The organism is Pantoea sp. OVA07A, from assembly GCF_019969975.1.
Lineage (GTDB): Bacteria > Pseudomonadota > Gammaproteobacteria > Enterobacterales > Enterobacteriaceae > Pantoea > Pantoea agglomerans.
Genome location: NZ_JAHXYM010000001.1, coordinates 1 through 57,671 on the forward strand (window position 1 = coordinate 1; position 57,671 = coordinate 57,671).

Consider the following 57,671-nt stretch of genomic DNA (forward strand, 5'->3'; position numbering starts at 1 on the left):
ATTGCCTGCCCCTGCCCGCCACCGGCCTGCTCTGAAACTTCAGTGTGTACTGTTAAAAAGGGCACGAGAGTGGAGGCCTGAGCGCCTCTGCTGCTGAAAGGGCTATCCGCAGCGCTGAGGCGTGACGGTGGGCCAGAAGTCACGCCGGGAAGCGTGGACAGTTCGGGGCCGGCCAGGGAGGGCCGATCCCCGAACGGTTCGTCGGCACGACGTCAAAGCCGAAGGTACCGCGTGAGCGGCGCGAGGACGGCCCGGCAGCAGCAGAGGTGCTCAGGCCCGCACTGCGGCTCGCTCGCACTGACAAAAAAGCTGCCACGTTTGACCGTGACAGCCTTTACAAATCTAATCTTAACTGACCAGCATTAAGCCAGCTGGCTCCCTTTTCTATCCCTGCTGTTCGGCTTTCAGCCAGGCAATCTCATCTTTCCAGATATCAGGATTAATGGTTTCCAGAATCAACGGGATGCCATCAAACCGCGGATCTTTCATCAGCCAGCTAAACGCTGTTTTGCCGATATTGCCTTCACCCAGGCTGTGATGGCGGTCGACGCGACTGTCGAAGGCGCTTTTAGCATCGTTAAGGTGCATGCCGCGCAGATAGTTAAAGCCGACAATGCGCTCAAATTCGGCGAAGGTCGCTTCGCAATCCGCTTCGGTACGCAGATCATAGCCACCAGCAAACGCATGGCAGGTATCAATACAGACACCGACACGCGACTTATCTTCAACATGCTCAATAATGGTGGCGAGATGCTCGAAGCGGAAACCCAGATTACTGCCCTGACCGGCGGTATTCTCAATGACGGCGGTGACATTCTGGCTCTGGTCGAGAGCGATGTTGATCGACTCCGCAATCCGCTTCAGACAGGCCTCCTCATCAATCTGATGCAGATGGCTGCCCGGATGGAAGTTCAGCAAAGTCAGGCCGAGCTGGTCGGCACGTCGCAGCTCATCAATAAAAGCCGCGCGGGATTTCTCCAGCGCCTCTTCAACCGGATGACCCAGGTTTATCAGGAAACTGTCGTGCGGCAGGATTTGCTGCGGACCGAATTTGTACGTCTCGCAGGCGGCACGAAAAGCATCAATCACCTCAGTCGAGAGCGGGGCGGCCTTCCACTGACGTTGATTTTTAGTAAAGAGCGCGAAGGCGGTGGCTTCTATTTCATGGGCGCGGATCACTGCCTGATCCACGCCACCTGCCGCACTCACGTGTGCGCCAATATATTTCATGCCTTTCTCCTGGGGCTGTGCACGGATGAGACGGCATGATACCCGATGCCGCTAGCCCATGAAATGTTGCACCAGCAGATTGATTGCACCGCCGCCGGCGATTAACCAGGCAAACACCATCGCACCCAGCAGCAGCGGTTTAACGCCTGCCTCACGCAATGCCCCGAAACGGGTGGTCAATCCCAGCGCCGCCATCGCCATCGCCAGCAGCAGACCCGCCAGCTGATTCAGCGTCGCCACCACCATGGCAGGCAGCAGCTGCAGCGAGTTAAACAGTGCAACACCGATAAACAGCAGGGCGAACCAGGGAAATGTCACAGCCTGACGCGCGTTGCTTCCTTGACGTTTGCCGCGTATCACGGCGCTCAGGCAGAGCAAAAAGGGAGCCAGCATCATTACCCGCAGCATTTTGGCAATGACCGCGCTGTTCTCGGCTTCCGGGCTGATGCTGTGTCCGGCGGCCACCACCTGCGCCACTTCATGGATGGTTGAGCCGGTAAAAATCCCGAACTGCGCCGCACTGAGATCCGGGAACAGCTCATGCGCCAGCGGCCACAGCAGCGGATAGATAAAAATCGCCAGCGTGCCGAACAGCACCACGGTCGCGATAGCCACCGCAACTTTCGACGGCGCGGCTTTCACTACCGGCTCGGTCGCCAGTACAGCCGCAGCACCGCAGATACTGCTGCCCGCACCAATCAACCAGACGGTATCGCGATCCAGCTTCAGCAGCCGCATGCCCAGCAGGCAGGTTATCAGGAAGGTACTGGTCAGGGTCAGCGCATCAATCAGGATGCCGCTGAAACCGACGTCAGCGATTTGTTGTAAAGTAATGCGAAAGCCAAACAGGACGATCCCCAGCCGCAGCAGTTTCTGCTTAGCCAGCAGCACGCCGTTGTCGCAGCGTGACGCCAGCGGCGAATAGATGCTGTTACCGACCAGGATGCCCAGCATAATCGCCAGAGTCAGTGAACCCAGCCCCAGCGCGGCAATTATCGGTTGCTGCGCCAGCCAGCTGGCTGCCCCGGCAATCACGGCGGTCAGCAGCAGACCCGGGATCCAGAGCGGAACGGGATGATGCGGTTTAGCGATGCTCAGTTCAGTCATGGTGGTCACTCCTCCTGGTTGAGACCCGATCATGACGGCGACTGGCTTAAAAGTGAAATTGATAATATATTTATAATTAACCAGAATAAACGATAAGGCAGCAATCATGATAGTTTCGCGTCTGCGCCGCTGGGCGACGCTGATCAAAAGAGATGTGTTTGTGCTGGGGTTTGCCTTCCGCGATCCCCGCACACCCTGGTGGAACAAGCTGGGGATGCTGGGGCTGGTCGCCTATGGCATCAGCCCGATCGATATCATTCCTGATGTGATCCCCTTTGTCGGTCTGCTGGATGACGCGGTGATTATTCCGACGGGCGTCATGGTGCTGCTGCGTTTACTGCCGAGAGAGGTGCGCATCAGCAGCAGCGAGCGGGCGCAGTCTCAACGTTCGCGTGGCAAAAAGATTGCAGGCTGGCTGGTGGCGATAGGGCTGATCTGGCTGGCATTAATCATTTACCTGGTCAGGCAGTCACTGAGTTAAGAGGCAACGATGCACATTACGCTGCGGCAAATTGAAGTTTTCACCGAAGTGCTTAAGAGCGGCTCCACCACTCAGGCTTCGCAACTGCTGGCGCTGTCGCAGTCGGCGGTGAGTGCAGCGCTGGCCGATCTGGAGAGTCAGCTCGGCGTGCAACTGTTTGACCGGGTTGGCAAACGGCTGGTGCTGAATGAGCATGGACGGCTGCTCTATCCCCGTGCAGTAGGGCTGCTGGAGCAGGCGGGCGAAATCGAGCAGCTGTTTAAAGAGGATAACGGCGCGATCCGCATCTTTGCCAGCAGCACCATCGGTAACTATCTGCTGCCAGGTATGATGGCCGCTTATCGTCGCGATTTTCCCCGCCTGCCGCTGGAGCTGAGTGTCGGCAACAGTCAGGATGTGATTCAGGCGGTTTCCGATTTCCGCGTCGATGTCGGATTGATTGAAGGGCCGTGCCATATGACCGAGCTGGTCAGTGAACCCTGGCTCGAAGATGAACTGGTGGTTTTTGCCGCACCAGACGCGGCGATTCTGCAACAGCCGGTGACGCTGCAAACTCTGGCTGACGCCCCGTGGATCCTGCGCGAACGCGGCTCCGGCACCCGTGAAATTGTCGATTATCTGCTGCTGTCGCATCTGCCGAGTTTTCAGCTGGGCATGGAGCTGGGCAATTCCGAGGCGATCAAGCATGCGGTGCGGCACGGCATGGGCATCAGCTGTCTTTCGCGCCGGGTGATTGCCGATCTGCTGGAGGCGGGCACGCTGGTTGAACTGACGATTCCGCTGCCGCGTCTTATCCGCACGCTCTATCGCATCCATCACCGGCAGAAGCATATTTCCAAAGCACTGACGCGGTTTTTTTCCTATTGTCGCGAGTAATTACTAATAATTCCGGCGCGATCATGAAGTTAACTAATAACAGGTTGGCATTCGCTATACAGAGGCGATCTGGCTGCTACAATCGCGCCTCATTTTTACCCAGCGTAGCGTTAACACATGCATAATGACTCAAATACAACACAACAACCTGCATTACGACGTGCGTTAAAAGCCCGTCACCTGACGATGATCGCCATCGGCGGCTCCATTGGTACCGGCCTGTTTGTCGCCTCCGGTGCCACCATCGCTCAGGCTGGCCCCGGCGGAGCACTGCTCTCCTATATCCTCATCGGCCTGATGGTCTACTTCCTGATGACCAGCCTCGGCGAACTGGCTGCGTTCATGCCGGTATCGGGTTCCTTCGCCACCTACGGCGCGAAATATGTCGAAGAGGGCTTTGGTTTCGCACTCGGCTGGAACTACTGGTACAACTGGGCGGTGACCATCGCGGTTGACCTGGTAGCGTCCCAGCTGGTGATGAACTACTGGTTCCCCGACACGCCTGGCTGGATCTGGAGCGCGCTGTTCCTGGGGCTGATGTTCCTGCTCAACTACATTTCGGTCAAAGGCTTTGGCGAGGCGGAATACTGGTTCTCGCTGATTAAAGTGGCCACCGTGATTATCTTTATCATCGTTGGCGTGCTGATGATCACCGGCATTATGCGCGGTGCTGAACATGCGGGCTGGCAAAACTGGCAGGTGGGCGACGCGCCGTTTGCGGGCGGCTTTGCGGCCATGATCGGGGTGGCGATGATTGTGGGATTCTCCTTCCAGGGCACCGAACTGATCGGTATCGCGGCGGGCGAATCTGAAGATCCGGCGAAAAATATTCCGCGCGCTGTGCGGCAGATTTTCTGGCGTATCCTGCTGTTCTATGTGTTCGCTATCCTGATTATCAGCCTGATCCTGCCATACACCGATCCGCAGTTGCTGCACAATGATATCGACGATATCAGCGTCAGCCCGTTCACCCTGGTGTTCCAGAACGCCGGTCTGCTCTCTGCCGCCGCCGTCATGAATGCGGTGATCCTGACGGCTGTGCTGTCAGCGGGTAACTCCGGGATGTATGCGTCAACGCGTATGCTTTATAACCTGGCCAGCGAAGGTAAAGCGCCACGGATTTTCGCGAAGCTCTCAAAGGGCGGCGTGCCGCGTAATGCCCTGTGGGCCACCACCGTGGTGGCCGGACTGTGCTTCCTGACCTCAAAATTTGGTAATCAGGAAGTCTATCTGTGGCTGCTGAATACCTCAGGCATGACCGGGTTTATTGCCTGGCTGGGTATTGCCATCAGTCACTATCGCTTCCGTCGGGGCTATGTGGCCCAGGGACGTGACCTGAACGATCTGCCTTACCGTTCCGGCTTCTTCCCGCTGGGTCCGATTTTCGCCTTTGTGCTCTGCCTGATCATCACGCTGGGTCAGAACTACCAGGCATTCCTTAACGACAGCATCGACTGGTATGGCGTGGCGGCAACCTATATCGGCATTCCGCTGTTCCTGATTATCTGGTTCGGCTACAAGCTGACGCGCGGCAGCCGTTTCGTGAAGTACAGCGAAATGGAGTTCCCGGTTCACAAAGATTAGCTCTGCGTCATCGCCCGCACAAAACCCGCCAGGGATGGCGGGTTCTGCGTCTTTGCGAAAGGCGCAGGCTCCCTGAGCCATTCTCCTGCCTGCAACACCGTTTTTTACTGTTTTTTCACGTCTCGCTTATGTTCTCGAATTGATAATTATTATCACCTGCACTATTGTGGCTGCGTTTTCTGACGTGATAGCCACACAGGGTTCAAACATGACTACCGAAACTTCGCTGCTGGCGGGGGAAGAGACGCTTCACCACACCATGCAGAACTATCATCAGGTGCTGCGCCGCCGCTTAATCTGGATTGGCGTGCTGTTGCTGGCGATACTCGCCTCGCTGATCCTCGACTTCACGCTGGGTCCGGCGGGACTCTCACTTGAAACGCTGTGGAATACGCTGCTCAGCCCCGAGAGCGTCGATGCCGGCACGCGCGTCATTGTCTGGGACATTCGTCTGCCCTATGCGCTGATGGCGCTGGTGGTGGGGCTGTCGCTGGGTCTGGCGGGCGCGGAAATGCAGACCATCCTGAATAACCCGCTGGCCAGTCCGTTTACCCTCGGTGTCTCATCGGCGGCGGCGTTTGGTGCCGCGCTGGCCATCATCCTCGGCGTGGGTATTCCCGGCATTCCCGATCAGTGGTTAATTTCTGCCAATGCCTTTGTCTTTGCTCTGTTTGCCGCGCTGATGCTGGATGCCGTGACCCGCTGGACTCAGGTCTCTTCGGCGGGCGTGGTGCTGTTCGGTATCGCGCTGGTCTTCACCTTTAACGCCCTGGTATCCATGATGCAGTTCATCGCCAGCGAAGATACCCTGCAGGGCCTGGTGTTCTGGACCATGGGCAGCCTGGCGCGCGCCTCCTGGGAAAAGCTGGGCGTGCTGAGCGTGGCGCTGGCCATTCTGGTACCGTTTTCAATGATGAGCAGCTGGAAGCTGACGGCGCTGCGTCTGGGCGAAGACCGCGCGGTAAGCTTTGGCATTGATGTGCGTCGTCTGCGCCTGACTACGTTACTGCGCATCAGTATCCTCTCTGCCCTGGCGGTCGCGTTTGTCGGCCCGATCGGTTTCATTGGGCTGGTCGCTCCCCATATCGCCCGCATGATGTTTGGTGAAGATCACCGTTTCTATCTGCCCGCCAGTGCGCTGGTCGGCGCGCTGGTGCTGTCGCTGGCGTCGGTCGCCTCGAAAAACCTGCTCCCCGGTGTAATCATCCCGGTTGGCATTGTCACCTCACTGATTGGCGTGCCGTTCTTCCTGAGTATTATTCTGCGTCATCGGGGGACGGTATGATGGAACAGGGTCTGACGTTACGCGGCTTCAGTGCCGGGTACCCAAAAAATAAAGTCATTGATAATCTTAATATCGCGCCGCTGCCGCGCGGCGAGATCACCGTGCTGCTGGGGCCGAATGGCTGTGGTAAATCGACGCTGCTGCGTGCACTGGCCGGTCTGAATAAAGGCCAGGGCGAGATGTGGCTCAACGGTGAGGATCTCATGACCCAGCCGTTTGCCCGGCGTGCGAAGAACGTGGTTTATCTGCCGCAGTCGCTGCCTGCGGGCGTACATCTGCATGTGCTGGAGTCGATCATCGTGGCGCAGCGTGCCTCCGGTGGTCTGCACAGCGCCAGCAGCGAAGCGGAAATCATGCATCTGCTGGAACAACTGGGCATTGCCCATCTGGCGATGCGATATCTCGATCAGCTCTCCGGCGGACAGAAACAGCTGGTCGGGCTGGCGCAGTCACTGATCCGTCGCCCTAAGCTGCTGCTGCTGGATGAACCGCTGAGCGCGCTGGATCTCAACTACCAGTTTCACGTAATGGACCTGGTGCGGCGCGAAACCGCCCAGCGTAACATCGTGACGGTGGTAGTGGTGCATGACATCAATATTGCACTGCGTCATGCGCAACATGCGCTGATGCTGAAGCAGGGCGCGCTGGTAGCGGAAGGGCAGCCGGATAAGGTGATCACGCCTGCCACTCTGGCAAAAGTGTATGGCGTCGATGGTCGTATCGAACACTGCTCGCGTGGTATCCCGCAGGTGATGATCGACGGGCTGACCGGCCCGGCACTGGTCTGATATTGAGGAGGCGCCCGGTAGGGCGCTGAGCATCACTGTTCTGAGAAAGAAATTTTTACAGGGCAGGCTGGCAGGACGCTGGCTCTGTGACAGAGCGTTAGCCAGCAGAGCAGGCATAAAAGTTCAGGGCCGCGATTGCGGCCCTGATTGTTTACGCCAGCAGATGCTGCGCATGGAAGCGCAGATGATCTTCCACAAAGCTGGCTATAAAGAAGTAGCTATGGTCATAACCCGGCTGAATGCGCAGCGTCAGCGGGAAACCCACCTCATTCGCGACGTCTTCTAACCGCTCCGGTTGCAGCTGATCGGCCAGGAACTGATCGCTGTCGCCCTGATCGATCAGCATTGGCAGCCGATGCGACACCTCCGCCATCAGCTGGCAGCTGTCATATTCCCGCCACGTTGCACGATCGTCGCCCAGATAGGCCTGAAACGCTTTCTGGCCCCAGGGTACCTGCATCGGATTCACAATCGGTGCAAAAGCGGAAGCCGAGGCAAAGCGGTTACCCAGACGCAGCGCCAGCATCAGTGCGCCATGTCCGCCCATGGAGTGACCCATAATCGACTGACGTTCACTGACCTTGAAGTTATCCGCAATCAGGGCGGGTAACTCGCTGCTCAGATAATCGAACATGCGGAAATGGCTGGCCCAGGGCTGTTGGGTGGCATTGAGATAAAATCCCGCGCCCTGACCCAGATCGTATCCTTCATCATTCGCAACCCCTTCGCCGCGCGGGCTGGTGTCCGGCATAATCAGCACCAGACCCAGTTCCGCTGCAACCCGCTGTGCGCCGGCTTTGCTGGTGAAGTTCTCATCGTTACAGGTCAGCCCGGCCAGAAACCAGACCACCGGCGGCGGCGCATCACCGTGCGGCCCAGGCAGATAGATGCTGAAGGTCATCGGGCAATTCAGCACCGCAGACTGATGACGCCAGCGCTGCTGCCAGCCGCCAAAAATACGGTGTTCTTCCAGTAGCTCCAGAGTGGATGCCATAACGCCTCCTGATTACTTGTTAAAGTGCACGACCGAGCGAATCGATTTTCCTTCGTGCATCAAATCAAAGGCGTCGTTGATCTCTTCCAGCGGCATGGTGTGAGTGATGAAGTCGTTCAGCGCAAATTTACCGTCGAGGTAATCCTGCACAATGCCAGGCAGCTGCGAACGGCCTTTGACGCCGCCAAACGCGGAACCGCGCCAGACGCGGCCGGTCACCAGCTGGAACGGACGAGTGGAGATCTCTTCACCGGCACCGGCGACGCCGATAATCACGGACTCGCCCCAGCCTTTGTGGCAGCACTCCAGCGCGGAACGCATCACGTTGACGTTGCCGATACATTCAAATGAGAAATCCACGCCGCCGTCGGTCAGCTCGACAATCACATCCTGAATCGGCTTGTCGTAATCTTTCGGGTTGATCAGATCGGTGGCACCCAGTTTACGTGCCAGATCGAATTTGCTGGTGTTAAGGTCGATGGCAATGATGCGGCCTGCTTTCGCCATCTTCGCGCCGATGACCGCAGAGAGGCCAATGCCGCCGAGACCGAAAATCGCCACGGTGTCGCCTTCTTTCACTTTGGCGGTGTTCATCACCGCGCCCATGCCAGTGGTCACGCCACAGCCCAGCAGACAAACCTCTTCCAGCGGCGCTTCTTTACTGATTTTCGCCAGCGAGATCTCCGGGATTACCGTGTACTCAGAGAAGGTTGAGGTGCCCATATAGTGGAAAATGGGTTTGCCATCTTTAAAGAAGCGGGTGGTGCCATCCGGCATCAGGCCTTTGCCCTGAGTGGTGCGGATCGCCTGGCAGAGGTTAGTTTTGCCTGAAAGACAATATTTACATTTGCCACACTCCGGGGTGTAGAGCGGAATGACGTGGTCACCCACTTCAACGCTGGTCACGCCTTCGCCCACGGCTTCGACGATGCCGCCGCCTTCATGGCCAAGAATCGCCGGGAAAACGCCTTCCGGGTCGGTGCCGGACAGGGTGTAGGCGTCGGTATGACAGACGCCGGTCGCGACGATACGCACCAGCACTTCACCTTTCTGCGGTGGCATTAAATCAACTTCTTCGATTTTCAGCGGTTCGCCAGCAGCCCAGGCAACAGCGGCACGGGTTTTGATCATATTCATGCAATCCCTCTTCCAGTCAGATTGTGACGCGCAGTGGCGCCGGGTGGTCGTGATGATTCAAAGCCTGGTGAGTCAGGCTCTTAAACATAGCGTGGAACGCTTATTCCGCCGCCTGTAATGGGTAAATCAGCTCATCGTTGAGCGGACGATCGTCAAATTGTTCAATAATCAGGTACTTCAGTGCTTCAACATTCGGCGTAAAGGCGTCGCGTCGCCACATCAGCCAGGTGGCGGTGTCGCGATAAGCGGGAGGTAACGTATGCGCCTGCACCCGTGACCGATCCGCCATCTGCTTCAGCACCGAGGCCGGGATCATCGCTACGCCCGCACCGCCTGCCACGCAGGCCAGCATGGCGTGATAGGACTGAATCTCCATCACACTGTTGGGTGCAGTCTGGCTGTCCCGATACCAGCTCTCCAGCTTCACCCGGTAAGAGCAGCTGTTGCGAAAGGCAAACAGGGTATCGTCCTGCACGTCGCGCGCGGTGGCGATTGGCGCATGATCGAGGCCGGTGATCAGTATCATCTCTTCGCGAAAGGCGATGCAGCCATTGAGATCGTCATGGGAGACCGGGCCATCCACCAGCGCGGCCGCCAGGGTGCCTTCACGCACCCGATCGATGATTTCGCCCGAGGTGCCGGTAATCAGCGACAGCGCCACTTTGGGGAAGCGCTGGTGATAGGCGGCGAGCAGGCCGGGCAGACGCGTCGCCGCGGTGCTCTCCATTGAGCCCAGCGCAAAGTTGCCCGCCGGTTCACCGGTGCGGGTCATGCTCATCGCTTCTTCACTTAATGCCAGGATACGCTGCGCATAATTCAGAAAATTATGGCCCATTGGTGACAGGCGAATGCGCTGTTTCTCACGAATAAAGAGATCCACACCTAATTCTTCTTCCAGCTGGCGCAGCCGCGTGGTGAGATTAGAGGGGACGCGATGCAGCTGTTCTGCTGCGCGCGCCAGTGAACCCGTTTCGGCGACGGAACAGAACATACGCAGCTGAACTAAATCCATATCTTCTCTTCCTGTAAGCAAGTTGGTTAAAATTATTCACTTTCCGTGAGTTTAATCATCCTGCATGCTGTTAGCAAGTCAGAAGAGATCTCAGGGCAGAACAACAGGAGTTCAGCAATGGCGTTACGCGTCGCGCTCAGCGCGTTTTTAACCTTATTTGTCGCGATGGGCATTGGGCGGTTTGCCTTTACGCCCCAGGTGCCGCTGATGATTCAGGCACACCAACTGACACTCACCAGTGCCAGCCTGGTCGCGGCACTTAACTATCTTGGCTATCTGTGTGGCTCATTTGATGCCATGCGCGCACACCGGCGGGTTGAGCTGCGATTGCAGGCGGGCGTATGGGGCGCGGTGATCCTGACCCTGCTCTCAGCATTGGCCAGCGGACCGTGGCTGCACGGCGCAATCCGCTTTCTGATTGGCTGGGCCAGCGGCTGGGCGATGGTGCTGGTGGCGGCCTGGAGCAATGAACAGCTACATCGCCATGGCCGGGCAGGGCTGTCAGCGGCCGTTTTTGCCGGGCCAGGCTGCGGCATTTTTGTCAGTGGTCTGCTGGGGGTAGCGCTGCACACATTGCAGGTTTCTGCCGGTCTGGCCTGGGCCGCTTATGGTGCGCTGGCGCTGCTGCTGATTGCGCTGATTACCCGTAATCTGCCGCGTCGGGGCGAACTGCATCGCCCGGATCAGGCACCCGAGCCGCTGGTGCTGGATCGCAACCTTAAACGGCTGGTACTGAGTTACAGTCTGGCAGGCTTTGGCTACATTCTGCCCGCCACCTTTTTGTCGCAGATGGCCGCCACGCGGTTTCCTGACGGCATCTTCGCGCAGTTTGTCTGGCCGATTTTTGGCGGCGCGGCGATGATCGGCATCCTGCTGGGGATCCTGACGCGACGCTGGGGGCACAGCCACGTCCGCCTGGCACTGGTGCTGTGGGCGCAGGCGCTGGGCGTATTTGCCGCGGCGCTGCTGCCAGGCTTTAGCGGTCTGCTGGCCGGTGCGCTGCTGGTGGGGGGCGGTTTCCTCAGCGTGGTGCAGCTGTCGCTGCTCTGCGCCCGTGAGCTGGCACCCAATCATCTGCGCTACATGGCTGGCCTGCTGACCACCGGCTATGCGGTCGGGCAGCTGGTCGGCCCGCTGCTCTCTTTTCTCTCCACAGCCCTGTTACATCGGCTGGAGCCTGCCCTGTGGGTTGCAGGGGTTAGCCTGGTCTGGGCCGGCCTGCTGGTGTGGCGGCGAACCGGGTGAAAAGCTTTCATCACCAATCTGATTGATTGCTGGATTCCCCGCAAAGAAAGTTTCACAATACGCGCCTGATTACAGGGCCCGCTGGCAAAAGCTGGCGGGCGCAACACCAGCCGGAGAAGAGTAAGATGAGCACCCTAAGTCAGGAAGCTGCCCTGGTTCACGAAGCGCTGCTGGCGCGTGGACTGGAAACGCCGTTACGTGCACCGACGCGCGATATAGATGACAACACACGTAAAAGTCTGATTGCCGGGCACATGACCGAGATTATGCAGCTGCTGAATCTGGATCTTGAAGATGACAGCCTGATGGAAACGCCGCATCGCATCGCCAAAATGTATGTGGATGAAGTCTTTTCCGGTCTCGACTACGCCAACTTCCCGAAAATCACCGTCATTGAGAATAAAATGAAGGTTGATGAGATGGTGACCGTGCGTGATATCACGCTGACCAGCACCTGTGAACACCACTTTGTGATCATCGATGGCAAAGCGACCGTCGCCTACATTCCCAAAGAAAAGGTGATTGGCCTGTCGAAAATCAACCGTATCGTGCAGTTCTTCGCCCAGCGCCCGCAGGTGCAGGAGCGTCTGACGCAGCAGGTTCTGGTTGCACTGCAGACGCTGCTGGGCACTAACAATGTGGCTGTTTCTATTGATGCGGTGCATTACTGCGTGAAAGCGCGTGGCGTAAAAGATGCCACCAGTGCCACCACGACGACCTCTCTGGGTGGCCTGTTCAAGTCCAGCCAGAATACCCGCCAGGAATTTTTGCGCGCGGTGCGCCATAGTTGAGTCTACGGCGGGAGCATAACGTTGCCCGCCTCAATGGTGCAGGTGCCGCATGCAACGCTATCACGCGCTGGATTTCATTCGTGGATGTGCCATTCTCGGCATTCTGCTGCTCAATATTGTCGGCTTTGGCCTGCCTTCTGCCGCCTACCTTAATCCGGCCTGGCAGGGCAGCGTCAGGCTGTCCGATGTCTGGACATGGGCGATCTCTGACGCCTTTGCCCAGCTCAAATTCCTCACCCTGTTTGCGCTGCTGTTTGGCGCAGGTCTGCAAATGCAGCTGCCACGCGGCAGTCGCTGGCTGACTGCCCGGCTCTCACTGCTGGTGCTGATCGGTTTTCTGCACGGCGTCTTTCTCTGGGAGGGCGATATCCTGCTGGACTACGGCATTATCGGGCTGGTGGTCTGGCGGGTAGTGCGCGATGTCCCTTCCACCCGCAGCCTGATGAATACCGGCATTCTGCTCTACCTGGTGGGCTGTGGCGTTCTGCTGGTGTTTGGGTCAATCTCCGATCCTGAACCGACCCGATCCTGGCTGCCAGGTGCTGCCGATCTGCAATATGAACAGTACTGGAAACTGACCGGCGGCTGGGAAGCGATACAGAACCGGCTGGATCATCTCTCGTCAGGACTGATGGCGCTGGCGGCGCAGTATGGCTGGCAGCTGGCGGGCCTGATGATGATCGGTGGCGCACTGCTGCGCAGTGGCTGGCTGATCGGCGAGTTTTCAGCGCAACATTACCGTCAGGCGGCGGCGCTGCTGCTGACGATGGGGTTGTTAATTGCGGTGGCCGGTGTGGCAGCGCAATGGCTGTTACATTGGGAATTCCGCTGGACCGCTTTTTATCTGCAAACCCCGCGCGATCTCGCCAGCCCGCTGATTAGCCTGGGCTATGCCGCGCTCTGTCTGGCTTACTGGCCGCAGATAGCGCGCTGGCGCATCAGCTATGCCATTCAGTGCGTGGGCCGCATGGCGCTGACCAACTATCTGCTGCAGTCGCTGATCTGCACCACGCTATTCTATCGCTTCGGCTTCTATATGCACTTTACCCGGCTGGAGCTGGTGCTGATGGTGCCTGCGGTCTGGCTTATCAATATCCTGTTTTCACTCATCTGGTTACATTTCTTCGCACAGGGTCCGCTGGAGTGGCTGTGGCGGCGCCTCACGCTGATCTCAGCCGGTAAATCGCGCATCACTGACAACGCCAGATAATGACCGCCATCACAAAGGTTACAGAATTGTATGTAACCGTTTTCATTGATGTGACGCAATTCACGCTGTACGCCTCCTGCCCCTGACAAAATAGCGCCGGTGTTCAACCCGGCGTGATGCCTTATTTTTCCTTTGTGGAACTGCTGCATGATAACAATTCGTGATGTTGCCCGTCAGGCTGGCGTGTCGGTGGCGACCGTGTCGCGCGTCCTCAATCAGAGCAGCGCCGTCACCTCTGACACCCGCGACGCCGTGTTACAGGCGGTGGAAGCGCTGGGCTATCGCCCCAACGCCAATGCGCAGGCGCTGGCGACGCAGGTCAGTGACACCATTGGCGTGGTGGTGATGGATGTTTCCGATCCCTTCTTCGGTGCGCTGGTTAAAGCGGTGGATACCGTGGCGCAGCGCGTGCACAAACATGTGTTAATCAGCAACTCCTGGCATCAGGAAGAGAAAGAGCGTCATGCCATTGAAGTGCTGATTCGTCAGCGTTGCAGCGCCCTGGTGGTGCACGCGAAAACACTGCCTGACGCTGAGCTGGCGGATTTTATGCGCCACGTTCCGGGCATGGTGGTGATTAACCGCATCGTGCCCGGATTTGAACACCGCAGTGTCAGTCTGGATAACGTCACGGGTGCATTGATGGCTTCACGAACCCTGCTACAACAGGGGCATAGCCGCATTGGCTATCTCTGTTCCAGCCATCCCATCGAAGATGTGGCGCAGCGCCGTGAAGGGTGGATTCAGGCGATGGCAGAGCAGGGCATCCGGCCGCAGGAGAGCTGGATAGCCAGCGCAGAGCCCGATATGCAGGGCGGCGAAGCGGCGATGGTGGAGCTGCTGGGACGCAATCTCAACCTCAGTGCGGTGTTTGCCTATAACGACGGCATGGCGGCTGGCGCACTCACTGCGCTGAAAGACAACGGCATCCAGGTGCCACAGCATTTTTCTGTCATTGGCTTTGATGATATCCCCATTTCCCGTTACACCGATCCGCAGTTAACCACTGTGCGCTATCCCATTGTATCTATGGCAAAAATCGCCACTGAACTGGCACTGCAGGGCGCAGCCGGACTGCTGGATGACACGGCAACGCACATCTTTATGCCAACGCTGGTGCGGCGTCATTCGGTGGCGCAGCGGCAAAATGTGGAGTCCGTCACTAATTCAGGCGATTCAGCCATGTAACCGTTTTCAATCTGTGATTACATTCACAGTTAATTAACATTGCTCTCACTATGATGGCAGCGTCTTACCGGACTGAAACATTATGTAACGCCAGTGTAACGGCACCAGTTGTGGTCTCAGTAGCCGGTTAAAGGGTTCATACCCTCTTCATGGAAGCATTCTGGCACAGGGAAGTCAGGTTTTAGACGGTGTTCAATGGCTTAACATCCTCATTACGTTAACCAACGCGCCGATCTGTTTTACCGATTGCTCTCCCGCCTGTATGGCGCGGTAGCGCTAAAAAGACCCTGCATAATAAAACCGGAGATACCATGAATAAGAAGGTTTTCACGCTTACAGCACTGGTTGCCAGCATGATGTTTGGTGCAACCGCTCACGCAGCTGACACCCGTATCGGCGTGACCATTTACAAATATGACGACAACTTCATGTCAATGGTGCGCAAAGACATCGAGAAAGAAGCGAAAGCGATCGGTGGCGTGCAGTTGCTGATGAATGATTCACAGAATGACCAATCCAAACAGAACGATCAGATTGACGTGCTGATGGCAAAAGGCGTGAAAGCGCTGGCGATTAACCTGGTTGACCCGGCTGCGGCTGCGGTGGTAGTAGACAAAGCGCGTGCCAACGACGTGCCGGTGGTCTTCTTCAACAAAGAACCTAACGCCAAAGTGCTGGCCGGTTATGACAAAGCTTACTATGTCGGTACCGACTCTAAAGAGTCAGGCATCATTCAGGGTCAGCTGATTGAGAAGCACTGGAAAGCCACACCAGCGTGGGATCTGAACAAAGATGGTCAGATTCAGTTCGTGCTGCTGAAAGGCGAGCCGGGCCATCCTGATGCAGAAGCCCGTACCAAATATGTGATCGATACCCTGAACAAAGATGGTCTGAAAACCCAGCAGTTAGCGATGGATACTGCAATGTGGGATACCGCGCAGGCCAAAGATAAGATGGATGCGTGGCTGTCAGGCCCGAATGCCAAAAAAATCGAAGTTGTGATTGCCAACAACGATGCGATGGCGATGGGTGCGGTTGAAGCGCTGAAAGCGCACAACATGACCTCAATTCCGGTCTTCGGCGTCGATGCACTGCCAGAAGCGCTGGCGCTGGTGAAATCCGGTGCGCTGGCCGGTACCGTGCTGAACGATGCGGAAAACCAGGCGAAAGCAACGCTGGATATTGCCAACAATCTGGCTAACGGCAAAGCCGCCACCGACGGAACAAACTTCAAGATGGTTGATAAGATCGTCCGCGTTCCTTACGTGCCGGTTGATAAAGAAAATCTGTCTCAGTTCGTGAAATAAGATCGATTACGGGCGCGACCGCTGTCGCGCCTTTTTTATGTCACCACCGTTTTTTAGCCAGGTAAAATATGGCCAGTGATAATACGACCGCGCAGCGAGAATATCTGCTGGAAATGACGGATGTCTCAAAATCATTTCCCGGCGTTAAAGCGTTAGATAATGTGAATTTAAAAGTGCGGCCTCACTCTGTTCATGCATTAATGGGCGAGAACGGTGCCGGGAAATCCACCTTATTAAAATGCCTGTTTGGTATTTATAAAAAAGATACCGGCAGTATCCTGTTTCAGGGTAAAGAGATCGACTATAAAAGTTCCAAAGAGGCGCTGGAAAATGGCGTGTCGATGGTGCATCAGGAATTAAATCTGGTCCTGCAGCGTACCGTGATGGACAATATGTGGCTTGGGCGTTATCCGCGCAAAGGCTTCTTTGTCGATCAGGATAAAATGTACCGGGATACCAAAGCGATTTTTGACGAGCTGGATATTGATATCGATCCGCGCGATAAAGTTGCCAATCTTTCTGTATCGCAGATGCAGATGATTGAAATTGCCAAAGCGTTTTCCTATGACGCGAAAATTGTGATTATGGATGAGCCGACCTCCTCGTTAACCGAGAAAGAGGTTAATCACCTGTTCACGATTATTCGTAAGCTGAAAGATCGCGGCTGTGGCATTGTTTATATTTCGCACAAAATGGAAGAGATTTTCCAGCTGTGTGATGAGATTACTATCCTGCGTGATGGTCAGTGGATCACCTCTCAGCCGCTGGAAGGGCTGGATATGGATAAGATCATCTCCATGATGGTTGGCCGTTCACTGAACCAGCGTTTCCCTGACCGTACCAACGTGCCAGGCGAGACGATTCTTGAGGTGCGTCATCTGACGTCACTGCGTCAGCCATCGATTCGCGACATCTCATTTGATTTGCGTAAAGGGGAGATACTCGGCATTGCCGGGCTGGTGGGCGCCAAACGTACCGATATCGTCGAAACGCTGTTTGGCATTCGCGAAAAATCGGGCGGCACCATTAAACTGCATGGCAAACCGATTAATAATCACAGCGCCAATGAAGCCATTAACCACGGTTTTGCGCTGGTGACTGAAGAGCGTCGCTCAACCGGTATTTATGCTTTCCTCGACATTGGTTTTAACTCGCTTATTTCCAATATCAAAAAATATAAAAACAGTATGGGACTGCTGGATAATAAACGCATGAAGAGTGATACCCAATGGGTGATCGATTCTATGCGTGTAAAAACGCCAGGCCACCATACTCAGATTGGTTCGCTTTCGGGCGGTAACCAGCAAAAAGTAATTATTGGCCGCTGGTTATTGACCCAGCCTGAAATCCTGATGCTTGATGAACCCACTCGCGGTATTGATGTTGGTGCAAAATTCGAAATTTACCAGTTAATTGCTGAGCTGGCGAAAAGAGAAAAGGGCATCATTATTATCTCATCCGAAATGCCGGAGCTGTTAGGCATTACCGATCGTATTCTGGTAATGAGTAATGGTCTGGTAGCAGGCATAGTTGATACCAAAACGACCACGCAGAACGAAATATTGCGTTTAGCGTCATTACACCTTTAATGAAGCAAGGGCTGTTAACATGAAAGCGACTACAAAAAAGAATGCGCTAACCTGGTTAAAAGAGGGCGGCATTTATGTCGTGCTGCTGGTATTGCTGGCTATTATTATTTTCCAGGACCCCTCATTTTTAAGTTTAATGAACCTGAGTAATATTCTGACCCAATCTTCGGTGCGCATTATTATTGCACTGGGTGTGGCGGGTCTGATTGTGACGCAGGGTACTGACCTGTCAGCCGGACGTCAGGTCGGTCTGGCGGCGGTGGTTGCCGCGACGCTGCTGCAGGCGATGGATAACGCGAACAAGGTCTTCCCGACGCTGGATACGGTGCCGATTCCACTGGTTATTCTGACCGTGTGCATCATCGGCGGCGTGATTGGTCTGGTCAACGGTGTGATTATTGCTTACCTCAAGGTAACGCCATTTATCACCACGCTGGGCACCATGATTATCGTTTACGGTATCAACTCACTTTATTACGACTTTGTTGGCGCATCACCGATTGCCGGTTTTGATACAGGGTTCTCGAAATTTACCCAGGGCTTCTTACGCTTTGGTGATTTCAAGCTTTCGTTCATCACCTTTTACGCCGTGATTGCCATTATTTTCGTCTGGGTGCTGTGGAATAAAACCCGTTTCGGCAAGAACATTTTTGCTATCGGCGGTAACCCGGAAGCGGCGAAAGTCTCAGGCGTTAACGTCAACCTGAACCTGATCATGATTTATGCCCTGTCAGGTGTGTTCTATGCCTTCGGCGGGATGCTGGAAGCGGGTCGTATCGGTTCGGCCACCAACAACCTCGGCTTTATGTATGAGCTGGATGCGATTGCGGCCTGTGTGGTCGGCGGTGTCTCCTTCGCCGGTGGTGTGGGTAGCGTGGCGGGCGTAGTGACCGGTGTGTTGATCTTCACCGTCATCAACTACGGTCTGACCTATATCGGCGTCAACCCTTACTGGCAGTACATCATTAAAGGCGGCATCATCATCTTCGCCGTGGCGCTGGATTCCCTGAAATATTCCCGTAAGAAGTAAGTCTTCTTCAGTGCTCACAAAGCGACCTTCGGGTCGCTTTTTTATTATGTGGAAGTGGTGGGTGTTGCTGTGAGATCGAGTATGCGAAGGGAACACGGTCAGATCGGAAAGACGCTAAGGCCAGTAAATGATCTGCCCGTGTCATTCCTCCGCAGAACGCTTTTTATAGCGGAGAGTGCTGGGGTCGTTGCTGTGAGATCGAGTATGCGTAGGGAACACGGTCAGATCGGAAAGACGCAAAACCTGTCATCCATGACACGCTCGGCCCGCGTCGTCCCTGACGCGGGACGCTTTCCTCTTCTGACCCTGTTTCCTGCGCGTTGAGCTTATTTATTGCTGTGAGATTCATCTAAGCCCAGGAAAATACAAACAGACGGCTAACCCACTTAAAACGATGGGAGCATATGCCCGTAGTAAAGCATCGCAGACTATGGACAAAACGCCGGGAGCGTTTTTGAACAACGCAATGCATTGGCCCGTCTATGGGCGCACCTCAGGGATGAGGTGCGTAATCGCCTGCGCTGAGCCCCGCCAGTGATGGCGTCTTTTGCGTCTTTACGGAAGGCGTATGCTCCCTGAGCCCAGGACGTCACTGCCAGACCTCAGTAAAGCAGTAACCCAGTGTGTGCGTTATTTCCGCAGCTTCTGTTCCAGCTCCAGCAGCTGCTCCGGCGTCACTGCCGGGTAACTCTGCGCATCTTCAGGGACATCGCGTACGGCGGGGATCGGCACCAGTGGGCCCAGGAAGCGGGGTTCGCGCTTAAGCAGGAAGAGATCCACCAGCGCGCCCAGCCGGGCACCTACCTCACGGAAGCGCACGCTAAGCATGTTCTTCGGTGAGGGCACCGCATAACACTGCGCCTGAATACCCAGCTGTAAGGCGATAAACAGGGCACGCTCACAATGGAAACGCTGCGTGATAATAATGAAGTCGTTGGTATCAAACACTTTGCGGGTGCGCACAATCGAATCCAGCGTGCGGAAACCGGCATAGTCCAGCACGATATCAGCCGGATCGACACCGGCTTTGATGAGATCGCGGCGCATCGTCATCGGCTCGTTATAGCTTTGCAGCGCGTTATCACCGCTTAACAGCAGATAATTGACCTTGCCGCTGTTGTAGGCATTCAGCGCGCCCTGCATACGATAGAGGTAATACTGATTGATGACGCCGGTGCGATAATATTTCGCCGTACCCAGTACCACACCGACCTGACGATGTGGCAAAGAGGCGACATTTTCGTAGATAAAGGGCGCAGTTTTCCAGCTGATCCAGCGATCAAGGCCGAGCGCCGTTGCCATCATCAGTAAGATGATGAAAAGCAGACCAATGAAAACGCGTTTCAGCATGCGCCTGGAGACTCGATGTCAGAATAGTGAGATGGGACAAGGCTACTTGAGCTGTCACTGTGAAGCAAGTTACTGCCGGCTGGCTGTGCTCTTTTTGAACACTGCCGGATCGGATGCAATCCGGCAGTCTGAAGATTAAATCGAGGTACGACGATAATGACGGTACTGCGGCAGCCAGAAGTTGTTGGCGATAGCCTGTGACAACACATCTTCAGAGGTCACTACGGCGACACCCGCCAGCTGAGCAGCTTTACCGACTTCCATCGCAATGATTTTCGATACACCCTGGATATCTTTAATCTCAGGCAGCACCGGGCCTTCACCTTCATTCACCAGCGGAGAGCAGTCAGCGAGCGCGCGGCTGGCGGTCATCAGCATGGTATCAGTAACGCGGCTGGCACCCGAAGCAATCACACCCAGACCAATGCCCGGGAAGATGTAGGAGTTGTTGCACTGCGCAATCGGATAGGTTTTACCGTTCCAGCTCACCGGCGAGAACGGACTGCCGGTTGCGACCAGCGCGGCACCGTCAGTCCAGGCGATGATATCGGCTGGCGTCGCTTCCACGCGTGATGTCGGGTTCGACAGTGGCATCACAATAGGGCGCTTACAGTGCTTGTGCATCTCGCGGATGATCTCTTCGGTGAACAGGCCCGGCTGGCCAGAGACACCAATCAGAATATCGGGCTGCGCATTGCGCACCACGTCCAGCAGCGAGATGGAATCATTGGTGACATCCCACTGCTGCAGGTTTTCGCTCTTCTGCACCAGCTTGCTCTGGAAATCGAGCAGGTTAGGCAGCTTGTCAGTGAGCAGACCAAAGCGATCCACCATCATTACCCGGCCACGCGCTTCCTCGTCACTCAGACCTTCGGATTTCATCTGTGCGATGATCTGTTCAGCGATACCACAACCCGCGGAACCGGCGCCCAGGAACACCACTTTCTGCTCGCACAGGCGGCTGCCGGCGGCGCGGCTGGCGGCAATCAGCGTACCCACGGTCACGGCGGCAGTGCCCTGAATATCATCATTAAAGCAGCAGACTTCATCGCGGTAGCGGTTCAGCAGCGGCATGGCATTCTTCTGGGCGAAATCTTCAAACTGCAACAGCACTTTCGGCCAGCGGCGTTTAACGGCCTGAATAAAATCGTTCACGAACGCATCATACTCTTCGCCAGTGATGCGCGGATGACGCCAGCCCATATAGAGCGGATCGTTCAGCAACTGCTGGTTGTTGGTACCAACATCCAGCACCACCGGCAGGGTGTAAGCCGGACTGATGCCGCCACAGGCGGTGTAGAGTGAAAGCTTACCAATCGGGATACCCATACCACCGATGCCCTGATCGCCGAGGCCCAGAATACGCTCGCCATCAGTCACCACGATCACCTTCACATTCTGTTTGGTGGCGTTTTGCAGCATATCTTCGATATGGTCGCGGTTAGGGTAGGAGATGAACACGCCACGCGCACGACGGTAGATTTCAGAAAAGTGTTCACAGGCTGCGCCGACGGTCGGGGTGTAGATGATGGGCATCATCTCTTCGAGATGGTTATCCAGCAGGCGGTAGAACAGCGTTTCGTTGGTGTCCTGGATGTTACGCAGGTAGACATGCTTATCGTTATTGTTTTTGAAGTCCTGGAACTGACGCCAGGCACGCTGCGCCTGCTCTTCAATCGATTCCACTGCTTCTGGCAGCAGACCGTTGAGGTTGAATTCGTTACGTTCTTCGATGCTAAAGGCGCTGCCTTTGTTCAGCAGGGGAAATTCCAGCAAAATCGGGCCAGCATAAGGGATATACAGCGGGCGTTTACTTTCGTAGTCGAGTTCCATGCGGTAATGCTCCGGTTGCAGTGTTGTCTGGCGTCACGCCGGAAAGGTAGCGCCAGTTTTCTTACCCGTTATAGCTCAGACTGCAGGCCTGGCAGCGGCAGGGTAACCGCTGCAGAAACATTCACGACCGTGCTGCTATCCTGCAACCTGAATTATTCAGAGTAATTTGTAATCACGTGAATTCTGGCGCCAGATCCTATGAAATTTCCCGCAGAAGTACAGCGTTTGTTCATAAAAGCTCACAAAACTGTGGCCTCTCTGACAGCGGGTTATGCTTTGTACAGCGTCACCTGCAGCAGCTCACCGCAACCAAATGTCTTAAGCGTCGCCTGTGTGGCGGCGAACTGGCTTAGCGTGGCATTTTCCACTTCGGTTAATACCGCTTTTTTTATCTGACGAACATCGCCACCCTGCATGTTGAGCAGGACCAGCGCAGCCTGAAGGGGCGGGAAACTCGGGTTAAAGGCGGCATTTTCCGCATAGCGCCCGGTGACAATCGCGCCGGTTGCGGTCAGCAGCGCAACACCGGCGTGTGACTGGCTGTAAGGCGCGTGGCTGGCATTGGCAGCGGCAACCGCGGCCTGCACCAGTTCATCGCCTTCGGCTACATAGCCGTGATCCACGCTGTCCATCAGAAAGGTCGTGATGTCCAGATCGCGCGGTCCAAAGGCATCCGGCAGATAATCTGCCAGGGTGCTGATCGCGCGTTGTGGCAGGCTGATGCGAATGTTCGTACCGCTGTTCAGCTCGTTCATAAACTGACGGCAGTGACCGCACGGTGTGTAGTTAACGGTGATCGTCTCAAGCTGACTTTCGCCACGCAGCCACGCATGGGTAATGGCGCTCTGCTCGGCGTGAACCGTCTGCTGCAACGGCGTACCGATAAATTCCATGTTGGCCCCGAAGTACCAGTTGCCGCTGACGCCACGGGCGATAGCCCCGACGTTAAAATGCGACACGGTAGCAACGGCACAGGCCGCCGCCAGGGGCAGCAGCGCCAGCGCCAGAGCATCGGCATCCATCTGTGTCTGTTGCTGCAGTGAGGCGACCTGGTCGGCGCTCAGCACCGCCTGAAAGCCAGGATCGTCCAGCAGCGGAGCGAGTGCGGTTTGCAGCGTTGACGGCAATGCCTCAAAGGCAGAGAGGAAACGGGATTGCATGTGAGCCTCATTAGATTCAGCAGGGCGATGTGCCAGTCACCGGTTTATATGTGATCCACATCGCTCTGACAATGTAACCTGTGTTGCATGTTTCAACTTTGCGAGATCTCTCGCAAACTTTCAGCCAAACCAGTGCAGCAGCAGCGGAAAAATAAACGGCGCCAGCAGTGAGGTGATGATGCCGCAGATCACCAACGCCAGTGAACTGAATGCCCCTTCCTGATAGTCGAGTTCAGCGGCGCGTGCTGTGCCGAGGGCGTGCGACGCGTTACCTATCGCCAGTCCGCGCGCTGCTTTAGATTTCACGCCAAGCAGATTCAGCACGGTATGTCCGAACACCGCACCCAGTACCCCGGCAATCAGCACGCAGATGGCGCTGATGGCGGGAATGCCGTGCAGCGAACCGGAGACGGCCATCGCAATGGGCGTGGTAACGGATTTAGGAACAATGGTAGCGGCGATTTCAGGCGTGGCACCCATCCACAGAGCAATAGCGGTGCCAGAGGTCATGGCGGTCACACTGCCGATAAAGCAGACGCCAATAATCGATTTCCAGCGGGCTCGGATCTGGTGCATCTGCTCATACAGCGGCAGTGCCAGCGCGACAACAGCCGGTTGCAGCAGCTGATTAAGAATCTGACTGCCCGCGAAATAGCGCGAATAGGGCAGCTGCAACAACAGCAGAATCGGGATAATAATCGCCATCGCCACCAGCAGCGGATTAAGCAGCGAGATTTTCAGCCGTATCGCCAGTTTGCGCGCCAGAAAAAATGCCGCCAGCGTCAGTGGCAGTGACCACCATATTTCACTCATCGCCTGACTCCCCGGCCGGACGGCGACTATGAAGCTGGTGGGCGCTTACGCCGACAATAGAGAGAACCAGGAAGGTGCTGACGACGCAGGAGATCACGATAGGGCCAAACTGCGCGGTCAGAATATCGGTGTAGCTCATCACTCCGACGCTGATCGGCACAAACAGCAGCGCCATATAGCGAATCAGCAGATGGCAGCCCGGTTTAACCCAACTGACAGGCAGGATCTGCGAGGCGAGCAGGGCAAACAGAATTAACATCCCAAGGATGCTGCCAGGCAGTTTGATGGGCAGCAGCGAGGCGATGCCGATTCCGGCGTATAAGCAGAGATAAATGATGATAAAGGCGCGAAGATAGCGCCCGCAGACAGACAGCACGGTGAGCATGGCAGGCTCCTGTTTTCACTGAGCTTCATCATACGCATTAACCGCTTAGCGTGCTAGCGATCACATTTATGCAGCGGTGTGGCCGTAGCAGATACAGATTTTCAGGGGCGGGAGTGGAATGGAAGCGGTGCACATTCAGAGCGAGGAGAAATAACCCTTCGCGCCCGTGATGAGGCACGAAGGGTTTGAAAACGGCACTGCACTAAGCGGTTAAAGCCGCAGAATGCAGAGTGTTACTTAACGGGCATTCCCGGTACAGCCCCGCTGTCAACGGACAGCACAAACAGATCTTTGCCGCCAGGACCCGCTGACAGCACCATGCCTTCAGAGATACCAAAGCGCATTTTACGTGGCGCGAGGTTGGCCACGATAATGGTCATTTTACCGACCAGCACAGAGGGATCGGGATAGGCGGCGCGGATACCCGAGAAGATCTGACGCTTTTCACCGCCCAGGTCGAGCTGCAGGCGCAGCAGCTTGTCCGAACCCTCAACCAGTTCCGCCTGCTCAATCAGCGCCACGCGCATATCAACTTTGGCGAAATCGTCGATGGTGATGGTGTCACCTACCGGCGAATCTGCCAGCGGGCCGCTTGCGGCCGGTGCACTGGCGGCAGCGGCATCCTCTTTCGAGGCTTCAATCAGTCCTTCAACCTTTGCCATCTCAATGCGGCTGTAGAGCGCTTTGAATGGCGCAACCTGGTGGTCCAGCAGCGGTTGCGCGATAGCATCCCAGCTCAGTTCGCAGTTCAGGAAGCCTTCTGCGCGGGCGCTCAGTGACGGCAGCACCGGCTTCAGCCAGGTCATCAGAATGCGGAACAGGTCAATGCCCATTGAGCAGATCGCCTGCAGATCGGCATCACGGCCTTCCTGCTTCGCCACCACCCACGGAGCCTGCTCATCGACATAGCGGTTCGCCAGGTCGGCCAGCGCCATGATCTCACGAATAGCCCGGCTGTATTCACGACCGGCCCAGGCTTCACCAATCTTCTCTGACGCGTCCACAAAGGTCTGATAGAGCGCCGGATCGGCCAGCTCCGCCGCCAGTTTGCCGTCAAAGCGTTTAGTGATAAAGCCCGCGTTACGTGACGCCAGGTTAACCACCTTGTTGACGATGTCGGCGTTCACGCGCTGGACGAAATCTTCCAGATTCAGGTCGATATCGTCGATACGTGAAGAGAGTTTCGCCGCGTAGTAGTAACGCAGGCTGTCCGCATCCAGATGCTCCAGCCAGGTGCTGGCTTTAATAAAGGTGCCGCGCGACTTCGACATCTTGGCACCGTTGACGGTGACATAGCCGTGCACAAACAGGTTGTTCGGCTTGCGGAAGTTACTGCCTTCCAGCATCGCTGGCCAGAACAGGCTGTGGAAGTAGACGATATCTTTACCGATGAAGTGATAGAGCTCGGTAGTGGAGTCTTTACGCCAGAATTCGTCGAAGTCGATGTCGCCGCGCTTGTCGCACAGATTCTTGAACGAGCCCATGTAGCCGATAGGCGCATCCAGCCAGACATAAAAATATTTGCCTGGCGCATCCGGAATTTCAAAGCCGAAGTAGGGCGCGTCGCGGGAGATATCCCACTGCTGCAGGCCCGATTCGAACCACTCCTGCATTTTGTTCGCCACCTGATCCTGCAGCGCACCCGAGCGGGTCCAGGCCTGCAGCATGGCGCTGAACGAGGGCAGATCAAAGAAGAAGTGTTCAGAGTCGCGCAGAACCGGTGTCGCGCCAGAGACCACCGATTTTGGCTCGATCAACTCGGTCGGGCTGTAGGTCGCGCCACACACTTCGCAGTTATCGCCATACTGATCGGCAGATTTACATTTCGGGCAGGTGCCTTTCACAAAACGGTCCGGCAGGAACATCCCTTTTTCCGGATCGTAAAGCTGGGAGATGGTGCGGTTTTTAATAAAACCGTTCTCTTTCAGACGGCCATAAATCAGCGCAGAAAGCTCACGGTTTTCGTCGCCGTGGGTCGAGTGATAGTTGTCATAGCTGACGTTGAAACCGGCAAAGTCGGCTTCATGCTCGCTTTTCATTTCTGCAATCATCTGCTCCGGTGCAATCCCTAACTGCTGAGCTTTCAGCATGATAGGCGTACCGTGCGCATCATCGGCGCAGATGAAATAAACCTGATTGCCACGCATTCGCTGATAACGCACCCAAATGTCGGCCTGGATATGCTCGAGCATGTGGCCGAGATGGATTGATCCGTTCGCGTAAGGCAGTGCGCACGTTACCAGAATTTTTTTAGCGACTTGAGTCATAGTTTGCGTAGCTTTCTGTTGATTGAAAAAACGGGCTTAGATGGTAACTGAAGGCTTCTCCTGCGTAAACACAAGGGATTCACCCCCTGCGGTCACCGCAGATCCACGGGCATCTGATATCATTGACAATACATCGCTGAAACACAGCGTAAGCACAGCAGAAATAAGGAGTAGGGGATGACAGCACAATCCCGGGAACCGCAGACGCCAGAAGGCCTGCGCGCCATCGTGGCTGGCGTATTGAGAAGCTTTGAGCATCCGACCCTTAAGCAGAATCTCACCGCCCTGAAGGCGTTACATCACGTGGCACAGCTTGACGGTACGCTGCATGTGGAGCTGCTGATGCCGTTTGCCTGGGCCAGCGGGTTCGACGTCCTGAAAGAGCAGGTCAGCGCCGAACTGCTGCGTCAGACCGGCGCGGGTGCCATCGACTGGCGACTCAGCCATGACATTGCCACCCTGAAACGGGTGAAAAACCAGCCGGGCGTCAACGGCGTGAAAAATATTATTGCAGTCAGCTCTGGCAAAGGCGGCGTGGGTAAATCCAGCACCGCCGTGAACATGGCGCTGGCGCTGGCAGCAGAGGGGGCGCGGGTCGGCATTCTTGACGCCGACATTTATGGCCCGTCAGTGCCGAACATGCTTGGCACCCAGGATCAGCGGCCTACCTCGCCGGATGGCACCCACATGGCACCGATCATGGCGCACGGGCTGGCAACCAACTCTATTGGTTATCTGGTAACGGACGACAATGCGATGGTGTGGCGCGGGCCGATGGCCAGCAAAGCGCTGATGCAGCTGCTGAACGAGACGCTGTGGCCTGAGCTGGATTATCTGGTGCTGGATATGCCACCCGGTACCGGCGATATTCAGCTGACGCTGGCGCAGAACGTACCGGTCACCGGCGCGCTGGTGGTGACTACGCCGCAGGATATCGCCCTGATTGATGCCCGCAAAGGGCTGGTGATGTTTGAAAAGGTTAATGTGCCGGTACTTGGTGTGGTGGAAAACATGAGCCTGCATATCTGCAGTCAGTGTGGCTTCCATGAGCCGATTTTCGGCACCGGTGGCGCACAGAAACTGGTAGAGGATTACCAGACGCAGCTGCTGGCTCAGCTGCCGCTGCACATTGACCTGCGCGAAGATCTCGATGAAGGACAGCCGACGGTGATTCGCCGGCCCGATAGCGAGTTTACCGCGCTTTATCGCCAGCTGGCCGGACGCGTTGCTGCCCAGCTTTACTGGCAGGGCGAAGTCATCCCCGGCGACATCGCCTTCCGCGCGCTCTAAGCACGACCCGACCCGCTGGCATATTGCGAAGCCAGCGGGTAGTGCATTAGCACGTAGCCGCCATGTTCGCCTTCGCCTTGTGAAATCATCTTCCAGCCATGTTTCAGGTAAAAGGCCTGCGCCGCTTTATTCTTCTGCAGGCACTTTAGCGCACCGGTTGAGGTAAAGCGCGCCTCTGCCGCCTTAAGCAAAGCGCTGCCCACGCCGCGCCCCTGCCAGTCAGGATCGACATAGAGGCTGTGCAGGAAGTTATCGTTCTCCAGCAGGCCGGCAAATCCGACCCGCTGTCCGTCAGCTTCCGCGACCAGCACGGTTTCACCCAGGATTACCCCATCAAAATCTTCCAGCTGCCACTCGCTGCCGTCCAGCCAGCGCCAGTTATGCCGACGCGTCGCCAGAAACAGCGTACGCAGAAAAGGACGATCGGCTTCAGTAAACGGACGAATCTCCACAAGTCAGCTCCCTTTTAATCCGGTCTTACAAAACTAGCAGCGATTCGCGGAGAGGGGCGGAAAAGATAAAGCGGGTTAAATGTCACGTAAATCGCTGTACACTGCCTGCCGGGCCAGAGAGCATCAGGCTCTTAGCGTTTGATAGCTTTCGTTAATCAAATTGATAACGACTGCATATTAGATGTTGGCCCGGAAATTATGTAACCTGCATCACATATTTTAACGGAGGCCACCAGATGTCTATTATCAATACCAAAATCAAGCCGTTCAAAAACGCAGCATTCAAAAACGGCGAATTCATCGACGTAACCGAGAAAGACGTTGAAGGTAAATGGAGTGTGTTCTTCTTCTATCCAGCTGACTTCACCTTCGTCTGCCCGACCGAGCTGGGCGACGTGGCTGATCACTACGAAGAGTTCCAGAAACTGGGCGTAGATATCTACTCCGTTTCTACCGATACCCACTTTACCCACAAAGCCTGGCACGGTTCTTCTGACACCATCGCGAAAATCCAGTACACGATGATCGGTGACCCGACTGGCGCGCTGACCCGTAACTTCGAAATCATGCGCGAAGACGAAGGTCTGGCTGACCGTGGTACCTTTATCGTTGACCCGGAAGGCGTTATCCAGGCAATCGAAATCACTGCTGAAGGCATTGGCCGTGACGCCTCTGACCTGCTGCGCAAAGTGAAAGCGGCTCAGTACGTGGCTTCTCACCCAGGTGAAGTGTGCCCGGCTAAATGGAAAGAAGGTGATGCAACACTGGCTCCGTCTCTGGACCTGGTTGGCAAAATCTAATTCCGCTTCGGCCTTTCGACCATTCTCCAATCGGGTGCTGCGGCACCCGATTTTTTGACCAGGATATCACTATGCTCGACACAAATCTGAAAACCCAGCTCAAGGCTTACCTTGAGAAATTAACCAAACCTGTTGAGTTGATTGCCACGCTGGACGAAGGTGCAAAATCAACCGAGATCCGTGAACTGTTGGTTGATATCGCCGGTTTGTCTGACAAAGTCAGCTTCCGCGAAGAGAACGATCGTCAGGTGCGTAAGCCCTCATTTCTGATCACCAACCCAGGTTCGAACAGCGGCCCGCGTTTTGCCGGTTCACCTCTGGGTCACGAATTTACCTCACTGGTGCTGGCACTGTTACAGACCGGTGGGCATCCGTCGAAAGAAGCACAAAGCCTGCTGGATCAGATTGCCGCGCTGGACAGCGACTTCCATTTCGAAACTTACTATTCACTCTCATGCCATAACTGCCCTGACGTCGTACAGGCGCTGAACCTGATGGCGGTGATTAACCCGCGCATCAGCCACACCGCTATCGACGGTGGCCTGTTCCAGAACGAGATTCAGGAACGTAACGTGATGGGCGTGCCAGCGGTTTACCTCAATGGTAAAGAGTTTGGTCAGGGTCGCATGAGCCTGGCGGAAATCGTCAGCAAAGTGGATACCAATGCCGACAAACGTGCAGCGGAAGAGCTGAACAAGCGTGACGCGTATGAAGTCCTGATTATCGGCAGCGGCCCGGCGGGCGCAGCGGCAGCCATCTACTCAGCACGTAAAGGTATCCGTACCGGCCTGCTGGGTGAGCGTTTTGGCGGCCAGGTGCTGGACACGGTCGATATCGAAAACTATATCTCCGTACCGAAAACCGAAGGGGCCAAACTGGCCGGTTCACTGCGCGCACACGTGGATGATTACAACGTGGACGTCATTGAAAGCCAGAGCGCCATCAAACTGATCCCGGCAGCGAAAGAGGGCGGAATGCACGCCATCGAAACCGCCTCCGGCGCAGTATTGAAATCACGCAGCATCATCCTGGCGACCGGCGCACGCTGGCGTAACATGGGCGTGCCGGGTGAAGAAGAGTATCGCACCAAAGGCGTGACCTACTGCCCACACTGCGATGGCCCGCTGTTTAAAGGCAAACGCACGGCGGTGATCGGCGGCGGTAACTCCGGCGTGGAAGCGGCCATCGATCTGGCCGGTATCGTTGAACACGTTACGCTGCTGGAGTTTGCTGGTGAGATGCGCGCCGATCAGGTGCTGCAGGATAAGCTGCGCAGCCTGAAGAACGTGGATGTGATCCTGAACGCCCAGACCACCGAAGTGAAAGGCGACGGTACCAAAGTCACCGGCCTGCACTATATCGACCGTACGACGCAGACCACTCATGAGCTGCCGCTCTCCGGTATCTTCGTTCAGATTGGTCTGTTGCCAAACACCCCATGGCTGGAAGGTGCGGTTGAGCGCAACAAAATGGGTGAGATCATCATCGATGGTAAATGCGAAACCAGCCTGAAAGGCGTGTTCGCCGCGGGCGACTGCACCACCGTACCGTACAAGCAGATCATCATCGCCAGCGGCGAAGGTGCTAAAGCCTCACTGAGTGCTTTTGACTATCTGATTCGTACCAAATCGGCTGAGTAACATTTAGTTAGCCATACAATAGCCCTTCAGCACGTGTGCTGAGGGGCTTTTTTGTTAATAGCCCGCCAGCGTCATCAGCATCATCCAGATTGGCGTCGTCACCGCCGCAAACACGGTAGAAAAGAGCATGCTCGCCGCCGCCGGGCCGGTAATGACATTGAACTTCTGCGACATCAGATAGACGTTAACCCCGACTGCCATCGATCCCAGCAGCACCACCACTTTACTCTCCAGCGGCGGCAGATCGGTCAGCCACGCGATAGCCCATACCGTCATCGGTTGCAGCACCAGCTTCAGCAGGCAGATGGTATAGCTCTCTTTTAAGCCATCCCGCACCCGATAGTGCGCCAGGCTCATGCCCAGCGTCACCAGCGACAGGGGTGCGGCCAGTGAGGCCAGCATCTTTAGCGGTTCAGCGGCCAGCAGCGGCAAGGGACGTTGCAGAAAGCTCCACGCTGTACCGCTGAGAATACCGATGATCAGCGGATTCTTCAGCACGCCGAGCAGGGTGCGCCAGAGTCCTTCCAGCGAGAAGCTGCCCTGTTTTGCCCACTCGACCGAAACGGTCAGTAAGGTCCAGAGGATCAGGCTGTTAAACACCAGCACCAGCGCCACCGGGGGCAGGGCTTCTGGCCCCAGCAGTACCGTGGCCACCGGGATCCCCAGCATGACGTTATTGGAAAAGATGCCGCCCAGCGCAAAAACCGACGCCGCTACGCCATCCAGATTAAACAGCCTTGTTGCCAGCAGTCGCCCCACAATAAACACCAGCAGGCAACTGCCGAAAAAGGCCAGCAACAGGCGCGCATCTACCGGCGGACTTTGCGAGAAGGTGCTCATTACCCGAAACAGCATGCAGGGCAGGGCAACGTTAAACACAAAGCGGTTCATCCCTTCGCTGATGCTGGCGGGCCATTTTCCGAGGCGCGTCAGGCAGTACCCCAGCAAAATCAGGATAAATAGCGGTGCTGACAGGTAAATTTGATGGCTTAAGCTTTCAAACAGCAGTGGCATAGAGAGAGTCTGGTCAGACGATGATTAGTTACCAGACTAACAAATTGCTAACTAACTGTTAACCTGAACTGTGTCCGGAATGACCGTAGCCGGGACGCTAACCTAACCAGCGGCGCGCCTGGTGATCGCTGATATCGCGATAATAGACCCGGTGAATAATTTCGCCACAGCCTGTGCAGCGGGCGGAAATATAGGTGGAGAGGTACTGTCTGCCATTGGGTGCCACGGCACCCTTGCGTTCAATATTAATATCCTGCCATCGATGGCGGTGTGGAATAAGCGCTAAAAATCGCATCATACATCCTGAATAGTATGAAGTTCCGCTTCAGGAGTTTTCTAACTCCATGAAATAAAGTGTTTTTTACGATGGTGCTGCAAGCAGGTCAATTATTATGGGGTAATCAGAGTCACTGCGAGAAATATTACCCATCCGGGTAATAAGCGGGACTACCTATAAAGAGGTATCTCGTTAACCCGCAGCATTAAGCCTTTTTTTGCACCCTCAGGCGTTGATCGGGATCATGTGAATTGTTTCAGCTCTGATTATTTCCCAGGCGGGAGTCGCTTGCTTTCGCTGCGCGGCTTGCCTATGCTGCAAGCCGTAACACGACTCGGGGTGCCGCTTTCCACACGGAAAGGGCTGAGAAAAACCCGCTGACCTGAACTGGATAATGCCAGCGTAGGGAAGTCTGATGCCTGACCGCATTCGCCTTCTTGTTCGCCGGTTGGGAGCTACGATGACACATCAATCTCAACACCTTTCTGCCGCGCACTTCGCGCCCATTCTGCACGCTTTCCGCCGCCAGTCACCGCTGGTGCACTGTATGACCAATGACGTGGTCCAGAACTTCACCGCCAATGTGTTGCTGGCACTCCATGCCTCACCGGCGATGGTGATCGATGCCGCTGAGGCCGCCCAGTTCAGTAGCATGGCCGATGCACTGCTGATTAACGTGGGCACCTTAACCCGCGAGCGCCAGCAGGCGATGCAGGCTGCCGTCACCGCGGCTAATCAGGCGGGCACGCCCTGGACACTCGATCCGGTTGCCGTCGGCGCACTGACGCTGCGCAGTGACTTCTGCCAGCAGTTGTTAAGCCAGCAACCGGCGGTGATTCGGGGGAATGCGTCAGAGATTCTGGCGCTGGCACAACAGGCCAGTGGCGGGCGCGGTGTCGACACGCTGCATCAGGCGGATGCCGCACTCGATGCGGCCCAACAGCTCGCGGAAACCTGGAGCTCGCTGGTGGTCGTCACCGGTGAAGTGGACTACGCCACCGATGGTCAGCGACTCCTTGCTGTACACGGTGGAAGCCCCTTAATGACACGGGTAGTCGGGACCGGCTGCGCCCTCTCGGCAGTGGTGGCGGGTTTCAGCTCTCTGCCGGGCGATCGGCTGATGAATGTCGCGGCCGCCTGTCAGGTGGTGGCGCTGGCGGGTGAAAAGGCGGCGGCGCAGGCTGCCGGACCCGGCAGCTTTGCCACAGCGTTTATTGATGCACTCTGGACGCTGGAGGGTAATCATGAAGCGTATTAACGCTCTGACGATTGCGGGTACCGATCCCAGCGGTGGCGCAGGGATTCAGGCCGATCTCAAGACCTTCTCCGCTCTGGGAGCCTATGGCACCAGCGTCATCACCGCGCTGGTGGCACAGAACACCTGCGGCGTGCAGTCGGTTTATCGCATTACGCCTGACTTTGTGGCCGCCCAGCTCGATTCGGTGCTCAGTGATGTGCGTATCGACAGCGCAAAAATTGGCATGCTGTCAGAAACAGCTATCGTGGAGCAGGTTGCGGCCCGGCTGAACAATGCGGCAATCCCGTTTATCGTGCTGGACACGGTCATGGTTGCGAAAAGTGGTGATGCGCTGCTCTCGCCAGACGCCGTAGCCAGTGTACGAGAGCTGTTATTGCCGCAGGTCTCGCTGATCACGCCTAATCTGCCGGAAGCGGCGGCGTTGCTGGATTGCGCCATTGCGGCAGATGAAGAGGAAATGCGCGAGCAGGGACGGGCATTGCTGGCACTGGGCTGTCAGGCCGTGCTGATGAAGGGCGGTCACCTTACGGCGGCGGAGAGCCCGGACTGGCTGATCACGCACTCAGCAGAGCAGCGATTCAGTACGCCGCGCGTGAATACCCGTCATACGCACGGCACCGGCTGTACGCTGTCGGCAGCCTTAGCCGCGTTGCGACCACGTCATGCTGACTGGGCAGAGACGATCGGGGAAGCCAAAAACTGGTTACAGCAGGCGCTGCTGCAGGCGGATTCGCTGGAGGTCGGGAAGGGTATCGGGCCGGTTCACCATTTTCATCAATGGTGGTAACGACGAAGGCCCGCATCGACCTGGTAATCAGGTGGTGCGGGCGGTTTCAGGTTCAGGGTGCTTCAAACCAGGCGCTGTTACGCTCGGCAATCGGGGTGATAGAGAAGATCATCTCCTGCAGATGACGACGCATTGCCGCTTCGGCTGCATCGGCGTCATGACGCTTCAGCGCCGCAAAAATCTCTTCATGCTGCTCAATCAGCTTGTCCGGTGGAGAGACTTCACTCAGCGTCAGAAACCGCACCCGGTCCATGGCCGCTTTGATGTTCTCCACCGTTTCCCAGGCCAGCTTACAGTCGATGCTTTCAGCAATCAGGCGATGAAACTCATCGTCCAGAGTGAGAAAAGCCTGGCTGTCATGCCGTTCAGCGGCCATGCGTTGCAGCTGCAGGTTATGCTCCAGCGCCATCAGAGCCGGATCATCAATCTCCAGTGCCGCACGGCGAACCACCGACACCTCGACTGCCTCCCGGATAAAGCGGCCATCCGCCACCCGCTTAGCGGAGATTTTGCGCACGAAAGTGCCACGCTGCGGCAATACCTGTACCAGTCCGGCTTCGGCCAGCTTGATGAACGCTTCACGCACCGGCTGGCGTGAGACGTTGAAGCGCGCGGACACCTCTTTTTCCGAGAGCAGCGAGCCCGGCTGAATTGCGCAGGTGACGATATCTTTGCGCAGATACCGGTAAATCTGCTGATTTACCGGTTCGCTGGTAGTAATGGTATAGGCGATCGACATGCAGCAATATCCATATTACGGCTGGCCGGGGCCAGCGCGATGGGAAAGTGTCAGTCTAATCAGCGCGCTGCATCTGCGCCAGCGCTTTGTCACCAGGCTGTTATGCCTGGCTCATACACTGTTGCACCGTCGCCCGCGCGCCCTGAGTCGTCAGCTGCTGGTAATACGTCGTCAGTCGGGCCACCAGATCGGCGTTCTGCGCCAGATCGTCGCCAAAGATGTCGCGCAGACCCAATAGTGCACGGACACGCGCTTCGCCTTCTTCGCTACCGGCAACCGTCTCTGCCAGCGTGGCTTTCAGCGGATCGCGGATCTCAATCGGCTGACCCTGCTCATTGACGCCGCCGACATAGCGCATCCAGCCCGCCACGCCCAGCAGCAGCAGGTCGCAGCGGCTGCCGCGCTGCAGATGCCAGCGCAGGCTGTCGAGCATGCGTTGTGGCAATTTTTGCGATCCGTCAGTGGCGATTTGATATGTGCGATGTTTAATGGCACGGTTTTCGTAACGGGCGATCAGCGAATCGGCGTAGGCGTTGAGATCCACGCCCTGGGTACGCAGCGTCGGCGCCTGCTCATCGATCATCAGTGCACGGGCGGCGGCGCGGAAATGGGGATCGGCCACGCAGTCGCTGATGTATTCATAACCTGCCAGGAAGCCGAGATAGGCCAGGAAAGAGTGGCTGCCATTCAGCATGCGCAGTTTCATCTCTTCATAGGGCAGAACGTCTCTGACCAGTTCTGCGCCCGCTTTTTCCCACGCCGGACGGCCATTGACGAAGTTATCTTCAATCACCCACTGAAAGAAGGGCTCCGCTTCAACCGCAACCGGGTCATCGGAACCCAGACGCGCGCCTAGTGCCGCAAACGCTGCATCGGTCATGGCCGGAACGATACGATCCACCATGGTGGAGGGGAAGGTTATGTGTTGCTGAATATAGTCTGCCAGGGCCGGATCCTGATGCTGTGCCAGTTGCACAACAACGTTGCGGGTTACGTGACCATTTTCCGGCATGTTGTCACAGGACATCACGCTAAAGGCGGGTAAGCTCTGATCTCGTCGGCGGCGAATCGCGGCCAGAATCAGACCGGGCAGCGAACGCGGCGAATGCGGATTCTGCAGGTCATGCACGATATCAGGGTGATCGGCATTTAAATTGCCACTGGCAGGCTGGTGGCAATAGCCTTTCTCGGTGACGGTCATGGAGACAATCGCCACCTCAGGCTGGCTCATGGCATTGATCACCGCCTCAATACCGTCACTTTTGCCGTGCAGTGCCTGAGTAATGACGCCAATCACCCGGGTATGCAATGAATCATCGGCCATCTCGGTGAGGGTATAAAGCAGCTGCTGCTCTCGCAGGGCCTCAATCAACGCGCCGCTGTTGAGGTTCACTTCACAATAACCCCAGTCGCTGCCCTGTTCAGCCAGCTTATCGCTGCAGAGCGCCTGATGGGCGCGGTGAAATGCACCAAAACCGATATGTACCATGCGGGTTTTTAACTGGCTGCGGTCGTAAGCGGGGCGCTTGACCTCAGCGGGCAGGCGATCAATCTGTAACATAGTCCATCCTTATGGCAAACGGGGCGCAAAGCGCCCCGAAATCATACATCTGTTAGCGAAACAACACTCAGACCGAAACCGGTTTATCCTGGGTTTTCGGACTGCGAATCACAAATAACACCAGGAAGGCACCCAGCGCGGCGACACAGCCCGCCAGGATAAAGGCGCTATCGAATTTACCGGTGTGATGAACAATAAACCCGGTGACGATGGGCCCGATGATGCCGGAGAGGCTACCCACCAGATGGATAAAGCCGCTGATGCTGCCGATACGGCTCTTGTGTACCACATCCTGAATAATCGCCCAGTAGATTGCGCCGGTGATGTAGAGAAAGAAAATCGACACCGACATCATAATTACCGCAGGCACCACATCTTTTATCGTACCCGCCAGCGCCACACAAATTGCGGCGGCCAGCAGTGAGACCACCAGCACAATTTTGCGGGACAACAACAGCTTGCCGGTGATGTTAAAGATCTTATCGGAGATCCAGCCACCCAGCGCCAGGCCAACGAAACCGACGATCCACGGGATCATGGTGGTGATGCTCATCGATTTGATATCCAGGCCGTGCGCCTGCACCAGGTAGGCCGGGAACCAGCTCAGGAAGAAAAACAGAATGTAGTTGTAGCAGAAGAAGGCAAAAGCGGTGACCAGGATAATCGGCTGGCGCAGGTAGTAGCCAAACGGATGTGACGTTTCCGACAGATCAACTTCATCATTCGGGTTCGTTGCTTTCAGGCGATCAATCAGCAGACGTTCCTCTTCGCTGACACGCTTGCTCTTCGCCGGATTGTCAGCGGCGAAGAAGAGCCAGAACGCCATCCACACCAGACCGATGCAGCAGACAATCACGAACGCCGGACGCCAGCCATAGGCGAGCGCCAGATAACCAATGATCGGGCCAGCGACCGCACCACCTAAAGGTGATCCGGCACTCAGTAAGCCCATGGCCGTCGCGGCCTGTTTTTTCGGGAACCAGCCGTTAATCGCTTTGTTGGCCGAGGAGCAGATCGGGCCTTCAGCCATGCCAAACAGCACACGCAGGATCAGCAGCGACCAGAAGCCGGTGGCCAGTGCGGTCATGCCGCAGAAAATGGACCAGGCACCTACCGCCACAGCCAGCACGATTTTAGGGCCATAGCGGTCAGTGGCAAGGCCGCCAAGAAAGTTAAACAGGGCATAGCCAAAGAAAAAGCTGCCGAAGATCATGCCAAACTGCTCAGCATTGATCGCCAGATCTTTTTCCACCAGCGGCACCGTCAGCGACAGGGCGACACGATCGAGGTAGTTAATCATGTAAACCAGGAACAGCAGCAAAACGAGGGTCCAGCGCAGATTCTTGAACATACAAACTCCGTGATCTGTTTTATCTTTATAGTCATGCCGGCGGGTACGCACCGGCTGAGGAGACCTGGTGTTCAGCGGATAATTAACCCATCTGAAGTATGACTTTGCAGCAGGTGCGCGGATCTTTTTCAAACAGGGTCATCGCACGCTCAATCTCCTGCAGCGGGAAGTAGTGCGTGACCAGTTTCTCTGGCTGGATTAACCCTTCTTCCATCCATTCGATCACCTGTGGGAAACGATTGCTGTTAAGACGTGAGGTAAACAGCGACAGCTCCTTGCTGGTCAGGCTCTGCTGAGTAATGCTGCACGGCTCGCCGGAGAAACCCAGCAGGCCAATGCGCGCGGCCGGTGAGGCGAGGGCAGCCGCTTCAGCCAGAATGGTGGGATGGCAGGCCGCGTCGATAATCAGCGTAGGCTGCACGCCCTCAAGCTGTGCCGCCAGCGGGATTTCACTGTTATCAAACAGTTGATCGGCACCGCTCTGCTCTGCAAGTGCCAGCCTTTCCGGCAGGCGATCCACCACCATCACCTTTTTAACCTTATAGACGCCCTTCAGCACCTGAATCGCAGTGAGCCCCATCGGACCGGCACCGTAAATCAGCGCCACATCGTCTGGCTGCGGCTTGAGAAACGCGGTGATATTGGCGGCGATAGTGAAAGGCTCAACCAGACTGGCGAGCCGATCGGGGATGCTGTCCGGCAGGGAAAAAGCATTTTTTGCCGGAGCCAGCGCAAACTCGCTGAAGCCGCCATCACGGTGCACGCCAATCACCTGCAGTGTGGTGCAGACATTGGGACGGCCTACCGAGCAGGGATAGCAGCTGCCGCAGCTCACCACCGGATCCACCGCCACGCGGTCGCCCAGCCGGGCCGGATCAACACCGTCACCCACCGCGTCAATGACGCCGAAAAATTCGTGACCAATTACCCGTGGATATTTCGCGAACGGGTTATGACCGTGCCAGATATGCACATCAGAGCCGCAGATACTGGCATAAGCCACTTTGACCCGGACTTCGCCCGCCGCAGGTTGTGGCAGCGGACGTTCAGCCACCACCAGTTCACCCGGCTGTTCAATAACAACGCTTTTCATCAGCTTCTCCTTACCAGTTCCACAGGGTGCCGTCTTCAAGACGGGCGACCGGGAGATAGGCAGGTTCATAGGGATATTTCGACGCCAGTTTCTCGTTGAATTCAATGCCGAGACCGGGTTTGTCGCCTGGATGCATATAGCCCTGGTCAAAGGTCCAGTTTGCATCAAACAGCTCCATCATCTGTTCAGAGAAGCCCATGTACTCCTGCACACCGAAGTTCGGCACCCAGAGGTCAAAGTGCAGTGCAGCCGCCATGCAGACAGGGGAGAGATCAGAAGGACCGTGCGAGCCGGTGCGCACCTGATAGAGCGAGGCAAAATCAGCGATACGCCGCATACCGGTAATGCCGCCCGCATGCGTAATGGTGGTGCGGATGTAGTCGATCAGCTGTTCTTCAATCAGCTGCTTACAATCCCAGATGCTGTTGAACACTTCACCCACGGCAATCGGCGTAACGGTATGCTGGCGGATCAGGCGGAAGCACTCCTGATTCTCAGCAGGCGTCGGATCTTCCATCCAGAACAGGCGATAATCTTCCACGCTCTTGCCAAAACGCGCCGCTTCAATTGGCGTCAGGCGATGATGCATGTCATGCAGCAAGTGCTCATCGAAACCAAACTTGTCACGGATGGCCGCGAACAGTTTCGGGGTAAAATCGAGGTATTTCTCGGTTGACCAGAGCTGCTCTTCCGGCCAGTTACCTTTGGTTGCAGGCTCATAGGCCAGACCTTTGCCTTTCGCCATGCCGTAGGTGGTTTTCATGCCCGGAACGCCGCACTGCGCGCGAATCGCTTTGAAGCCCAGCTCTTTGTGCTTCGCGTAGTCATCCATCACTTCATCAATGGAGTGGCCGGTGGTGTGGCAATAGACCATCACGCCGGTGCGTGATGCGCCACCCAGCAGCTGATACACCGGCATATTGGCGGCTTTGCCTTTGATATCCCACAGTGCCATATCGACTGCCGAGATAGCGGACATGGTGACCGGGCCACGACGCCAGTAAGCGCCCTTGTAGAAATATTGCCAGATGTCTTCGATCTGATGCGCATCGCGGCCAATCAGCTGCGGGCAGACGTGATCTTTCAGGTAGGAGGCGACCGGTAATTCACGGCCATTCAGCGTTGCGTCGCCAATGCCGGTCAGACCCTGATCGGTGGTGATCTTTACGGTGACAAAGTTTCTGCCTGCGCAGGTTACAAATACTTCTGCCTTAACAATTTTCATCCTGGTTGCCTTAAGTCAGCGTTCAATGATGAAAAAGTACGCTCTTTAATACTACCATACAAGTTAGGGTGGCAGAGTTGTGAACGGAATCACAGAGTGTTTACATTGCCTGAAAACGCCCGTTAAGGCGTGATAAAGCGAGGCAGCAGGAGGAATGTTACGAAGACAATGGGCGCTAATGGTAGCAGAAGAAAAAAGGGGCTTTCGCCCCTGATGTCGGTTCAGGCAAGCAGCGCGCACTGCGGCGGCAGGCGGCAGCTCAGCGCGCCCGCCATCACCTCAATCACGAATTCGCGCCCGGAAAGCGGCTCGCCATCGAGGTTAAAGGTCATCTCATGCGGCGAACGGATCGTCAGTGACTCCAGTTGCGTGGTGACGATGCCGGGATTGTCATCGTCGCCGGTCAGCGAGTGCAGCAGGGTAGGCAGCAACTCCTGCGCGGTGACAACACTGACGTCAAGTCGGCCATCGTTGATCAGGGCAGAAGGGCATAACCGCTGACCGCCGCCCGCCTGACGACCATTACCAATACCGATCACCAGCGCATCACCCTGCCAGGCGAAATCGGGGCCGCTGATCTCGCAGGTATCCGGTTTCAGCGTATCCATGCGCATCAGGCCGTGAATAAAGTAGGAGACGCCACCCAGCGCCGACTTCAGCTTTTCCGGCGTTTCAGTCGTGATACGGGTGCCAAACCCGCCGGTCGCCATATTGATGAAGTAGTGGCTCTGGTTTACCCTTGCCAGATCGATGGCACTGGCTCTGCCCTGAATCGCCAGTCGCAGTGCTGGTTCCATCTCTTCCGGGATGCCGACGCTGGTGGCAAAATCGTTGGCGGTACCCAGCGGCAGGATGCCCAGCACCGGGCGATGATCCGCTTCAGAAGAAGCCAGCGCTGTCGCAATTTCATTGATGGTGCCATCGCCACCACCGGCCACCACGGTCGCGGCCTGCAGCGCAATGGCCTCTTTGACGTACCGATCGCCGTCACCTTTTTCAAATGTGACACGCACCGCAATGTCGAAGCCTTCTTCACGCAGGGTCGAGATAGCTTCGCGCAGATCATCATTACCCGCGCCTTTCCCGTTCAGGATGAGCAGCGTAAGCGGTTTATTATCCATTTTGCGTTCCTTGAAGATCTACAGAGTAAGAAGGGATTTATAACACAGCTGCCAGCAGTAAATTATTGGCGAAAGAGAGAAAAAAGAAAACCCGCACGGGGGAGCCGGGCGGGTAAATGAGGTGGTTCCTGGTAAATCTGCCGTTTATTGTTACTCGTTAGCAGCAGGCGGGACTATAAAGCAGCGCCGCGCAGGGGTCTGTGATCCTGTTCTGATTTCCTCAAAATGTTTCCGTTGGTAAACGATTATGAGGGTCCCGGGTATCTTCACCATGATCGAAGTTGCGCAGCAGCAGAGCAAAACGCAGATCTACCTCCTCTGGCACCCGCAGCCAGACGCGATGGCCATCGCCCGGGGCAACTTCAGTAGGTTCGCCGCGCGCATTCTGCAGCGCGTCCAGCTGGCAATTCAGGTTCCCCTGAGGCGTCATGATCTCCACACTGTCGTGCAGCATAAACTTATTCTTCACCGCCACTTCAGCCCATTCGCCCCGGCGTTCGCCGGTGAATTCGCCGACAAACTGCTGGCGATCGGACACCGAAAAGCCCTGCTGATAATTCTGGTAGCTATCGTGAGTGTGGCGACGCAGGAAGCCTTCGGTATAGCCACGATGTGCCAGGCCTTCCAGGGTTAACAGCAGTGAGGGATCAAACGGCTTACCGGCAGCGGCATCATCAATCGCCCGGCGATAAACCTGGGCGGTGCGGGCGCAGTAGTAGTAGGACTTGGTGCGTCCCTCAATCTTCAGCGAATGAACGCCCATCTCGCTGAGCCGCTCCACGTGCGCGACCGCGCGCAGATCCCGCGAGTTCATGATGTAGGTGCCGTGCTCATCTTCGAACGCGCTCATCACCTCGCCGGGCTTCATCTTCTCTTCCAGCAGAAACACCTTGTCGGTGGGCTGACCAACGCCCAGCGTTGGCGTCACATCCTGTACGGCGACAGGCTGGTGGATACCGACGATATTCCCCACCTCATCTTGCTGACCCTCCGCCACTTTATACTCCCAGCGGCAGGCGTTGGTGCAGGTTCCCTGATTCGGATCGCGTTTGTTCATATAGCCGGAGAGCAGGCAGCGACCGGAGTAGGCCATGCAGAGTGCGCCATGGACAAAGACTTCCAGCTCCATCTCCGGGACCTGCTGGCGGATCTCGGCGATCTCCTCCAGCGACAGCTCGCGTGACAGAATCACCCGGCTCAGCCCCATCTGCTGCCAGAATTTTACAGTGGCCCAGTTAACCGCATTGGCCTGCACCGACAGATGAACCGGCATCGTCGGGAAAGCGTCGCGCACCAGCATGATCAGGCCGGGATCGGACATGATCAGCGCGTCGGGCTGCATCGCCACTACCGGCGCTAAGTCACGAATAAAGGTTTTCAGCTTGGCGTTGTGCGGCGCAATGTTCACCACCACGTAGAATTTTTTACCCAGCGCGTGCGCTTCACTGATGCCCAGCGCGAGGTTTTCGTGGGTGAATTCGTTGTTGCGCACCCGCAGGCTGTAGCGCGGCTGGCCGGCATAGACGGCATCGGCACCATAAGCAAACGCGTAACGCATGTTCTTCAGGGTGCCAGCGGGGGAAAGCAGTTCGGGTTTCATGATTTTCTCACTGATGTCAGGTCAGCATGTCGCCTCAGGCGGCAGGTGCAGGGCAATGAAGCCCTGCAAAAGGTGCGGAATTGTAGGCAGTGAGAAAAGGGAAGTAAATTGATCAGGATCAAACTAGATCAAATGACAGGCATCGGCTTCCCAGCGATAGCCCATGCCGTAGACGGCGCGGATAAAAGGTTGCTCGCTGTCGAGAGTCTCCAGCTTGCGCCGCAGGTTCTTGATATGGCTGTCGATGGTGCGGTCCGTGACCACGCGGTAGTCATCATAGAGATGGTTGAGCAGCTGTTCGCGTGAAAAGACCTTGCCCGGCTCCAGCGACAGCGTTTTCAGCAGGCGGAACTCCGCCGGGGTGAGATCCAGCGGCTTATCGCGCCAGCTGGCGAAGAAGCGGCTCTCATCGACGCGAAGTAACGAGGCGCTTTGCGGCTCTTCTGCCGACCGTTTTACCCGGCGCAGAATCGTTTTAACTCGCGCCACCACTTCACGCGGGCTGAAGGGTTTACAGATGTAGTCATCCGCGCCCAGCTCCAGCCCCAGCAGCCGATCGATCTCCTCGGTGCGGGCGGTGACCATAATAATCGGCAGTTCGGAATGACGACGGATTTCACGGCACAGCGTTAAACCGTCGGTGCCTGGCAGCATCAAATCCAGCAGCATCAGGTCGGGTGGCGTCTGGCGCACATACTCCAGCACCGCGTTACCGTCGGCGATGTGATGGGTACGGTAGTTCGAGGCATGCAGATAATCGATCATCAGCTGCGCCAGTTTCGGCTCATCTTCGACCACCAGAATCAGCGGGTCGTGGTTTTCCAGGCTCATAAGCGTCTACACAAGGGGAACATAGCGCAAGTGTAGCGCGATTTTCAGTCCACCTAAATCAGAGTGCGCCGCATGAATATCGCCGCCATGCGCGTCAGCGATATTTTTACAGATGGCCAGGCCCAGGCCCGAGCCACCGCTGGCGCGATTGCGCGAGCCTTCGGTGCGGAAGAAGCGCTCAAAAATCTGGGCCTGATGTTCCCCATCCACGCCCGGTGCGCTGTCATCAAACTCGATGCGCCAGTTGGGTGCCTCATAGTTCAGCGTCACTTCAACCCGGCCCCCGCTATCGGTGTAGCGCAGGCTGTTCTCCAGCAGATTAGTGAACAACTGCATCAGGCGGTCGGGATCGCCAAAGAAGGGGGCGTTATCGGGCAGATTGAGTTTCAGCGTCAGCCCGTGTGCACGATAGCGTTCGGCAAAGCTGCCTGCCGTCACTTCCAGCAGCTGCACCAGATCGGTTGCCTGTTTGCGGTAGGCAAGGGCGCCCTCATCGGACAGCGACAGCTGGTGCAGATCGTCGACCAGCTTGGTCAGCACCACCACTTCGCTTTGTAGCGAGGCGATCGCTTCCGGCGTCAGTTTGCGCACGCCATCCTGCATCGCTTCCAGTTCACCGCGCAGGATCGCCAGTGGTGTGCGTAACTCATGGGAGATATCGGCCATAAAGGCGCGGCGCATGCTCTCATTTTTCTCCAGCGAGCTGGCAAGGAGGTTAAAGTCCCTGGCCAGCTGGCCCAGCTCATCCCGGCTGCTGACCTCAACGCGGGTGGCAAAATTACCGGCCGCCAGATGATGGGTGCCGTCGACCAGACGTTTGACCGGAGCCAGCAGACCGCGCCCCATCAGCCAGGTCGCCAGCGCCGCCAGCAGCGTAGACAGCCCGACGATAATCCAGCTGGTGCGCCGCTGCTGCTGATCAAAGTTAATGTCGGTGCTGCGCGTCAGCCGCTCCGGCGGCGAGCCGATGACCCAGCCGACCACTTTATTATTGCTGGTGGTGATATTGCGTCGCGTGCCTTCGGGCGGCACCGGCGATTTTGGCCCGGCCAGCACTTTATATTGCTGATCGAGGATCCAGAACTGGGTGCGCCAGCCGTGCGGCGGCAGCTGACTGTTACTGTCGGGATTCTGCTCCAGCGAGCGCAGCATGGTGAACACCAGCCGATCGTTGTGGCGCAAAAAATCCCAGTTGCCGTGCTGCTCATACTGATCGGCCAGGGCATCGCTGAGCAGATTTAACCGCTGCTCGTTGCCGCGCTTAATGTAGTCGACAAAGCCATGCTCGAAACTGAGGCGAACCCCCCAGTGCATGGTAATCAGCACCAGCATGCAGGTGGCGAAAATCGCCATAAACAGTTTGGCACCGATGCCCAGGCGCAGGTTATCTCTCATTTTTTTCTCCGGCGTCGCAAATCAACGTTGGTACTCACCTGTGGCGGCACGCGCCAGAACACCAGCGCGGGCAGGATGATAATCAGCGACATGCAAAGGTAGGTATAAATAAACATCTGATGTTCCGCCGTGCTGTTCGCTGCGCTCTCCTGAGCAAATGCCCCCAGCAGCAGCCCGGCCACGGTAACGCCGATACTCATCGACAGCTGCATAATCATCGACAGCAGGCTGTTGCCGCTGGACGCCAGCTCATCAGGCAGCTCCTTCAGCGTCAGGGTATTCATTGAGGAGAAACGGATAGCGTTGACCATGCCCTGCAGAAACAGCACCAGCGGCAGCAGCCAGACCCAGCCCAGAATTGCCACCAGCGGGAACAGCAGGACCACCAGCGCCAGCGCCACGGTCGACATCACCAGCACGTTGCGGTAGCCATAAAGATTGACGATGCGCACCACAATGCGTTTCATCCCCATATTCCCCAGCACCATCGGAATCATCATCAGACCGGCGTGAAACGGGCTGTAACCCATGCCGAGCTGCAGAAAGATAGGCGTCATAAAGGGCAGCATGCCGCTGCCGATGCGGCCGGTAAAACTGCCAAGCAGGCCGATGGAGTAGATGCGATTATCAAACAGCTTCAGGCTGAACAGCGCATTATCATTGCTGCGCGCATGCATCAGGTAGAACAGCAGAGAGAACATACCAATGAGGATCATGGCACCCAGCAGCAGCGGAGAGCCGCCACTGCTGCGCTGACCATCCAGCGCCAGCGTCAGGGTTGCCATTCCGGCGGCCAGCAGGATAAAACCGCCGAAATCAAAGCGCCGCGTCTGCATGCTGTAGTTGGGCATCAGCATCAGGGTGGCGATAGCGCCTGCAATGCCGACCGGGATATTGATCAGAAAGATCCAGTGCCAGCTGGCGTACTCCACCAGCACACCGCCCAGCGCCGGACCCAGCAGCGGGCCAATCTGGCCGGGCAGAGTGACAAACGTCATGGCGGACATATACTGCTCGCGCGGCACGATTTTCATCACCGTCAGACGACCCACCGGCACCATCATGGCCCCGCCAATCCCCTGAACCACCCGCGACAGCACCAGCTGATCGAGGGTGCCGGAGAGGGCGCACAGCAGTGATCCCAGGCTGAACAGTACAATCGCGCAGAAGAAAATGTTGCGCACGCCAAAACGATCGGCCAGCCAGCCGCTGACCGGCAGCATGACGGCGACCGTCAGCACGTAATAGACGATGACCGAGTGCATGTGCAGCGGGCTGACACCCAGATCGTGCGCCATCGATGGGATCGCGGTATTCACGATGGTGGTATCCAGCGTCTGCATAAAGAAGCCGATGGCAACAATCCACAGTTGCCAGCGGACGTTAGTGCTTTGCGTACTCATCGATCCCCCCCGATAAAGGCGTCACGTCCGATGCCTGCTGCCGCCATACCTGTTACGGCTGCTGCGCGGCGGCCAGCGGGCGTTTTTTACGGCGCAATTTATCCATCATTAAATAGACCACCGGCGTGGTGTAGAGCGTCAGCAACTGGCTCATCACCAGCCCGCCGGCAATGGTAATCCCCAGCGGCTGACGCAGCTCTGCGCCGTCGCCGCTGGTCAGCACCAGCGGCAGCGCGCCAAACAGCGCCGCCAGCGTCGTCATCATAATCGGCCGGAAGCGCAACAGGCACGCCTGGAAAATCGCCTCGCGCGCGCTGAGCTGGCCGTTGCGCTCTGCCTCCAGCGCAAAATCGACCATCATGATGGCGTTCTTTTTCACGATACCGATCAGCAGCAGAATACCGATCAGCGCAATCAGGCTGAAGGGCGTATCGAACAGCTCCAGCGCCAGCAGTGCACCGACACCCGCCGAGGGCAGGGTAGAGAGGATCGTCAGCGGATGGACATAGCTCTCATAGAGGATCCCCAGCACGATATAGACTGCCGCAATCGCCGCCAGCATCAGCCAGAGCTGATTGCTTTGCGACTGCTGAAACACCTGCGCCGTACCGGCAAAGCTGCCGCGCACGCTGGAGGGCACGCCAATCGCGGTCATGGTGCGTTCAATCGCCTCCGACGCCTGCGACAGCGACACCCCTTCCGGCAGGTTAAATGAGATGGTCGAGGCGGCAGACAGCCCTTCATGATTGACCGAGAGCGGCGCATTCGCGGGCTGCCAGTGGGCGAACCACGACAGCGGAATCGCTTTACCTTCGCTGTTTATTACAAACATCTGCGAAAGGGCGCTGATATCCTGGGTGTAGCGCGGATCGACCTCCATCACCACTTTGTACTGGTTAAGCGGCTGATAGATGGTGGAGATCTGACGCTGACCAAAGGCGTTATTCAGCAGGGCATTGGCCTGAGAGACATCGATGCCAAGCCGCGCCATGCTTTCCCGGTCATAGGTCAGCGCCATCTCGCTGCCTTTATCCTGCTGATCGGAGTTCACATCCGCCAGCTGTGGCAGGGCAGAGAACGCCTGACGGATTTTTGGCTCCCACTCACGCAGGGCGTTAAGGTCGTCCGACAGCAGGGAATATTGATAACCGGCATTCGATTCCCGACCGCCGACGCGCAGATCCTGCACCGCATTCAGATAGAGACTCGCCCCGGGTTCTTTCGCCAGCTTATTGCGCAGGCGGGCGATAATCTCCACTGCGCTCTCTTTCCGCTCCGACAGCGGCTTCAGCGAGATAAACATGGAGCCGCTGTTGGTACGCATCCCGCCGGTGAAGCCCACCACGCTCTCTACCGCCGGATCGGCCCCGACGATCTCCATAAAATCCTGCAGCTTACTGCGCATCGCCTGAAACGAAATGCTCTGGTCGGCAGAGATGAAACCGGAAAGTCGTCCGGTATCCTGCTCCGGCATAAAGGTTTTTGGAATATGAACAAACAGCCAGCCGGTCAGGACGATGGTGGCGAAAAACAGCACCATCACCCAGCGCGCATGGTTCAGTACCACGTTAAGCGAGCGACCATAGCCCTGCTGAATCGCCATCAGCAGCCGGCCCGCGCCGCGCTGGCGCGGCTGACTGCGCGGCGCGTGCGGCTTCAGCAGATAGGCGCACATCACCGGCGTCAGGGTGACCGAGATAAACAGCGAGATGACGATAGCCACCGACAGCGTAATGGCAAATTCTGAGAAGAAGCGGCCAATCAGTCCGCCAATCATCAGCAGCGGCAGGAACACGGCAATCAGTGACAGGCTCATCGACAACACGGTAAAACCAACTTCCCGCACCCCTTTCAGCGCGGCAGCCAGCGGCTTCATGCCCGCTTCCACGTGTCGGGCAATGTTCTCCAGCACCACAATCGCATCATCCACCACAAAGCCGGTGGCGATGGTCAGCGCCATCAGCGACAGATTGTTGAGGCTGAAGCCGCACAGGTACATCGCGGCAAAGGTGCCGATCAGCGAAACCGGCACCGCAACGGCCGGGATCAGCGTGGCGCGGCCCGATCGCAGGAAAACAAACACCACCAGAATCACCAGCGCCACGGCGATCACCAGCGACTGCTCCACCTCATGCAGCGAGGCGCGAATGGTGGGTGAGCGATCCTGAGCGATCTGCAGATCGATGGCGGCCGGGATCACCTCATGCAGCAGCGGCATTTCGGCGCGGATGCGGTCCACCGTATCGATGACGTTGGCTTCAGGCGTTTTGCGGATCAGCAGCAGCACCGCCGGTTTACCGCGCGACATCCCGGCGTTGCGTACGTCCTGCACTGAATCTTCGACTGTCGCCACATCCGACAGCCTGACCGCCGCGCCGTTGTTGTAATGCACTATCAGCGGCTGATACTCACTGGCGGTTTGCAGCGCGTCATTGGTACGCAACTGCCAGCGCTGCTGCGAATCATCCAGTGCGCCCTGCGGCCGTCGCTGATTGGCGTTGGAAATGGCGGTGCGCACTGCATCCAGCGAGACGCCCTGATTAAACAGCGCCTGTGGATTCAGGGCCACGCGGACCGCAGGCAGCGAGCTGCCACCCACGGTGACGTCGCCCACGCCCTCAATCTGTGACAGTTTCTGCGCCAGCTGGGTCGAGGCGTAATCGTAGAGCTGACCCGGATTATAGGTATCCGAAGTCAGCGTCATGATCATAATCGGCGCATCTGAAGGGTTCACTTTGCGATAGGTCGGGCGCGACGGCATCCCGGTAGGCAGCAGGCTTTGCGCCGCGTTAATCGCGGCCTGGACATCGCGCGCGGCTCCGTTGATGTCGCGATCAAAATCAAACACCAGAATGATGCGGGTGCTGCCCAGCGAACTGGTTGAGGTCATTTCACTGACGCCCGCGATGCGTCCCAGCGAGCGCTCCAGTGGCGTGGCCACCGACGACGCCATGATCTCCGGCGCGGCACCCGGCAGCGAAGCCGAGATAACGATCACCGGAAAATCAACCTGCGGCAGCGGCGCCACCGGCAGCAGCCGGAAACCCAGCATCCCCGCCAGTGCGATGGCCAGCGTCAGCAGCGTGGTGGCGACGGGCCGGTTGATGAACAGGGCAAAGAACTTCACTCTGCGGCCTCCGTGCGGGCAAAGCGGCGGCGGGTAGCGTGCGCCAGTCGATCAAACAGCAGGTAGATCACCGGGGTGGTAAACAGGGTCAGCACCTGGCTCAGAATCAGCCCGCCGACCATGGCAATCCCCAGCGGATGACGCAGTTCGGCACCGACGCCGGTGCTGAGCATCAGCGGCAGCGCGCCGAGCAGGGCGGCCAGCGTGGTCATCAGAATCGGGCGGAAGCGCAGCAGGCAGGCCTGATAAATGGCATCAACAGGCTTCATACCCTGTTCACGTTCGGCCGCCAGCGCAAAGTCGATCATCATGATGGCGTTCTTTTTCACGATGCCGATCAGCAGGATGATGCCGATTATCGCCACGATATCCAGCTCATTGCCGCTGAGCATCAGCGCCAGCAGCGCGCCGACACCCGCCGTGGGCAGCGTTGAGAGAATTGTGATGGGGTGAATAAAGCTCTCATAAAGCACGCCCAGCACAATGTACATCGCTACAATAGCCGCCACAATCAGCCAGACGGTGCTGCTCAGCGCCGCTTCAAACGCCAGCGTGCTGCCCTGGAACTGCGTCATCAGCTCTGCGGGCATGCCAAGCTCGGCTTCAGCCTGCGACACCGCTTTCACCGCATCTTCCAGCGAATAGCCGTCAGCCACGTTGAAGGAGAAGGTCGCCGACGGGAACTGGTCGAGATGATTAATGCTGAGCGGCGTGTTGCGCTGTTCAATGCGGGCAATGGCGCTCAGCGGTACGCTGCCGCCGTCGCTGCTGTTAAGGCGAATCGCCTCCAGGCTCTCCATGCCTGGAGTGGCACTATTATCCTGCTCCAGCACCACCCGATACTGGTTCGCCTGGGTATAAATGGTGGAGATGAGCCGCTGACCAAAGGCGTTGTACAGCGCGTTATCGACATCCGCCATGCTGATGCCGAGGCGGCTGGCGCTGTCGCGGTCCACTTTGACATAGGCTTCCAGTCCCTGATCCTGCCAGTCACTGCTGACATCGCGCAGCTGTGGCAGGGTACTGAGACGGGTCAGCAGCGCCGGAACCCAGGTGCTGAGCGACGACAGTGAACCCGATTGCAGCGTGAACTGATAGGGCGTACGGCTCGCCTGGGTATCGATGGTGAGATCCTGTACCGCCTGCAGCCACAGCTGCACGCCCGGTACCTCACTGACCTGCTGTTGCAGACGCTGCTGAATAGCAGGAATGCGGTCGTCGCGTTGATCCAGCGGTTTGAGGTTGATCTGCAGACGCGCGCTGTTCAGCGAGGCATTGGTGCCATCCACGCCGACAAACGAAGTCATGCTCTCCACTGCCGGATCTTTCATGATGATGGAGGCGACGTCGCGGGTGCGCTGCGCCATGCTGGCATAGGAGACTGACTGCGGTGCCTGCAGCGTGCCCTGAATAATGCTGTTGTCCTGCTGCGGGAAAAAGCCTTTCGGGATGATCATCCACAGCAACAGCGTCAGCACCAGGGTGCCAAGCGCCACCGACAGCGTGAGCCAGGGATGATTAAGTACCCGTTTCAGGCCGCGGCCATAGGCGGCCACGATACGATCAAACATCGCTTCGCTGGCCCGCGAAAAGCGGTTCTGTTTGCGCAGCGACTCCGCGCTCAGCATCCTGGCGCACATCATCGGCGTCAGGGTCAGTGAGACCACCGCTGAAATCAGAATCGCCACCGCCAGCGTCACGGCAAATTCGCGGAACAGACGGCCGATCACGTCGCCCATAAACAGCAGTGGGATCAGGACCGCAATCAGCGAGAAGGTGAGGGAGATGATGGTAAAGCCGATCTCGCCGGCACCTTTCAGCGCGGCGGTGAGCGGCTTTTCCCCTTTCTCGATATAGCGTGAGATGTTCTCAATCACCACGATGGCATCGTCGACCACAAAGCCGGTGGCGATGGTCAGCGCCATCAGCGTCAGGTTGTTAATTGAAAAGCCGAGGAAGTACATCGCCACGAAGGTGCCGATCAGCGACAGAGGCACCGCAACCGCCGGGATCAGCGTGGCGGGCACGTTGCGCAGGAACAGATAGATGATCATCACCACCAGCGCCATCGCCAGCATCAGCTCATACTGCGTGTCGTTGACCGAAGCGCGAATATTAGTGGTGCGGTCGGTGAGCAGTTTAACTTCCACCGACTTCGGCAGGGCTGCGGTCAGGGCGGGCAACATGGCACGGATATTGTCTGCTGTGGCGATGATATTGGCACCAGGCTGACGCTGAACGTTGAGCACAATCGCCGCATCGCGGTTGGCCCAGGCGCCAAGCCAGCTGTTTTCTGCTCCCTGTTCTATGGTCGCCACGTCGCCAAGGCGCACCGGTGCGCCGTTTTTGTAGCTGATAATCAGCTGGCGATAATCCTCCGCTGATTTCATCTGGTCATTGGCTGACAGGGTAACTGAGCGGGTCGGACCATCCAGGCTGCCTTTGGCGGAGTTAACGTTGGCATTGCTGATGGCGGTCCGCACCGTTTCGCTGGTCAGACCCAGCGCAGCCAGCGCCTGCGCATTCATTTTCACCCGCACCGCCGGACGCTGACCGCCCGATAGCGTCACCAGTCCGACGCCGCTGACCTGAGAGATTTTCTGCGCCACCCGCGTTTCCACCATGTCCTGCACCTGCGTCAGCGGCATGCTGCGCGTGGTGACGGCAAGCGTCATGATCGGTGGATCGGCAGGATTCACTTTGCTGTAGACCGGCGGATTAGGCAGGTCGTTGGGCAGCAGGTTAGTGGCGGAGTTAATGGCAGCCTGCACCTCCTGCTCTGCCACATCCAGCGGCAGCGTAAGCTGGAACTGCAGCGTCACCACCGAGGCACCGCCGGAGCTTTGCGACGCCATCTGTTTCAGGCCAGACATCTGACCAAACTGGCGCTCAAGCGGCGCGGTGATGGAGGAGGTGACCACATCCGGGCTGGCACCCGGATAGAGCGTGACGACCTGGATCGTCGGATAGTCGACTTCCGGCAGCGCCGAGACCGGCAGGAAGCGGTAGCCCAGCACCCCGGCCAGCAGGATCGCAATCATCAACAGCGTGGTGGCGACCGGCCGCAGGATAAACTGGCGTGACGGTCCGCCACTATGATCGGGAGGCATGACCTGCATTACTCACGCTCTCCTTTTGACGGCAGGGTGGCGCGGGTAGCGCGCGGTGCGTTGTTCTGCGGCGCGACCACCTCGACTTTTGCGCCTTCCGTGAGGCGATCCAGCCCATCGGTCACGACGCGTTCGCCCGCCTCCAGACCGGCGCTGACCACCACTTTCTCGCTATCCTGCAAGCCGGCAATCACGCTTTTCTTGCTGACCTTGTTGTCACTGTTAACCACCCAGACAAAGTTGCCTTCGTTGCCCATCTGCAGCGCGGCAGGTGGGATAACAATCGCATCCTGCAGGGTGTTGACCTTCAGCCGCACATTCACGAACTGATTGGGGAACAGCGTGTCGTCCTGATTATCAAAACGCGCTTTGATTTTGATGGTGCCGGTGGTGACATCAATCTGGTTATCAAGGCTTAGCAGTTTGCCGCTGGCGATCAGATTCTGATTACTGCGATCCCAGGCCTCCACCAGCAGCGATTCACCGCTTTTCTGCGCCTTGAGAATGCAACTGATGCTGTTCTCAGCCAGGGTAAAGACCACATCAATCGGGTGCGTCTGGGTGATCACCACGATACCGGTGGTGTCGCCGCTGGTGACGTAGTTGCCGACGTCCACCTGTTTCAGCCCGACCCGGCCGGCAATCGGCGCAGTGATCCGGCTGTAGGTAAGATTGAGCTGCGCACTGGCGACGCTTCCTTCATCCGCTTTCAGCGTGCCGAGCGTTTCACTGACCAGTGAGCGCTGGGTATCCAGCTCCTGTTGCGACACCAGCGAGGTTTTTGCCAGCTTCTCGAAGCGCGCCAGGTCACGACGGGCGTTGGCCAGCGTCGCCTGATCTTTTGCCAATTGGCCCTGCGCCTGCGTTAACGCCACCTGATAAGGCCGCGGGTCGACTTCTGCCAGTAGCTCGCCCGCTTTCACCTGCTGCCCTTCGGTGAAGTGGATTGCCAGCAGATCGCCATTGACCCGGCTGCGCACCGTGGCCGTGTTAGCCGCGGTCACCGTACCCAGTCCACTCAGATAGTGCGGCACGCTCTGGCTGGTGGCCGTAGCGGCCTGAACCGGCGCGAGGGGACGACGGGCACCGTCACCGCCGCCTTTGCCGCCACGTGGCGCAGGTGCGTCACTCTGACTGCTGCTCTGCGGCTGGGCATGGTGCTGCCAGGCATAATAGCCGCCAGCGGCCACGGCGATCAGGGCCAGCACGATAAGGGTTTTCTTCATAACAGGATGTCGGGTGCTCATGATTGTTGGTGCTCTCCAGCAGTGACGTAGTCCCAGGCGCAGGCATCAAATGGGTAGCCTGCAAACGACAGAGTGTAGCCGCCTCTGACGGGCAGAAGTTGAAGGAAATAAGGATATCTGTCAGGGCGGGGTAATTATGCCTGTTCTTTCATTAATCGCATCACAATCGTCATAAAGCCGTGAAATCACTTTGCTATGCTGAAAGACAGACGGTTTTTTCAGGCAAATAAGGAGCAGGAAATGAGTCAGAATCAAACCCGGCAGTTGGGTGACAGTGGTATCGCGGTGCCGTTGCTGACGTTTGGCGGCAACGTGTTTGGCTGGACAGTGGATCAAACCACCTCCTTTTCTCTGCTGGATGCGCTGGTGGATCGAGGCCTGTGGTTTATCGATACCGCCGACGTCTATTCCCGCTGGGCACCGGGCAATAAAGGCGGTGAATCGGAAACCATTATGGGTGAATGGCTGAAAAAAAGCGGCAAACGCGACCAGATCGTGCTGGCAACCAAGGTTGGCATGGAATTGTCGCCGGAGAAAACCGGGCTGAAACCGCAATATATCCGTCAGGCAGTTGAAGATTCACTGCGCCGGTTGCAGACCGACTATATCGATCTCTACCAGGCGCACCGCGACGATCAGGATACGCCGCTGGCGGAAACCCTGAGCGCCTTCGACAGCCTGATCAGAGAGGGCAAAGTGCGGGCGATTGGTGCTTCCAATTACAGCGCGGCACGGCTGCAGGAGGCGTTGCAGGTCAGTGAAACGCAGGGGCTGGCGCGCTATGAAACCCTGCAACCTGAATACAACCTTTATGACCGCCAGCCCTATGAGTCGGAGCTGGAGCCGGTGGTGATGGCGCAGGGGCTGGGCGTGATCAACTACTATTCACTCGCCAGCGGCTTTCTCAGTGGCAAATATCGCGAGGCGGCGGATGCCGGTAAAAGCGCGCGCGGTCAGGGTGTCGTAGATAAATATCTTAACCCGCGCGGTTTGCGGATCCTGGACGCACTGGACGCTATCAGCGAAGCGCATCAGGTGACGCCGACGCAGGTGGCGCTGGCCTGGCTGATCGCCCGTCCCGGCATCACCGCACCGATTGTCAGTGCCACCTCGCTGAAACAGCTCGACGATCTGACTGGCGCGATGCAGCTGACGCTGACCCCGGCGCAGATTGAACAACTGAATCAGGCAAGCCAGTAAACACAAGGGGCGATAGCGCCCCTTTTTACGCTACACCTGTCAAAAAATTGGCACCCCGCCCAGAGAATAACCAATCAGCGATCCCGATCACAAATGCGTTAATAAACGGATGTTACGGGTAATTATGCGCACGTATTTACAAAAAACAGAGGTTATCCAGCACTATCCTCTGCGCGTCATTTTCCGTAACTTACATAAGAATAAGCAAGATGAAAAACAGAAAAGCAGAGCAGCGTTTCCCGCTGCGCCGTGTGGCAACCGGCACCCTGATCCTGGCCATGTTTTCCGCGCAGGCGTTGGCCGCTGACGCCCTGAGCCCGGACTCCGAATGGATGTTTGGTGACTGGGGCGGGTACCGAACGCAGCTGCAGGACGACGGCATTAAGTTTGACGTTAACTACACCATGGAAAGCGCCGCGAATTTAGGCGGCGGGGCAGATACCAATACCACCATGCGCTACAGCGATCAGTGGTCGTTTGGCACCAATTTCGATCTGCAGAAGCTGCTGGACTGGCAGGATGCCGAGTTCCAGATGACCGTGACCAGTCGTAACGGACAGAATCTTTCTGAACAGGTCGCGGATCAACGCACTGGTATGCTCTCCTCGGTGCAGGAGGTTTACGGTCGCGGCCAGACCTGGCGTCTGACCCAGTTCTGGTTACGCAAAGGATTGTTTAACGATGTGGTCGATGTGAAAGCCGGGCGGGTGACGGTAGGGGAAGACTTCGATAACTTCGATGGCAATCTGTTCCAGAACCTGGCGCTGGGCAGCGGGCAGGCGGGTAACTGGCGCGGTGATCGCTGGTTTAACTGGCCTGTCTCGCAGTGGGGCGGCCGGGTGAAATTCAATATCACGCCGGACGTTTTCTTCCAGGTCGGTTTCTATAATCAGAACCGCGCTAACTACGATCGCGGTGATGGCTTCCGTCTGGATACCAGCAATTCAGAAGGGAATCTGGTGCCGGTCGAACTGGGCTGGAAACCGACCTTCGGGCCGGAGAAATTACCGGGTAACTACCGCATCGGCTATTACTATTCCTCGGTGGATGGCGATGTTTATGGCAGCTGGCGCAACGGCGGCTATCAGGATCAGGCCCATTCCTATGGCGGCTATCTGCTGTTACAGCAACAGCTGACCGCGCAGGATGGCGATGTGAATCGCGGTCTGGGCGTGCGGGTGCAGGCGGTGATGAACGATCACAAGACCTCAAAGACCGACAACTATCAGTCTATTGCGTTTACCTGGACAGGACCGTTTGATGCCCGTCCTCAGGATGAGATCGGCGTGGGCGCGTCACGTATTCATGTGAACAGCGACTATACCCGCTCACTGCGTCAGCAGAATCAGGCTAATGGCGAGAGCCGCTTTGACAGCCCGACCTATCTGCCGATTCAGGAAGGTTCAGAGTACAACTATGAGGTTTACTACAACGCTAAAGTAACTAACTGGATGTCACTGCGTCCTAACCTGCAGTATGTGGTTGCCCCTGGCGCAGTCAGTGAAGTGAAAGATGCGTTTATCGGCGGTATCAGCGCCAATATTGCATTCTGATTTTCCGGGCGAGCGAGCCGCAGTACGGGCCTGAGCACCTCTGCTGCTGCCGGGCCGTCCTCGCGCCGCTCACGCGGTACCTTCGGCTTTGACGTCGTGCCGACGAACCGTTCGGGGATCGGCCCTCCCTGGCCGGCCCCGAACTGTCCACGCTTCCCGGCGTGGACTTCTGGCCCGGCGTCACGCCTCAGCGCTGCGGATAGCCCTTTCAGCAGCAGAGGCGCTCAGGCCTCCACTCTCGTGCCCTTTCTGACAACATGCACTCAAGCTTCAGAGCAGGCCGGGGCCCGGCACCAGACTGCGTTATCACCTGTCGCTTAACTGACTGGCATTACACCCTCAGGTGCCGTCTTTGTTATTGCAGTGCAAGCCTAGCGGAACATCACTTCCGCCCAGCGGGCCAGCCCTGCGGTGACGGAGGCGAAATCATCGCCGCCCGCAATCGGTGTATCCGGCAGCGTCTGCTGCAGCGCCGCGCGCAGCAACGGCGAACGCGCACTGCCGCCGGTCAGGTAAATCACATCAGGCTTAATCTGGCTGGTGGCTAATGCCAGCTGGACCTGTTCCAGAATTTTCTCCAGCGGCTGACTGATGGCGTCCTGCAGCTGATCCACGCCAATCTCTGTCTCTAATGCGGCGGCAATAAAGTCCAGGGAAGCGGTATGCGCCGGGCTGGCTGACAGCGCAATCTTGCTCTCTTCCGCTGCGCGCACCAGGCGATAACTGAGCTTCTGCTGCCACACTTTCAGCAGGCGAGCCACTACGTCACCCTGTTCCGCATCCCGCACTAAATCCCGCAGCCACTTTCCGCAGGCGGGACTGTAAAAGTCACTTTGTGCCGGAACATCATTGATGGCGATCGCATTCCACCACGGCAGCGCAGGCAGGGCGGTGCCTTTCTGGGTGTTACCGCCCAGACCGAGTAGCGGCATCAG

Annotated in this window: 47 protein-coding genes and 1 riboswitch (1 of these 48 running past the window's edge); of the genes, 19 read left to right on the forward strand and 28 right to left on the reverse strand. The window is 57.1% G+C overall.

Annotated elements, in window-relative coordinates; genetic code table 11:
* Positions 1–384 precede the first annotated feature (384 nt).
* Together nfo and LC417_RS00010 are read right to left on the reverse strand one after the other, a co-directional pair.
* The gene (gene nfo, locus LC417_RS00005; protein ID WP_010671008.1) at positions 385–1,230 is read right to left on the reverse strand and encodes a deoxyribonuclease IV; all 846 of its coding nucleotides are present in this window, start codon (positions 1,228–1,230) and stop codon (positions 385–387) included.
* Between the two features lie 51 nt (positions 1,231–1,281).
* Positions 1,282–2,337: a YeiH family putative sulfate export transporter gene (locus tag LC417_RS00010; protein WP_223565304.1), complete on the reverse strand. Its 1,056-nt coding sequence runs from the start codon at positions 2,335–2,337 to the stop codon at positions 1,282–1,284.
* Between the two features lie 106 nt (positions 2,338–2,443).
* On the opposite strand from LC417_RS00010, the gene LC417_RS00015 reads away from it, so the two are divergent.
* From LC417_RS00015 to LC417_RS00035, 5 genes are all read left to right on the forward strand, one after another.
* Positions 2,444–2,818 carry a YkvA family protein gene (locus tag LC417_RS00015; protein WP_010248287.1) on the forward strand — a complete coding sequence of 125 codons (375 nt, stop codon included), beginning with the start codon at positions 2,444–2,446 and terminating at the stop codon, positions 2,816–2,818.
* 9 nt (positions 2,819–2,827) lie between these two features.
* Complete coding sequence (gene yieE, locus LC417_RS00020) at positions 2,828–3,694, forward strand: DNA-binding transcriptional regulator YeiE (RefSeq protein WP_010248285.1); 867 nt, start codon at positions 2,828–2,830, stop codon at positions 3,692–3,694.
* Positions 3,695–3,811: 117 nt separating this feature from the next.
* On the forward strand, positions 3,812–5,278 hold the full coding sequence (locus tag LC417_RS00025; RefSeq protein WP_022625044.1) for an amino acid permease: 1,467 nt from the start codon (positions 3,812–3,814) through the stop codon (positions 5,276–5,278).
* A 208-nt stretch (positions 5,279–5,486) separates the two neighbouring features.
* A complete protein-coding gene (locus tag LC417_RS00030; protein ID WP_010248280.1) occupies positions 5,487–6,563 on the forward strand; it encodes an iron ABC transporter permease in 1,077 nt (358 codons plus the stop codon).
* Complete coding sequence (locus LC417_RS00035) at positions 6,563–7,351, forward strand: ABC transporter ATP-binding protein (protein WP_010248276.1); 789 nt, start codon at positions 6,563–6,565, stop codon at positions 7,349–7,351. The genes LC417_RS00030 and LC417_RS00035 overlap by 1 nt, the downstream gene beginning before the upstream one ends.
* 151 nt (positions 7,352–7,502) lie before the next feature.
* On the opposite strand, the gene fghA is transcribed toward LC417_RS00035, so the two are convergent.
* The 3 genes from fghA to LC417_RS00050 all read right to left on the reverse strand — a co-directional run bounded on the left by fghA (position 7,503) and on the right by LC417_RS00050 (position 10,494).
* Positions 7,503–8,345, reverse strand: coding sequence for an S-formylglutathione hydrolase (fghA, locus tag LC417_RS00040; RefSeq protein WP_022625042.1), 843 nt, complete (start codon positions 8,343–8,345; stop codon positions 7,503–7,505).
* A gap of 12 nt (positions 8,346–8,357) precedes the next feature.
* Positions 8,358–9,482, reverse strand: a complete 1,125-nt coding sequence (locus LC417_RS00045) for an S-(hydroxymethyl)glutathione dehydrogenase/class III alcohol dehydrogenase (protein WP_010248270.1) — start codon at positions 9,480–9,482, stop codon at positions 8,358–8,360.
* Between the two features lie 100 nt (positions 9,483–9,582).
* Complete coding sequence (locus LC417_RS00050; RefSeq protein ID WP_010248266.1) at positions 9,583–10,494, reverse strand: LysR family transcriptional regulator; 912 nt, start codon at positions 10,492–10,494, stop codon at positions 9,583–9,585.
* A 117-nt stretch (positions 10,495–10,611) separates the two neighbouring features.
* Here LC417_RS00050 and LC417_RS00055 point away from each other — a divergent pair, with 117 nt between their 5' ends.
* The 7 genes from LC417_RS00055 to mglC all read left to right on the forward strand — a co-directional run bounded on the left by LC417_RS00055 (position 10,612) and on the right by mglC (position 18,854).
* Complete coding sequence (locus LC417_RS00055; RefSeq protein WP_039389265.1) at positions 10,612–11,739, forward strand: YbfB/YjiJ family MFS transporter; 1,128 nt, start codon at positions 10,612–10,614, stop codon at positions 11,737–11,739.
* A 125-nt stretch (positions 11,740–11,864) separates the two neighbouring features.
* Positions 11,865–12,530, forward strand: coding sequence for a GTP cyclohydrolase I FolE (gene folE, locus LC417_RS00060; protein WP_010248259.1), 666 nt, complete (start codon positions 11,865–11,867; stop codon positions 12,528–12,530).
* A 49-nt stretch (positions 12,531–12,579) separates the two neighbouring features.
* Complete coding sequence (yeiB, locus tag LC417_RS00065) at positions 12,580–13,740, forward strand: DUF418 domain-containing protein YeiB (protein ID WP_223565305.1); 1,161 nt, start codon at positions 12,580–12,582, stop codon at positions 13,738–13,740.
* Between the two features lie 147 nt (positions 13,741–13,887).
* On the forward strand, positions 13,888–14,928 hold the full coding sequence (gene galS / locus LC417_RS00070) for an HTH-type transcriptional regulator GalS (protein WP_022625039.1): 1,041 nt from the start codon (positions 13,888–13,890) through the stop codon (positions 14,926–14,928).
* A gap of 311 nt (positions 14,929–15,239) precedes the next feature.
* Positions 15,240–16,235: a galactose/glucose ABC transporter substrate-binding protein MglB gene (gene mglB, locus LC417_RS00075; RefSeq protein ID WP_010248252.1), complete on the forward strand. Its 996-nt coding sequence runs from the start codon at positions 15,240–15,242 to the stop codon at positions 16,233–16,235.
* A gap of 68 nt (positions 16,236–16,303) precedes the next feature.
* The gene (gene mglA / locus LC417_RS00080) at positions 16,304–17,824 is read left to right on the forward strand and encodes a galactose/methyl galactoside ABC transporter ATP-binding protein MglA (RefSeq protein ID WP_010248250.1); all 1,521 of its coding nucleotides are present in this window, start codon (positions 16,304–16,306) and stop codon (positions 17,822–17,824) included.
* A 19-nt stretch (positions 17,825–17,843) separates the two neighbouring features.
* Positions 17,844–18,854: a galactose/methyl galactoside ABC transporter permease MglC gene (gene mglC, locus LC417_RS00085; RefSeq protein WP_010248248.1), complete on the forward strand. Its 1,011-nt coding sequence runs from the start codon at positions 17,844–17,846 to the stop codon at positions 18,852–18,854.
* A gap of 630 nt (positions 18,855–19,484) precedes the next feature.
* Here mglC and sanA read toward each other — a convergent pair.
* The 6 genes from sanA to metG form a co-directional block, all read right to left on the reverse strand.
* Complete coding sequence (gene sanA, locus LC417_RS00090; protein WP_010248246.1) at positions 19,485–20,204, reverse strand: outer membrane permeability protein SanA; 720 nt, start codon at positions 20,202–20,204, stop codon at positions 19,485–19,487.
* A 135-nt stretch (positions 20,205–20,339) separates the two neighbouring features.
* A complete protein-coding gene (locus LC417_RS00095) occupies positions 20,340–22,037 on the reverse strand; it encodes an NAD-dependent malic enzyme (protein ID WP_010248245.1) in 1,698 nt (565 codons plus the stop codon).
* Between the two features lie 269 nt (positions 22,038–22,306).
* Positions 22,307–23,197, reverse strand: coding sequence for a cytidine deaminase (gene cdd, locus LC417_RS00100; protein WP_061901266.1), 891 nt, complete (start codon positions 23,195–23,197; stop codon positions 22,307–22,309).
* Positions 23,198–23,317: 120 nt separating this feature from the next.
* Positions 23,318–24,010, reverse strand: coding sequence for a CidB/LrgB family autolysis modulator (locus tag LC417_RS00105; protein WP_010248240.1), 693 nt, complete (start codon positions 24,008–24,010; stop codon positions 23,318–23,320).
* The gene (locus LC417_RS00110; protein ID WP_010248237.1) at positions 24,003–24,395 is read right to left on the reverse strand and encodes a CidA/LrgA family protein; all 393 of its coding nucleotides are present in this window, start codon (positions 24,393–24,395) and stop codon (positions 24,003–24,005) included. The genes LC417_RS00105 and LC417_RS00110 overlap by 8 nt, the downstream gene beginning before the upstream one ends.
* 233 nt (positions 24,396–24,628) lie before the next feature.
* Positions 24,629–26,662, reverse strand: coding sequence for a methionine--tRNA ligase (gene metG / locus LC417_RS00115; protein ID WP_223565306.1), 2,034 nt, complete (start codon positions 26,660–26,662; stop codon positions 24,629–24,631).
* 177 nt (positions 26,663–26,839) lie between these two features.
* Here metG and apbC point away from each other — a divergent pair, with 177 nt between their 5' ends.
* Complete coding sequence (apbC, locus tag LC417_RS00120) at positions 26,840–27,952, forward strand: iron-sulfur cluster carrier protein ApbC (protein ID WP_033772237.1); 1,113 nt, start codon at positions 26,840–26,842, stop codon at positions 27,950–27,952.
* Here apbC and LC417_RS00125 read toward each other — a convergent pair.
* Positions 27,949–28,404 carry a GNAT family N-acetyltransferase gene (locus tag LC417_RS00125; protein WP_223565307.1) on the reverse strand — a complete coding sequence of 152 codons (456 nt, stop codon included), beginning with the start codon at positions 28,402–28,404 and terminating at the stop codon, positions 27,949–27,951. The two genes, apbC and LC417_RS00125, sit on opposite strands and share 4 nt — an antisense overlap.
* 236 nt (positions 28,405–28,640) lie before the next feature.
* On the opposite strand from LC417_RS00125, the gene ahpC reads away from it, so the two are divergent.
* The gene (gene ahpC / locus LC417_RS00130; protein ID WP_010248225.1) at positions 28,641–29,204 is read left to right on the forward strand and encodes an alkyl hydroperoxide reductase subunit C; all 564 of its coding nucleotides are present in this window, start codon (positions 28,641–28,643) and stop codon (positions 29,202–29,204) included.
* 71 nt (positions 29,205–29,275) lie between these two features.
* Positions 29,276–30,844, forward strand: a complete 1,569-nt coding sequence (gene ahpF / locus LC417_RS00135) for an alkyl hydroperoxide reductase subunit F (protein ID WP_010248223.1) — start codon at positions 29,276–29,278, stop codon at positions 30,842–30,844.
* Between the two features lie 54 nt (positions 30,845–30,898).
* On the opposite strand, the gene LC417_RS00140 is transcribed toward ahpF, so the two are convergent.
* Both LC417_RS00140 and LC417_RS00145 read right to left on the reverse strand, forming a co-directional pair.
* The gene (locus LC417_RS00140) at positions 30,899–31,858 is read right to left on the reverse strand and encodes an AEC family transporter (protein ID WP_022625034.1); all 960 of its coding nucleotides are present in this window, start codon (positions 31,856–31,858) and stop codon (positions 30,899–30,901) included.
* A 97-nt stretch (positions 31,859–31,955) separates the two neighbouring features.
* Complete coding sequence (locus tag LC417_RS00145) at positions 31,956–32,153, reverse strand: hypothetical protein (protein ID WP_031592082.1); 198 nt, start codon at positions 32,151–32,153, stop codon at positions 31,956–31,958.
* 307 nt (positions 32,154–32,460) lie between these two features.
* Positions 32,461–32,561, forward strand: a riboswitch (TPP riboswitch).
* Positions 32,562–32,595: 34 nt separating this feature from the next.
* Between LC417_RS00145 and thiM the strand changes: the two genes are divergently transcribed.
* A complete protein-coding gene (gene thiM / locus LC417_RS00150; protein WP_223565308.1) occupies positions 32,596–33,393 on the forward strand; it encodes a hydroxyethylthiazole kinase in 798 nt (265 codons plus the stop codon).
* Positions 33,380–34,180: a bifunctional hydroxymethylpyrimidine kinase/phosphomethylpyrimidine kinase gene (gene thiD / locus LC417_RS00155; protein ID WP_033758424.1), complete on the forward strand. Its 801-nt coding sequence runs from the start codon at positions 33,380–33,382 to the stop codon at positions 34,178–34,180. The genes thiM and thiD overlap by 14 nt, the downstream gene beginning before the upstream one ends.
* A gap of 52 nt (positions 34,181–34,232) precedes the next feature.
* On the opposite strand, the gene LC417_RS00160 is transcribed toward thiD, so the two are convergent.
* The 13 genes from LC417_RS00160 to LC417_RS00220 form a co-directional block, all read right to left on the reverse strand.
* Positions 34,233–34,919, reverse strand: coding sequence for a GntR family transcriptional regulator (locus tag LC417_RS00160; protein ID WP_010248206.1), 687 nt, complete (start codon positions 34,917–34,919; stop codon positions 34,233–34,235).
* 100 nt (positions 34,920–35,019) lie between these two features.
* Complete coding sequence (locus LC417_RS00165; protein ID WP_223565309.1) at positions 35,020–36,480, reverse strand: mannitol dehydrogenase family protein; 1,461 nt, start codon at positions 36,478–36,480, stop codon at positions 35,020–35,022.
* A 67-nt stretch (positions 36,481–36,547) separates the two neighbouring features.
* Complete coding sequence (locus tag LC417_RS00170) at positions 36,548–37,831, reverse strand: MFS transporter (RefSeq protein ID WP_010248200.1); 1,284 nt, start codon at positions 37,829–37,831, stop codon at positions 36,548–36,550.
* 82 nt (positions 37,832–37,913) lie between these two features.
* On the reverse strand, positions 37,914–38,924 hold the full coding sequence (locus LC417_RS00175; protein WP_010248197.1) for a Zn-dependent oxidoreductase: 1,011 nt from the start codon (positions 38,922–38,924) through the stop codon (positions 37,914–37,916).
* A 10-nt stretch (positions 38,925–38,934) separates the two neighbouring features.
* Positions 38,935–40,149 (reverse strand): D-mannonate dehydratase ManD, encoded by a 1,215-nt coding sequence (gene manD, locus LC417_RS00180; RefSeq protein ID WP_010670990.1) that lies wholly within the window; start codon positions 40,147–40,149, stop codon positions 38,935–38,937.
* A 221-nt stretch (positions 40,150–40,370) separates the two neighbouring features.
* On the reverse strand, positions 40,371–41,270 hold the full coding sequence (gene yegS / locus LC417_RS00185) for a lipid kinase YegS (RefSeq protein WP_223565310.1): 900 nt from the start codon (positions 41,268–41,270) through the stop codon (positions 40,371–40,373).
* Between the two features lie 220 nt (positions 41,271–41,490).
* Entirely contained in the window at positions 41,491–42,873 is a 1,383-nt protein-coding gene (gene yegQ, locus LC417_RS00190; RefSeq protein ID WP_033772224.1) for a tRNA 5-hydroxyuridine modification protein YegQ, read from the reverse strand.
* Between the two features lie 120 nt (positions 42,874–42,993).
* On the reverse strand, positions 42,994–43,701 hold the full coding sequence (gene baeR, locus LC417_RS00195; RefSeq protein WP_010248188.1) for a two-component system response regulator BaeR: 708 nt from the start codon (positions 43,699–43,701) through the stop codon (positions 42,994–42,996).
* A 6-nt stretch (positions 43,702–43,707) separates the two neighbouring features.
* Positions 43,708–45,096, reverse strand: a complete 1,389-nt coding sequence (gene baeS, locus LC417_RS00200; RefSeq protein WP_033758415.1) for a two-component system sensor histidine kinase BaeS — start codon at positions 45,094–45,096, stop codon at positions 43,708–43,710.
* Positions 45,093–46,499, reverse strand: a complete 1,407-nt coding sequence (locus LC417_RS00205) for an MFS transporter (RefSeq protein WP_010248184.1) — start codon at positions 46,497–46,499, stop codon at positions 45,093–45,095. The genes baeS and LC417_RS00205 overlap by 4 nt, the downstream gene beginning before the upstream one ends.
* Before the next feature lie 52 nt (positions 46,500–46,551).
* Complete coding sequence (mdtC, locus tag LC417_RS00210; RefSeq protein WP_010670987.1) at positions 46,552–49,626, reverse strand: multidrug efflux RND transporter permease subunit MdtC; 3,075 nt, start codon at positions 49,624–49,626, stop codon at positions 46,552–46,554.
* Positions 49,623–52,745 (reverse strand): MdtB/MuxB family multidrug efflux RND transporter permease subunit, encoded by a 3,123-nt coding sequence (locus LC417_RS00215; RefSeq protein ID WP_223565311.1) that lies wholly within the window; start codon positions 52,743–52,745, stop codon positions 49,623–49,625. Before LC417_RS00215 ends, mdtC begins: the two co-directional genes overlap by 4 nt.
* Entirely contained in the window at positions 52,745–53,983 is a 1,239-nt protein-coding gene (locus tag LC417_RS00220; protein ID WP_223565312.1) for an MdtA/MuxA family multidrug efflux RND transporter periplasmic adaptor subunit, read from the reverse strand. The genes LC417_RS00215 and LC417_RS00220 overlap by 1 nt, the downstream gene beginning before the upstream one ends.
* A 240-nt stretch (positions 53,984–54,223) precedes the next feature.
* On the opposite strand from LC417_RS00220, the gene LC417_RS00225 reads away from it, so the two are divergent.
* Complete coding sequence (locus LC417_RS00225; RefSeq protein ID WP_010670985.1) at positions 54,224–55,183, forward strand: aldo/keto reductase; 960 nt, start codon at positions 54,224–54,226, stop codon at positions 55,181–55,183.
* Positions 55,184–55,392: 209 nt separating this feature from the next.
* Positions 55,393–56,736 (forward strand): carbohydrate porin, encoded by a 1,344-nt coding sequence (locus tag LC417_RS00230; protein WP_033778772.1) that lies wholly within the window; start codon positions 55,393–55,395, stop codon positions 56,734–56,736.
* Positions 56,737–57,107: 371 nt separating this feature from the next.
* On the opposite strand, the gene yegD is transcribed toward LC417_RS00230, so the two are convergent.
* On the reverse strand, positions 57,108–57,671 hold the 3' end of the coding sequence (gene yegD / locus LC417_RS00235; protein ID WP_033788265.1) for a molecular chaperone. It continues 789 nt past the right edge of the window; the window shows 564 of its 1,353 coding nt (coding positions 790–1,353); its start codon lies off the right edge, out of view; it ends in the stop codon at positions 57,108–57,110.

Excerpts from the sequence above, each read along its gene's own strand:
- nfo (WP_010671008.1), bottom strand. The coding sequence starts at position 1,230 with ATGAAATATATTGGCGCACACGTGAGTGCGGCAGGTGGCGTGGATCAG.
- LC417_RS00010 (WP_223565304.1), bottom strand. The coding sequence starts at position 2,337 with ATGACTGAACTGAGCATCGCTAAACCGCATCATCCCGTTCCGCTCTGG.
- LC417_RS00015 (WP_010248287.1), top strand. The coding sequence starts at position 2,444 with ATGATAGTTTCGCGTCTGCGCCGCTGGGCGACGCTGATCAAAAGAGAT.
- yieE (WP_010248285.1), top strand. The coding sequence starts at position 2,828 with ATGCACATTACGCTGCGGCAAATTGAAGTTTTCACCGAAGTGCTTAAG.
- LC417_RS00025 (WP_022625044.1), top strand. The coding sequence starts at position 3,812 with ATGCATAATGACTCAAATACAACACAACAACCTGCATTACGACGTGCG.
- LC417_RS00030 (WP_010248280.1), top strand. The coding sequence starts at position 5,487 with ATGACTACCGAAACTTCGCTGCTGGCGGGGGAAGAGACGCTTCACCAC.
- LC417_RS00035 (WP_010248276.1), top strand. The coding sequence starts at position 6,563 with ATGGAACAGGGTCTGACGTTACGCGGCTTCAGTGCCGGGTACCCAAAA.
- fghA (WP_022625042.1), bottom strand. The coding sequence starts at position 8,345 with ATGGCATCCACTCTGGAGCTACTGGAAGAACACCGTATTTTTGGCGGC.
- LC417_RS00045 (WP_010248270.1), bottom strand. The coding sequence starts at position 9,482 with ATGAATATGATCAAAACCCGTGCCGCTGTTGCCTGGGCTGCTGGCGAA.
- LC417_RS00050 (WP_010248266.1), bottom strand. The coding sequence starts at position 10,494 with ATGGATTTAGTTCAGCTGCGTATGTTCTGTTCCGTCGCCGAAACGGGT.
- LC417_RS00055 (WP_039389265.1), top strand. The coding sequence starts at position 10,612 with ATGGCGTTACGCGTCGCGCTCAGCGCGTTTTTAACCTTATTTGTCGCG.
- folE (WP_010248259.1), top strand. The coding sequence starts at position 11,865 with ATGAGCACCCTAAGTCAGGAAGCTGCCCTGGTTCACGAAGCGCTGCTG.
- yeiB (WP_223565305.1), top strand. The coding sequence starts at position 12,580 with ATGCAACGCTATCACGCGCTGGATTTCATTCGTGGATGTGCCATTCTC.
- galS (WP_022625039.1), top strand. The coding sequence starts at position 13,888 with ATGATAACAATTCGTGATGTTGCCCGTCAGGCTGGCGTGTCGGTGGCG.
- mglB (WP_010248252.1), top strand. The coding sequence starts at position 15,240 with ATGAATAAGAAGGTTTTCACGCTTACAGCACTGGTTGCCAGCATGATG.
- mglA (WP_010248250.1), top strand. The coding sequence starts at position 16,304 with ATGGCCAGTGATAATACGACCGCGCAGCGAGAATATCTGCTGGAAATG.
- mglC (WP_010248248.1), top strand. The coding sequence starts at position 17,844 with ATGAAAGCGACTACAAAAAAGAATGCGCTAACCTGGTTAAAAGAGGGC.
- sanA (WP_010248246.1), bottom strand. The coding sequence starts at position 20,204 with ATGCTGAAACGCGTTTTCATTGGTCTGCTTTTCATCATCTTACTGATG.
- LC417_RS00095 (WP_010248245.1), bottom strand. The coding sequence starts at position 22,037 with ATGGAACTCGACTACGAAAGTAAACGCCCGCTGTATATCCCTTATGCT.
- cdd (WP_061901266.1), bottom strand. The coding sequence starts at position 23,197 with ATGCAATCCCGTTTCCTCTCTGCCTTTGAGGCATTGCCGTCAACGCTG.
- LC417_RS00105 (WP_010248240.1), bottom strand. The coding sequence starts at position 24,010 with ATGAGTGAAATATGGTGGTCACTGCCACTGACGCTGGCGGCATTTTTT.
- LC417_RS00110 (WP_010248237.1), bottom strand. The coding sequence starts at position 24,395 with ATGCTCACCGTGCTGTCTGTCTGCGGGCGCTATCTTCGCGCCTTTATC.
- metG (WP_223565306.1), bottom strand. The coding sequence starts at position 26,662 with ATGACTCAAGTCGCTAAAAAAATTCTGGTAACGTGCGCACTGCCTTAC.
- apbC (WP_033772237.1), top strand. The coding sequence starts at position 26,840 with ATGACAGCACAATCCCGGGAACCGCAGACGCCAGAAGGCCTGCGCGCC.
- ahpC (WP_010248225.1), top strand. The coding sequence starts at position 28,641 with ATGTCTATTATCAATACCAAAATCAAGCCGTTCAAAAACGCAGCATTC.
- ahpF (WP_010248223.1), top strand. The coding sequence starts at position 29,276 with ATGCTCGACACAAATCTGAAAACCCAGCTCAAGGCTTACCTTGAGAAA.
- LC417_RS00140 (WP_022625034.1), bottom strand. The coding sequence starts at position 31,858 with ATGCCACTGCTGTTTGAAAGCTTAAGCCATCAAATTTACCTGTCAGCA.
- LC417_RS00145 (WP_031592082.1), bottom strand. The coding sequence starts at position 32,153 with ATGCGATTTTTAGCGCTTATTCCACACCGCCATCGATGGCAGGATATT.
- thiM (WP_223565308.1), top strand. The coding sequence starts at position 32,596 with ATGACACATCAATCTCAACACCTTTCTGCCGCGCACTTCGCGCCCATT.
- thiD (WP_033758424.1), top strand. The coding sequence starts at position 33,380 with ATGAAGCGTATTAACGCTCTGACGATTGCGGGTACCGATCCCAGCGGT.
- LC417_RS00160 (WP_010248206.1), bottom strand. The coding sequence starts at position 34,919 with ATGTCGATCGCCTATACCATTACTACCAGCGAACCGGTAAATCAGCAG.
- LC417_RS00165 (WP_223565309.1), bottom strand. The coding sequence starts at position 36,480 with ATGTTACAGATTGATCGCCTGCCCGCTGAGGTCAAGCGCCCCGCTTAC.
- LC417_RS00170 (WP_010248200.1), bottom strand. The coding sequence starts at position 37,831 with ATGTTCAAGAATCTGCGCTGGACCCTCGTTTTGCTGCTGTTCCTGGTT.
- LC417_RS00175 (WP_010248197.1), bottom strand. The coding sequence starts at position 38,924 with ATGAAAAGCGTTGTTATTGAACAGCCGGGTGAACTGGTGGTGGCTGAA.
- manD (WP_010670990.1), bottom strand. The coding sequence starts at position 40,149 with ATGAAAATTGTTAAGGCAGAAGTATTTGTAACCTGCGCAGGCAGAAAC.
- yegS (WP_223565310.1), bottom strand. The coding sequence starts at position 41,270 with ATGGATAATAAACCGCTTACGCTGCTCATCCTGAACGGGAAAGGCGCG.
- baeR (WP_010248188.1), bottom strand. The coding sequence starts at position 43,701 with ATGAGCCTGGAAAACCACGACCCGCTGATTCTGGTGGTCGAAGATGAG.
- baeS (WP_033758415.1), bottom strand. The coding sequence starts at position 45,096 with ATGAGAGATAACCTGCGCCTGGGCATCGGTGCCAAACTGTTTATGGCG.
- LC417_RS00205 (WP_010248184.1), bottom strand. The coding sequence starts at position 46,499 with ATGAGTACGCAAAGCACTAACGTCCGCTGGCAACTGTGGATTGTTGCC.
- LC417_RS00215 (WP_223565311.1), bottom strand. The coding sequence starts at position 52,745 with ATGCAGGTCATGCCTCCCGATCATAGTGGCGGACCGTCACGCCAGTTT.
- LC417_RS00220 (WP_223565312.1), bottom strand. The coding sequence starts at position 53,983 with ATGAGCACCCGACATCCTGTTATGAAGAAAACCCTTATCGTGCTGGCC.
- LC417_RS00225 (WP_010670985.1), top strand. The coding sequence starts at position 54,224 with ATGAGTCAGAATCAAACCCGGCAGTTGGGTGACAGTGGTATCGCGGTG.
- LC417_RS00230 (WP_033778772.1), top strand. The coding sequence starts at position 55,393 with ATGAAAAACAGAAAAGCAGAGCAGCGTTTCCCGCTGCGCCGTGTGGCA.